The 57,671-nt window shown below is 68.4% G+C and carries 44 protein-coding genes (1 of these 44 running past the window's edge); 20 read left to right on the forward strand and 24 right to left on the reverse strand.

Going from position 1 to position 57,671, the window contains the following annotated elements; all coding sequences use genetic code 11:
- On the reverse strand, window positions 1-1,587 hold a 1,587-nt coding region (locus PC39_RS14200; RefSeq protein WP_353254064.1), incomplete at its 3' end, for an Ig-like domain-containing domain.
- 2,121 nt (window positions 1,588-3,708) lie between these two features.
- On the opposite strand from PC39_RS14200, the gene PC39_RS14205 reads away from it, so the two are divergent.
- The 3 genes from PC39_RS14205 (at window position 3,709) to PC39_RS14215 (ending at window position 7,764) form a co-directional block, all read left to right on the forward strand.
- The gene (locus PC39_RS14205; RefSeq protein ID WP_353254065.1) at window positions 3,709-6,003 is read left to right on the forward strand and encodes a DUF1302 domain-containing protein; all 2,295 of its coding nucleotides are present in this window, start codon (window positions 3,709-3,711) and stop codon (window positions 6,001-6,003) included.
- A gap of 130 nt (window positions 6,004-6,133) precedes the next feature.
- Entirely contained in the window at window positions 6,134-6,337 is a 204-nt protein-coding gene (locus PC39_RS14210; protein ID WP_353254066.1) for a hypothetical protein, read from the forward strand.
- Between the two features lie 23 nt (window positions 6,338-6,360).
- On the forward strand, window positions 6,361-7,764 hold the full coding sequence (locus PC39_RS14215) for a DUF1329 domain-containing protein (RefSeq protein ID WP_353254067.1): 1,404 nt from the start codon (window positions 6,361-6,363) through the stop codon (window positions 7,762-7,764).
- Between the two features lie 323 nt (window positions 7,765-8,087).
- Here PC39_RS14215 and PC39_RS14220 read toward each other — a convergent pair whose 3' ends face one another.
- Both PC39_RS14220 and PC39_RS14225 read right to left on the reverse strand, forming a co-directional pair.
- Window positions 8,088-9,293: a Druantia anti-phage system protein DruA gene (locus PC39_RS14220; protein WP_353254068.1), complete on the reverse strand. Its 1,206-nt coding sequence runs from the start codon at window positions 9,291-9,293 to the stop codon at window positions 8,088-8,090.
- Between the two features lie 484 nt (window positions 9,294-9,777).
- Complete coding sequence (locus PC39_RS14225; protein ID WP_353254069.1) at window positions 9,778-10,785, reverse strand: zinc-dependent alcohol dehydrogenase family protein; 1,008 nt, start codon at window positions 10,783-10,785, stop codon at window positions 9,778-9,780.
- A gap of 452 nt (window positions 10,786-11,237) precedes the next feature.
- Here PC39_RS14225 and PC39_RS14230 point away from each other — a divergent pair, with 452 nt between their 5' ends.
- The 4 genes from PC39_RS14230 to PC39_RS14245 all read left to right on the forward strand — a co-directional run bounded on the left by PC39_RS14230 (window position 11,238) and on the right by PC39_RS14245 (window position 16,513).
- The gene (locus tag PC39_RS14230; protein WP_353254070.1) at window positions 11,238-11,987 is read left to right on the forward strand and encodes an N-acyl amino acid synthase FeeM domain-containing protein; all 750 of its coding nucleotides are present in this window, start codon (window positions 11,238-11,240) and stop codon (window positions 11,985-11,987) included.
- A 79-nt stretch (window positions 11,988-12,066) separates the two neighbouring features.
- Entirely contained in the window at window positions 12,067-15,075 is a 3,009-nt protein-coding gene (locus PC39_RS14235; protein ID WP_353254071.1) for a putative bifunctional diguanylate cyclase/phosphodiesterase, read from the forward strand.
- Window positions 15,076-15,255: 180 nt separating this feature from the next.
- A complete protein-coding gene (locus tag PC39_RS14240) occupies window positions 15,256-15,891 on the forward strand; it encodes a DUF502 domain-containing protein (RefSeq protein WP_353254072.1) in 636 nt (211 codons plus the stop codon).
- Between the two features lie 13 nt (window positions 15,892-15,904).
- The gene (locus PC39_RS14245) at window positions 15,905-16,513 is read left to right on the forward strand and encodes a rhomboid family intramembrane serine protease (protein WP_353254073.1); all 609 of its coding nucleotides are present in this window, start codon (window positions 15,905-15,907) and stop codon (window positions 16,511-16,513) included.
- On the opposite strand, the gene PC39_RS14250 is transcribed toward PC39_RS14245, so the two are convergent.
- On the reverse strand, window positions 16,476-16,949 hold the full coding sequence (locus PC39_RS14250) for a cupin domain-containing protein (RefSeq protein WP_353254074.1): 474 nt from the start codon (window positions 16,947-16,949) through the stop codon (window positions 16,476-16,478). The genes PC39_RS14245 and PC39_RS14250 overlap by 38 nt on opposite strands.
- 137 nt (window positions 16,950-17,086) lie before the next feature.
- Here PC39_RS14250 and PC39_RS14255 point away from each other — a divergent pair, with 137 nt between their 5' ends.
- Together PC39_RS14255 and PC39_RS14260 are read left to right on the forward strand one after the other, a co-directional pair.
- Window positions 17,087-17,917 (forward strand): HAD family hydrolase, encoded by an 831-nt coding sequence (locus PC39_RS14255; protein WP_353254075.1) that lies wholly within the window; start codon window positions 17,087-17,089, stop codon window positions 17,915-17,917.
- 134 nt (window positions 17,918-18,051) lie between these two features.
- On the forward strand, window positions 18,052-19,485 hold the full coding sequence (locus PC39_RS14260) for a hypothetical protein (protein WP_353254076.1): 1,434 nt from the start codon (window positions 18,052-18,054) through the stop codon (window positions 19,483-19,485).
- Between the two features lie 75 nt (window positions 19,486-19,560).
- Here PC39_RS14260 and PC39_RS14265 read toward each other — a convergent pair whose 3' ends face one another.
- From PC39_RS14265 to PC39_RS14275, 3 genes are read right to left on the reverse strand one after another with little or no spacing between them, the layout of a single operon-like run.
- Complete coding sequence (locus PC39_RS14265) at window positions 19,561-20,277, reverse strand: transglutaminase-like domain-containing protein (protein WP_353254077.1); 717 nt, start codon at window positions 20,275-20,277, stop codon at window positions 19,561-19,563.
- Window positions 20,278-20,330: 53 nt separating this feature from the next.
- On the reverse strand, window positions 20,331-21,602 hold the full coding sequence (locus tag PC39_RS14270; RefSeq protein ID WP_353254078.1) for an O-acetylhomoserine aminocarboxypropyltransferase/cysteine synthase family protein: 1,272 nt from the start codon (window positions 21,600-21,602) through the stop codon (window positions 20,331-20,333).
- A 25-nt stretch (window positions 21,603-21,627) separates the two neighbouring features.
- On the reverse strand, window positions 21,628-22,635 hold the full coding sequence (locus tag PC39_RS14275; RefSeq protein ID WP_353254079.1) for an NAD(P)H-dependent flavin oxidoreductase: 1,008 nt from the start codon (window positions 22,633-22,635) through the stop codon (window positions 21,628-21,630).
- A gap of 444 nt (window positions 22,636-23,079) precedes the next feature.
- Here PC39_RS14275 and PC39_RS14280 point away from each other — a divergent pair, with 444 nt between their 5' ends.
- Complete coding sequence (locus PC39_RS14280) at window positions 23,080-25,656, forward strand: winged helix-turn-helix domain-containing protein (protein ID WP_353254080.1); 2,577 nt, start codon at window positions 23,080-23,082, stop codon at window positions 25,654-25,656.
- Window positions 25,657-25,672: 16 nt separating this feature from the next.
- Here PC39_RS14280 and PC39_RS14285 read toward each other — a convergent pair whose 3' ends face one another.
- Complete coding sequence (locus PC39_RS14285; protein WP_353254081.1) at window positions 25,673-26,143, reverse strand: styrene oxide isomerase; 471 nt, start codon at window positions 26,141-26,143, stop codon at window positions 25,673-25,675.
- Window positions 26,140-27,033: a metal-dependent hydrolase gene (locus PC39_RS14290; protein WP_353254082.1), complete on the reverse strand. Its 894-nt coding sequence runs from the start codon at window positions 27,031-27,033 to the stop codon at window positions 26,140-26,142. Before PC39_RS14290 ends, PC39_RS14285 begins: the two co-directional genes overlap by 4 nt.
- A 297-nt stretch (window positions 27,034-27,330) precedes the next feature.
- On the opposite strand from PC39_RS14290, the gene PC39_RS14295 reads away from it, so the two are divergent.
- Both PC39_RS14295 and PC39_RS14300 read left to right on the forward strand, forming a co-directional pair.
- Window positions 27,331-28,200, forward strand: a complete 870-nt coding sequence (locus PC39_RS14295; RefSeq protein ID WP_353254083.1) for a hypothetical protein — start codon at window positions 27,331-27,333, stop codon at window positions 28,198-28,200.
- Between the two features lie 25 nt (window positions 28,201-28,225).
- Window positions 28,226-29,296: an alpha/beta fold hydrolase gene (locus PC39_RS14300; RefSeq protein ID WP_353254084.1), complete on the forward strand. Its 1,071-nt coding sequence runs from the start codon at window positions 28,226-28,228 to the stop codon at window positions 29,294-29,296.
- A gap of 12 nt (window positions 29,297-29,308) precedes the next feature.
- On the opposite strand, the gene PC39_RS14305 is transcribed toward PC39_RS14300, so the two are convergent.
- The 8 genes from PC39_RS14305 to PC39_RS14340 form a co-directional block, all read right to left on the reverse strand.
- Entirely contained in the window at window positions 29,309-31,384 is a 2,076-nt protein-coding gene (locus PC39_RS14305) for a hypothetical protein (protein WP_353254085.1), read from the reverse strand.
- Window positions 31,385-31,464: 80 nt separating this feature from the next.
- Window positions 31,465-32,802, reverse strand: coding sequence for a DUF1329 domain-containing protein (locus PC39_RS14310; RefSeq protein ID WP_353254086.1), 1,338 nt, complete (start codon window positions 32,800-32,802; stop codon window positions 31,465-31,467).
- Between the two features lie 129 nt (window positions 32,803-32,931).
- Entirely contained in the window at window positions 32,932-34,977 is a 2,046-nt protein-coding gene (locus PC39_RS14315) for a DUF1302 family protein (protein ID WP_353254087.1), read from the reverse strand.
- Between the two features lie 69 nt (window positions 34,978-35,046).
- Window positions 35,047-36,093, reverse strand: a complete 1,047-nt coding sequence (locus PC39_RS14320; protein ID WP_353254088.1) for a WD40/YVTN/BNR-like repeat-containing protein — start codon at window positions 36,091-36,093, stop codon at window positions 35,047-35,049.
- An 80-nt stretch (window positions 36,094-36,173) separates the two neighbouring features.
- Window positions 36,174-37,562 carry a DUF1329 domain-containing protein gene (locus PC39_RS14325; RefSeq protein WP_353254089.1) on the reverse strand — a complete coding sequence of 463 codons (1,389 nt, stop codon included), beginning with the start codon at window positions 37,560-37,562 and terminating at the stop codon, window positions 36,174-36,176.
- A gap of 64 nt (window positions 37,563-37,626) precedes the next feature.
- Window positions 37,627-40,101, reverse strand: a complete 2,475-nt coding sequence (locus PC39_RS14330) for an efflux RND transporter permease subunit (protein WP_353254090.1) — start codon at window positions 40,099-40,101, stop codon at window positions 37,627-37,629.
- Window positions 40,102-40,148: 47 nt separating this feature from the next.
- Window positions 40,149-40,538, reverse strand: a complete 390-nt coding sequence (locus PC39_RS14335; protein WP_353254091.1) for a response regulator transcription factor — start codon at window positions 40,536-40,538, stop codon at window positions 40,149-40,151.
- A gap of 459 nt (window positions 40,539-40,997) precedes the next feature.
- The gene (locus PC39_RS14340; RefSeq protein WP_353254092.1) at window positions 40,998-41,315 is read right to left on the reverse strand and encodes a rubredoxin; all 318 of its coding nucleotides are present in this window, start codon (window positions 41,313-41,315) and stop codon (window positions 40,998-41,000) included.
- Between the two features lie 406 nt (window positions 41,316-41,721).
- On the opposite strand from PC39_RS14340, the gene PC39_RS14345 reads away from it, so the two are divergent.
- Complete coding sequence (locus tag PC39_RS14345; protein ID WP_353254093.1) at window positions 41,722-44,433, forward strand: winged helix-turn-helix domain-containing protein; 2,712 nt, start codon at window positions 41,722-41,724, stop codon at window positions 44,431-44,433.
- A gap of 49 nt (window positions 44,434-44,482) precedes the next feature.
- Here PC39_RS14345 and PC39_RS14350 read toward each other — a convergent pair whose 3' ends face one another.
- Window positions 44,483-45,661 carry an alkane 1-monooxygenase gene (locus tag PC39_RS14350; RefSeq protein ID WP_353254094.1) on the reverse strand — a complete coding sequence of 393 codons (1,179 nt, stop codon included), beginning with the start codon at window positions 45,659-45,661 and terminating at the stop codon, window positions 44,483-44,485.
- A 297-nt stretch (window positions 45,662-45,958) separates the two neighbouring features.
- On the opposite strand from PC39_RS14350, the gene PC39_RS14355 reads away from it, so the two are divergent.
- Window positions 45,959-47,275 carry an NADH:flavin oxidoreductase/NADH oxidase family protein gene (locus tag PC39_RS14355; RefSeq protein ID WP_353254095.1) on the forward strand — a complete coding sequence of 439 codons (1,317 nt, stop codon included), beginning with the start codon at window positions 45,959-45,961 and terminating at the stop codon, window positions 47,273-47,275.
- Window positions 47,259-48,629, forward strand: coding sequence for a hypothetical protein (locus tag PC39_RS14360; RefSeq protein ID WP_353254096.1), 1,371 nt, complete (start codon window positions 47,259-47,261; stop codon window positions 48,627-48,629). The genes PC39_RS14355 and PC39_RS14360 overlap by 17 nt, the downstream gene beginning before the upstream one ends.
- A gap of 30 nt (window positions 48,630-48,659) precedes the next feature.
- On the opposite strand, the gene nudE is transcribed toward PC39_RS14360, so the two are convergent.
- From nudE to PC39_RS14375, 3 genes are all read right to left on the reverse strand, one after another.
- On the reverse strand, window positions 48,660-49,256 hold the full coding sequence (nudE, locus tag PC39_RS14365; RefSeq protein ID WP_353254097.1) for an ADP compounds hydrolase NudE: 597 nt from the start codon (window positions 49,254-49,256) through the stop codon (window positions 48,660-48,662).
- Between the two features lies 1 nt (window position 49,257).
- The gene (locus PC39_RS14370; protein WP_353254098.1) at window positions 49,258-49,779 is read right to left on the reverse strand and encodes a flavin reductase family protein; all 522 of its coding nucleotides are present in this window, start codon (window positions 49,777-49,779) and stop codon (window positions 49,258-49,260) included.
- Between the two features lie 219 nt (window positions 49,780-49,998).
- Window positions 49,999-51,210: a Bcr/CflA family multidrug efflux MFS transporter gene (locus PC39_RS14375; protein ID WP_353254099.1), complete on the reverse strand. Its 1,212-nt coding sequence runs from the start codon at window positions 51,208-51,210 to the stop codon at window positions 49,999-50,001.
- Window positions 51,211-51,368: 158 nt separating this feature from the next.
- Between PC39_RS14375 and PC39_RS14380 the strand changes: the two genes are divergently transcribed.
- Complete coding sequence (locus PC39_RS14380) at window positions 51,369-52,385, forward strand: hypothetical protein (protein WP_353254100.1); 1,017 nt, start codon at window positions 51,369-51,371, stop codon at window positions 52,383-52,385.
- Window positions 52,386-52,582: 197 nt separating this feature from the next.
- On the opposite strand, the gene PC39_RS14385 is transcribed toward PC39_RS14380, so the two are convergent.
- A complete protein-coding gene (locus tag PC39_RS14385; RefSeq protein ID WP_353254101.1) occupies window positions 52,583-52,852 on the reverse strand; it encodes a DksA/TraR family C4-type zinc finger protein in 270 nt (89 codons plus the stop codon).
- A gap of 121 nt (window positions 52,853-52,973) precedes the next feature.
- Between PC39_RS14385 and PC39_RS14390 the strand changes: the two genes are divergently transcribed.
- Entirely contained in the window at window positions 52,974-53,618 is a 645-nt protein-coding gene (locus tag PC39_RS14390) for a YceH family protein (protein ID WP_353254102.1), read from the forward strand.
- 37 nt (window positions 53,619-53,655) lie between these two features.
- On the opposite strand, the gene PC39_RS14395 is transcribed toward PC39_RS14390, so the two are convergent.
- Window positions 53,656-54,600: an NmrA family NAD(P)-binding protein gene (locus PC39_RS14395; RefSeq protein WP_353254103.1), complete on the reverse strand. Its 945-nt coding sequence runs from the start codon at window positions 54,598-54,600 to the stop codon at window positions 53,656-53,658.
- A 143-nt stretch (window positions 54,601-54,743) separates the two neighbouring features.
- Here PC39_RS14395 and PC39_RS14400 point away from each other — a divergent pair, with 143 nt between their 5' ends.
- Entirely contained in the window at window positions 54,744-55,334 is a 591-nt protein-coding gene (locus PC39_RS14400; RefSeq protein ID WP_353254104.1) for a DUF6940 family protein, read from the forward strand.
- Here the strand turns inward: PC39_RS14400 and PC39_RS14405 are convergent.
- On the reverse strand, window positions 55,313-56,353 hold the full coding sequence (locus PC39_RS14405; RefSeq protein WP_353254105.1) for an AraC family transcriptional regulator: 1,041 nt from the start codon (window positions 56,351-56,353) through the stop codon (window positions 55,313-55,315). The two genes, PC39_RS14400 and PC39_RS14405, sit on opposite strands and share 22 nt — an antisense overlap.
- Window positions 56,354-56,493: 140 nt before the next feature.
- On the opposite strand from PC39_RS14405, the gene PC39_RS14410 reads away from it, so the two are divergent.
- Window positions 56,494-57,027, forward strand: a complete 534-nt coding sequence (locus PC39_RS14410; RefSeq protein ID WP_353254106.1) for a 2,4'-dihydroxyacetophenone dioxygenase family protein — start codon at window positions 56,494-56,496, stop codon at window positions 57,025-57,027.
- Between the two features lie 175 nt (window positions 57,028-57,202).
- Window positions 57,203-57,671, forward strand: the 5' portion of a protein-coding gene (gene yghU, locus PC39_RS14415; RefSeq protein WP_353254107.1) for a glutathione-dependent disulfide-bond oxidoreductase. The gene runs 425 nt beyond the window's last position; 469 of the gene's 894 nt are visible here — the first part of the coding sequence; it begins with the start codon at window positions 57,203-57,205; the stop codon falls past the right edge of the window.

Genomic DNA, 57,671 nt, shown 5'->3' on the forward strand with positions numbered 1-57,671 from the left:
GATCGACGGGCTGGACCGCAGCGGGAAGCTGTCCGCCCGGGGTTCGGTAAAGGTATAGATCGTGGTTTCGTCGGGCTCTCCGCCACCTGTGACCGAGTCGCTCGTGACAGGCTCGCGCAGGGTCAAGGCCTCGATGCAATCGGCTTCCGGTGCCGACAGGGTCGTCAGACCGGGCACACCGCTGACCGCATCGCTGTATTCGAAGCCTTCGGTATTGAAGGTGTAGAGACAACTGCTCGGATACTGCGCCGTGATGCGCGGTCCGACGACATCGCCGGTGGCACTCTCGGCCGGGGCTTCCAGGCGCAGCCTGAAATTGGTCGTGGCATCGTCGGTCCGATTGACCGACACTGGAAACGAGCCCACGGCGTCGATGTTCAGGCCGCCCTGATCGTTGGTGGTGACGGTGCCCACGGCCTCGGCGTGGAGCACGTTCTGGTTGAAGGCACCGTTACCGCGTTGGTCACTGCCGGACAGGCCGATGTCGAATTGCATGCGCACGCTCAGGGCGCCGTCCTCGGCATAGGGATTGCCGGTGAAATAGGCCGACAGGTCAGTGATGAAGGTGTTGCGCAGCGCACCACTCCGCAGGTTGGCCGGTACCTCGCCGTTGAGCGAGACCGCCAGCTCGGAGACCTCGAAGGAACCGCCGCGCCGCAGCACGACCGGCATGACCTCGCCGAGCTCTTCGCTGTCCAGGATGAGCTGCGAGACCACGGTCTGGATGGACTGCCCCCCCGGCTGCACGTCGAGGTTGTTCTCGCCAAGCAACTGCGACGCGACCTCGATGCGGTTCGCGGTGCTGCCGAGCGGCGCCGCCGCCACCGACATCCGGGTGGGGGTGATGTTGCCGACGCTGCTGGCGACGACGTCGTAGTCGCTCAGGTCGGTGTCCTGCAGCGAGTTGCCGAACACCGAACGCACGTCGCCGGTCAGCTCGACGCTGTAGCTGTCGCCCGAGTTCAGGTCCGCGGTCGGGTCGAAGGACAGGTAGCGGCCCTGCACGTACAGGCTGCCGGCGACCTGGCCGCCGTTCTCGTCGGTGACGTTGAAGGTCTCGCCCTGCACGACCGTGCTGGGATCGACCGCCTCGGAGAACTCGATACGCAGGGTGCTCCACTTCATGAACGGCAGGCCGTCCCGGCCGCTCGCGCGGGTGACCTGGAAACCGTCCGCGGCCGGCTGCACCGGGTCCGGCGCGGTGGTGAAGCGGGCCAGCTCGACGCCGCCGTCGAGGATGACGTATTCGGTGCCGGCGTTGAGATCGTCCGTATCCAGCGCGACGAGGCTGCCCTCGTCGGTGACTTCCGTGGTCGTCGAGATCTCGCCGCCCTCGGCCGTCTCCAGGCTGAGGGAACCGGCCACCTCGTCCGCGCCGTTGTTGGAGAATCGCAGCACGATCTGGGAGCCCACCGGCACGTCGGTCTGACCGTCGTACGGATAGCTGAAGACCAGACCCTGCGGCAGCGCCGCGGACGGCGGGTTGCGATCGCCGTCGTCATCGCCACCGCTGCCGCCGCCATTGCAGGCCGCCAGGACGGTGGCCAGGCCAAGACCGGCGAGCAGGCGGGTCGCCGGGCGTCGCACGGCCCGGAGCCTGAAACCGACGCCGCCTCCGAATCGGCGCCGATCGTTATTGGATTGGTTGTTTGGATGCATAGTCCCTCCGAGTTGCGATTGCCACGGGGCATCCGGTGCCGCGCGGCTTGTCCTTCCGAATGGACACGGCGTGTTGTTCCGGTGCTCATGGGAGCCGGAGCGCTGCCGATATCCGGGATTGGTTCGTGTTGCGGACGCAGGGGTATGGGAAAGGCGCCGGGTGGGTGCATGCTGCGCTTTGTCGCGAGCCGCGGCCGGTCGCGATGTGGCAGACAGGCGGGTAAAGATTCCGATGGAATCGCGCCAGACATCCATGTGCTTATCTCCTCCTCAAGCCTCGGCCGTCCCGCTTCCCGGACCGTGCTCGGTCTCGGTGCGGAACGCTCCCGCGTCGTGGCCTAGGCCTAGGACGGCGCCCGGAAAAAAGCAAGCGTTCAGGCAAGAAAAATTTTCCCAAAGCTTTAAGTAACTGATTTATAACGCCTATAATTTTAGTTGCCACCGTGCAATGTCTCACGGTTCGCGAAATTTCCGTAAATTGAACCTTTTCGGAAAGGGGTGTTTTCGACGATTCAGGGGTCGGTCACGGCCTGGCGGCCCCACCACCAAGCCGACCACGCCATACCGCAACACGCCCGTCCTCCGTCCATGACTTGGCGCCGTCCGGCTGCCCGGCCGACTACCGGACGCGGCCCCGGCGGCAACCGCATCCCGAGTGCCGGGCTTCATCGGCATGGCAGCCGGGGATGCCGCGAACGCTTCGCTTATCCCGGCCTACGGGCTAAAGACGGTAGTTGCAGGTTACGATCTCGATGCCGGATCGGTCGGCCCCACGGCCGACCCTGAGTTCCCTCTCCCCGTCGGGGAGAGGGGTAGAGCCTGCCCCGGACTTGATCCGGGGGTGAGGGGGCCACAAAACAGCGCGGCCGGCCGCGCCCCCCTCTTCCCAACCTTCTCCCCCACGGGGGAGAAGGCTTTCGTGCCGGATCCCGTCTCCAGACAACCCCTGGCCTGACGAACGTTTCCCTGGGCCCCGATAAGACGCTGCGCGTCTTTCCGGGGTGACGGATAGCCGTGGGGCATCATGCAATCCCGGATAGCCGCTGCCGCGGCGTCCGGGACGACAGTCATGTCCCTTTGTGTACCTCCGTGCGCCTCTGTGGTCCATGTTCTTGGCGGCCGTTTGCCGAGGCGCTTTCCGCCGTCGTGATCTTCGGCAGGGGTGGGCTGGAACAAGGGCCGTCTGGCCCGTTTCCGGCAGCTAGAAAATCAACCACAGAGACACAGAGAGCACAGGAGCAAAAGGGCCAAGAAGACTCACCCCATTAAATCTCTGTGTCCTCTGTGCCTCTGTGGTTCAAGATCATTTCTTCCGCAATCGAGAATCATCGGCGGCGTGCCGGGAACGCGTCGCTTATCCCGGCCTACGGTCTCGCCGAGGTGCTTTCCGCCGATGCACCGCGCACCGCATCGGGTCATCGCAATGCCGATCACTGACGGCCGGGGGCACCCCCGCAAGCGCGCGCCCGCCTCCGCATCACGCCGAAGGGCGGTCGCATGCAAGTCGCACAACGGATGTCTCTCATCTCCTACAAACAGGAACGAAAATACCCCTTTCCGAAAAGGTTCAATTTACGGAAATTTCGCGAACCGTGAGACATTGCACGGTGGCAAACAAAATTACGAGCGTTAAAAATCAGTGACTTAAGACTTTGGGAAAATTTTTCTTGCCTGAACGCTTGCTTTTTTCCGGGCGCCGTCCTAGGCCTAGGCCACGACGCGGGAGCGTTCCGCACCGAGACCGAGCACGGTCCGGGAAGCGGGACGGCCGAGGCTTGAGGAGGAGATAAGCACATGGATGTCTGGCGCGATTCCATCGGAATCTTTACCCGCCTGTCTGCCACATCGCGACCGGCCGCGGCTCGCGACAAAGCGCAGCATGCACCCACCCGGCGCCTTTCCCATACCCCTGCGTCCGCAACACGAACCAATCCCGGATATCGGCAGCGCTCCGGCTCCCATGAGCACCGGAACAACACGCCGTGTCCATTCGGAAGGACAAGCCGCGCGGCACCGGATGCCCCGTGGCAATCGCAACTCGGAGGGACTATGCATCCAAACAACCAATCCAATAACGATCGGCGCCGATTCGGAGGCGGCGTCGGTTTCAGGCTCCGGGCCGCGGCCGGCATTGTCGGCACGCTCGTCGTGATGGCGGCGCCGAGCGCGGGCGCCTACAACTTCAATTGGCAAAGCGATACCTTGGGGGACTTCCAGTTCAACTGGGAGAACCGGCTCACCGCCGGCGTGCAGGTACGCACCGAATCCCGTGACGACCGGCTGATCGACAAGACCAACGTCGACGGGCAGTCGCTCCTCTGCGCCGGGCTGCCCGGCGGCAGCCTGTCGGGCGCCTACAACGCCGACTGCCAGTCGCGCGTCGGCGATCCGATCGCCAACCAGCAACTGCTGAACGCCCGCGGCGGCTACAACGTCAACGGCGACGACGGCAACCTGAACTACGACCGCGGCGACATCACCCAGTCGGTGTTCCAGATCCGTTCCGAGCTGAGCGGTACCTGGCGCAACTGGTCGGCCAAGGTCAGCGGCCTGGGCTACTACGACCCGACCAACAACGATTTCGAGACCCACGGCAGCGATCTCGCCTACCCCAACCGGGGCACCAGCCGCGACACCATCGTCATCGAGCGGGAGGACGATCGGCACAGCGACATCGAGGATGATCTCGGCAGCGACCTGCGCCTGCTGGAGGCCTGGGTCGGCTACAGCAACAAGATCGGCGGCATGCCGTTCGACTTCCGGATCGGTAACCAGCGCCTGCGCTGGGGCGAGTCCAACCTGTTCAACTTCAACGTGCTGGACCGCATCAACCCGCTGTCCGAGCGGCTCTATGCCCAGCCCGGCACTCAGGTGCGCGACGCCTTCCTGCCGGTGGGCATGGCCACGCTGTCGGTGAACTTCACCACCAACTTCAGCGCCCAGACCTTCTACCAGTATGACTGGGAGCCCACCGAGCCCGCTCCCTGCGGCAGCTACCTGTCGTATTCCGACGTGGCCGCCTGCGGCGACGGCCCCACGCCGGTCTACCTGAGCGTGGGCCAATACCCGGAGGACCCCTTCGGCCAGTTCGTGCCCGGCGGCGACCAGTCCCTGCTGGACCAGGGACACCGCACGGCCTACCTGGACAGCGAGCGTCGCGGCTACCCGGATGACGGCGGCCAGTACGGCCTGCGCCTGAACTACTACGCCGAGAACCTGAACGGCGGCACCGAGCTCAGCGCCTACGCCATGAACATCCACAGCCGGTTGCCCTACCTGAGCGCGGACGCCGCGGACGAGACCTGCCTGCAGCCCCAGGCGAACGGCAACAACCTGGTCAACAACCTGGACCCCTGCTCGAGCCTGCCCGATCCGCTGACCAAGACCTTCCCGATCACGTCGGTACAGCCGTTCCTGGACTATCCGGAGGATATCCATATCTACGGCTTGAGCGGCACCACCAACATGGGCAAGTGGTCGCTGGCCGGCGAGATTTCCTACAGCCCGAACCAGCCGGCCCAGGTCGCCTACACGGACGTGATCTACGCCGCGCTGCAGCCGGCCTTTCCGGACACCCCGGCCAACTTCGAGCCGGGCATGATGCTCGACGGCGAGAAGGCGGTCCTCCTGCCGACCAACCGCATCGCGGTGCCGGACTACCTGGAGACCCGCTACCGCGGCAACAGCGTGCAGGCCGGCGACACCATCCGCGGCTACGAGCGGCTCAAGGTCGGCCAGATCGACATGACCGCGATCCGCGCGATCGGCGGCAGCAACCTCATCAACGCCGACCAGATCATCTTCGTCGGCGAGGTGGCCATGCTGCACGTGTTCGACCTGCCGGACCTGGACGAGCTGCAGTTCGAAGGCTCCAGCGCGCGCCAGACGCACTACAGCCAGGGCGCGGCCGCCTACGATCCGGCCGTGGACGGCTCGATCCCGCCGAACACGCCCGAGGCCCAGGCCAACTGCCCGGACCCGAGCGTGGGCTGCCGTCCCATCGGCCCGACCGACCGGATCAATCCGATCCAGGCCGACGAGGACAACTTCGCGGACGAGTTCGCCTGGGGCTATCGCATGCGGGCCACCGCCACCTATAACAACGCCCTGCTCGGCTGGGACGTGACCCCGGGCTTCGAGTTCTTCCACGACGTCTACGGCAACTCGATCTCGCCGGGACGCGACATGGTGGAGGATCGCAAGCGGCTGACGCTGACCACGGACTTCCTGTTCAACCAGAACTTCAGCGGCCAGTTCGCCTACCGCTTCTACTGGGGCGGCGGCTACCGCAACCTGCGGCTGGATCGCGACTACGCGGAGCTGTCGCTGTCCTACGCGTTCTGACTCTCGCCACCACGGAAGGTGACTGCGCGGTCGCCCCCTCGACTACCTCTCCACCATGCGATCGCGCTTTTTTATACCGGCCGCCGGCCATGCCGGCCGGCGGCCCTCCCATCGAGGAAACCCGTCCGTCATGACACCGAGCGACAACCAGGTACGCGAACGCATCTGGCTCAAGACACTCGTCGCGCTCGCCACGGTGCCGGTGCTGGCCACCGCCGCCGCGGTATGGGCCGGCTCCGAGCTCGCCGAACTGGCCGCATCGCTGCAAGACGCGGAAGACGCGGAAGACGCGGAAGACGCGCAAGCGGACTCGGCCGACCGGGACGGCCTCTAGACACCATCATGGAGTTGTTTCACATGCATGCACGTACTACCGGATGGCTCGCCATCCTCGCGATCGCGGCGCTGCCGCTGACCGCCCCGGCGGCCGTGCCGCCCGAGAAGGCGGCCAAGCTGGGTGACGAGTTGACGCCCATGGGCTCGAACCCCGCCGGCAACGAGGCCGGGACCATCCCGGCCTGGGAAGGCGAGTCGGTCTGGACCGAGACCCAGAAGAACTACACCCGGGCGGAGCTCGAGCGGCTGCGCCAGGAGGAACCGGACAAGCTGAACATGGTGCAGGGCAACGCGGGCGATGCCGCCAAGCCGCGCTTCACCATCACATCCGACAATTACCGGCAGTACGCCGACAAGCTGAGCGAGGGCCACAAGGCCCTGTTCCGGCTGTACCCGGACTACAAGATGGTCGTGTACCCGAGCATGCGCGGCACCTTCTTCCCGGACGAGGTCAATGCCGCCACCAAGCGCAACGCCACCCGCGCGACGCTCGAGGGCACCGACGACCTGTCGGGCGCCAAGCTCGGTTTCCCGTTCCCGATCCCGAACAACGGCGCCGAGGTGATCTGGAACCACAAGCTGCGCTTCCGCGGCTCGGCGGTGAAGCGCTACAACAACCAGGCCATCGTCGACGCCGACGGCGACTACCAGATCACCAAGCTGATCGAGGACGTGCGCTTCGAGTACGCCAACCTCAACGCCGAGGACCGCGAAGACCACGTGATGGCCTACTACCTCCAGCGCACCCTGTCCCCGGCCCGCGTCGCCGGCCAGATCACGCTGGTGCACGAAATCTTCGGCAAGGGCACCTCCGGCCGCAACGCCTGGATCTACAACCCCGGCCTGGGCCGCGTGAACCGGGCGCCGGAGGTCGGCTACGACAATCCCTCGCTGGGCTCCGACGGCCTCCAGTTCAACGACCAGATCAACATGTTCAACGGCTCCCTGAGCCGGTACACCTGGAAGCTGGTCGGCAAGAAGGAGATTTTCGTCCCGCACAACTCGTACAAGCTCAACGATGCCCGCGTGAAGTACGCGGACATCATCCAGGCCGGCCACATCAACCAGGACCTGCCGCGCTACGAGCTGCACCGGGTCTGGGTGGTGGAGGCGACCCTGCGTGACGGCTACCGGCACCAGTTCGCCAAGCGCCGCTTCTACATCAACGAGGACTCCTGGGGCATCACCATGGTGGACTGCTACGACAGTCGCGGCGAATTGTGGAAGTTCCAGGAGGGCCACCTGGTGGCGGCGCCGTTCATCCCGACCACGACCACCATCCCCGAGGTGATCTACGACCTGCAGAGCGGCCGCTATTTCCTCACGGCCATGGCCAACGAGGACCAGATCAACGACTTCGAGATCCAGTACGACCGCTCGCACTTCCAGCCGAGCAGTCTCAAGCGCATGGGCAGCCGGTACTGAACAACCATAACGACCTCCCTGCGCGACGACCCATGGTCGTCCTCCCCTGGCGTCCGCGGCCTTTCCCGACACCTTCGGCCGCGGGCGTCCTTTTTGTGCGGAGGGAAATCCCCCTCGATCCCCCTTTGGGAAAGGGGGAAGAAGAAATCCCCCTCGATCCCCCTTTAAAAAGGGGGAAGATGGGCGGCCCGGTCAAGGACGTCCCTTGTATCAAGGGGCGGGCGGACCGACAAGCCCCCTGTCATGAACAAGAACGACAGTGCGGCAAGAGTTCCCCCTTTCACACAGGGGGACAGGGGGATTTCCGCGATTTCGCTGACGCCTCACCCATCCCCCCAAAGCCGCAGGCTCTCGCGCTCGAAGTCGCGCCAGTCGTCGATGCGCCGGGCCCGGGCCAGCAGCCAGCGCTCGCGGAACCAGGCGAACGCCTCGTCCGCGCTCCAGGCACCGACGTCGAGACCCGCGGCCCGGCCGGTCAGGAAGTCGCGGGCATTGGCCGCCAGCGGCGCGCAATACACCTCGCGGCGGATGCCGTGATAGACCCAGTGATACGGCAGACCCAGCAGGCGCAGGGCCTTGCCGATGACCTCGCGACGGTTGCGGTAGCCGGTCCCCCAGCCCTCGTGCTTGGCGGTGGCCGGTTCGTGCTCGCGCAGGAACGCGGCCAGCCGTTCGTACAGGTCGTCGCCGAAGTGGAAATCGCCGCTGCCGGCGGTATAACCGACCGGATGCCAGATATCGACCCCGCGGCGATCGCGCAGGCGGGCGTAGAGCGACGAGCGGCCCAGGGCCGAGGTCGTGGTGAGCATGGCCAGACCGTCGTTGAAGCGACGTCCGCCGACCCGGGTACGCCGATCCAGGTAGCGATCCGCGAAGGCTTCCCGGATTTCACGACTGGTGGCGAGCATGGCGATCAACTTGCCGCCGAGCAGGCGGTTGTAGGGCGGCACGGCGCCCAGCACGAAGGCGTCGAGCACATGCCAGAGCCGCTCGCGGCGCTGGCGTTCGTTCCAGCCCACCCATTCGTCCCGCGGTGCCAGGGCGTAGACCGGATCGCCCAAACCGAGCAGGCCGATCAACTTGCCGTTGTGCCCATCGACAACGATAAAGCGTATCCGGCGTCCGTAACCGCGGGATACGGGGATGCTCCAGTGCAGACTGGCATACCGGAACAGCAGTTCCTCCTCGCTACGGCGGGCGACCGGCACCAACACGGGCCGGATACGCGCCGGCACGACGTCCCGGCCGTCCGCGAACCGATCGAGCAGCCGCGACTCGTGCCGCGCCAGCCGGGCACGCGCCCGCTCGCGCCGGGAGGCGACCGCCTGCCGGTTCATCTCGCGCGCCGCGTCCTTGGAGTCGGACGCGCGGCCCAATGCCTGGTTTTCGTCGATGACGAATCCCTGTGACCGGAGCGCCCCGATCACCGCCTGCCGAAGCCCCCTGGCCTCGAGCTCGCCCGCATGCCGAACAGCGGACGCAGATCGGCCCGGCCGGCCCGATTGGGCCGGCGAGTCCCGATCATCCATGATGTCTTCTCCTCGCTAACAAAAACCGCTTTAAAAGCGGTTAAAAAGCCTTTTATAGCTTTTTAATCTATCCTTGCTTTATGTTTTAATTTTATGTTTTAGAAACTAAAAAAGTCAATAGCAAAAAATAATAATGGTTTTGTACAAAAATTGTTCAAAATGCCGCCAATAATTCCAATATGAAGACAAAAAACGAGCCCCGGAACCGGTGCGTGGATTCAAAACGGGGCGATCGCCCCCATGGCCACCCTTGCCCCCTCTCAGCCGGAGAGACTGGCAAGACATGCCCGGAGAGAAGGAACTTGAAACCCCACGCGAAGGGGCCGCGCATCAGACACGAAGACAGGGGACGGCCGGTCGGCCGCACCCGAATCGGATGGCGTGGTAAGGCTAGGCGGGTCGCGGCATGGGCGACACCGGCCGGCACGAGCCGGCCGGTGCGCTCCCATCCCGACAGGGCGTTCGGGTATCCGCGAACGCGCTGTCAGTAACGCAGGCAGATCTTGCCGAAGTGCTTCTGTGACTCCTGGTGGCGGAAGGCGTCGGCGATCTCGTCCAGCGGGAAGCTGCGGTCGATCACCGGGCGGATGCCGGTCGATTCCAGCGCCCGTACCAACTGCTGCTGGTGCTCGCGGCTGCCCACGGTGATGCCCTTAACCCGCAACTGCTTCATCATCATGGTGGCGGTCGGCACCTCGCCGGCCATGCCGGTGAGCACGCCGATCAGCGAGATGTGGCCGCCGTGCCGGCAGGCATCCACCGATTGCGCCAGGGTGCCGGGCCCGCCGACCTCGATCACATGATCGACGCCGTCGCGGGGACACAGGCCGGCCACTTCCTTGCCCCACTCGGGGGTTTCCTTGTAATTGATCAGGTGGTCCGCGCCCAGCTCGCGCAGACGCTCGAGCTTGGCGTCCGACGAGGAGGTGGCGATCACCGTCGCGCCGGCGGCCTTGGCGAGCTGCAGGGCGAAGATCGATACGCCGCCGCTGCCCTGGACCAGCACGGTATCGCCGGCCTTGAGCCCGCCCTCGACGAACAGGCCCCGCCAGGCGGTGACCGCCGCGCACGGCAGGGTCGCCGCCTCCTCCGCGGAATAGCCGGCGGGCGCCCGGGTCAGGGCGGTCTCGGCCACGCAGACGTACTCGCTGGCATAACCGTCGACGGTGTCGCCGGGCACGCAGCCCCAGGTGCTGGCGGTATCCGGCTCGCCGGACAGCCATAGCGGGAAGAAGGTCGCCATCACGGCGTCGCCGGCGGCGAATCCGGTCACGCCGTCGCCGACCTCGACCACCTCGCCGGCGACGTCCGACATGGGAATGCGGCCGTCGTCGGCCGGCAGCGCCCCGGTGACTACCAGGTAATCGTGGAAATTGAGGGAGCTGGCCGCGGCCTTGACCAGGACCTCGCCGGGGCCCGGACGGGGGTCCGCGGCCTCACCCACCTGCAGGTTATCCAGGCCGCCCGGGGCCTTGACCCGTATCGCTTTCATTATCGCGCCTCCTCCTGGCGATGAACCAATGTCGCCGGCCGATTCTGCCGCAAGGTCGATAGTCACACACTACCCGCCGGGCGGCCGGCGGGTAGTTCCGGCCCCCGCCGGCGACAGCGCCCGCGGCTGCCCGCGGGTCGAAAAAAGTGAACATTATTGGCGATATCCGGCGGTATACCGTCATGCGGCGATTTTTTGACGCTCTGTCGCGGCGCAGCATACCGCCCGATCACACCCAGAAACCGGCCTTCCGCCGCGCTCGGCCGAAAGACCCCGATTTGACGGGGGATTGACGCTCCACGAGAGCGCGACATAGGTCACGTTTGCCCGTCCCCCGAGAGCCTGCCGAGCCCGAACCCCAAAGCCTTTCGACCCTTCCGGGGCCGTGCGAAGCTGGTCTGACCGCCAAAACAAGGGCGGTTCCACTATTTCAAAGCAATAGGAGTCTCAGCATGCAAACTATCAAGGAATCCGTTCTCAAGAGCGACGAGGAGACGGGCGGCCTGCGGGACGAGAGCCTGCCGTTCGCGGTGACCCTGGTCCAGGACGAGACCGACCTGGACAAGGCCCTGCGCATACGGCATTCGGCCTACGGCCGGCATGTCCCGGAGCTGGCCGACACGCTCGACAAGCCCGAGCACTACGATCACGAGCCGGGCGTCGTCGTCCTGCTGGCGCAATCCAAGCTCGACGGCGAACCGCTCGGCACCATGCGTATCCAGACCAACCAGTACGGACCGCTGGCGCTGGAACAGTCGGTCACCCTGCCCGACTGGCTGCAGGGCCGGCGGCTGGCCGAGGCGACCCGCCTGGGTATCGCCCGCGGCCGCATCGGACGCATGGTGAAGATCGCGATGTTCAAGGGGTACTATCTCTACTGCCGCCAGAACGACGTCGACTGGATGGTGATCACGGGGCGCGCGCCCCTGGACCGCCAGTACGACGCCCTGCAGTTCCAGGATGTGTTCCCGGACCGCGGCTTCATCCCGATGCGTCACGTGGGCGACATCCCGCACCGGGTGATGGCCCTGGAGGTGGCATCGGTCGAGCCCGGCTGGCGCGCGGCGGGACATCCGCTCTACGACTTCTTCTTCCGGACGCGGCACGATGACATCCGCGTGAGCACGGATCCGCTGACGGAACTGGAGTCGGAGGCGGAAGCCCTGTCACTGGCAACCGGACAGCGCACGCTGTCGAACTGACCCCCCCCCTGGACACCGGCCGGCGGCGCCGCCGCCGGCCGGCTTTCACGCGGCATCCGGGCGCTGCGGCAAATCATTGATGCGTAAGCTGTCTCGGGCGTTTATTCTATCTCTCCGGAGACACGCGCAGCAGGGTGCCGAAATCCGAGTCTTTTCCACAGAGCGGGTCACTGCCGCGACCGACCGGCTGCTGGTCGCCATCGCCTACTACGCGGTGCCGGCGGCGATCGTCCTGTTGTCCGCGGCGGCCGTGGTCTCCAGCGACAGCCTGATCGAGCCGCCGCAACAGCGGGCGCTGACCTTCCGCGTGTTGCCCGACCCCGACGCGGCCCTGAACCCGGCCGAAGCCGTCCGCCGGCTCGGCGACCAACCGCTGGTGGCCCATGTCGACACGCACCGGGCCGAGCACCCGTTCTGGATCGAATTGCCGCTGACGGAGCTCCCGCGGCGCCACACCGTGCTCGAGCTGGCGTCCCGACACGCCCGCGACGCCACCTGCTGGCGCGCCGACGACCTGGACACGCTGGGCAGCGCCGACCGCGCCGGCACCACGGGCGCGATGCGTCACGCCCGGGGCGGCTACGCGCTGCAACTTGCGGCACCACCGGAACGGCCCGCCGCCGTGCTCTGTCGCGTCACCCATTCGGGCCCCGCGCGGATCACCGCCAACGCCTGGCCGCCCCGCGCGCTGCATCAGGCGGAACACGATTTCCAGCGCGGCGCCGGACTGCTGACCGGCGGCCTCCTGACCCTCGCCTTCTTCTCCGTGATCATGGCCGCCATCAACCGCGAGGCGCGCTACATGCTGCTGGCGGGCTGGCTGGTGCTGAACCTGCGCATGAGCGGTCTGTCGCTGGGCTGGGACACCCACTGGCTGGGTGTCGCGGTGCCGCCGGACTGGCTGTCGAGCATGCGCCAGATCACGATCTCGCTCTACTACCTGGTCACGTACACGCTGTTCAGCCAGTTCTTCAAGTCCGATCTGCCGCGGGTCGGCTATAGCTGGCTGCTGCGCATCGGCCAGTGGTCGACCCTATTCCTGCTCGCGTTCGCGCTGGCGGTGCCGTACGCCACCTACCTGCCGGTGATGTGGGCCACGGTCGCCATGGGCATCGCCATCATGCTGTTCCTGGTGGGCCGCACCCTGCTGATCACCCGCTCGCGCACCGCGATCTGGTACAGCGCCGCGCTGGCGGTGGTGTTCGTGGCCTATTTCTCCGAGATCATCGCCGCGGCGCTCGACTTCAAGCTGCTGATCCACACGCTCAACGGCGTGACCGCCGCCCTGGCCTCCAGCGTGCTGGTGGTCCTGGCACTGGCCGAGCAGTTGCGCACCGAGAAGCGCGAACGCATCCGTGCCCAGGAGGCGCTGGGCCGCACCTACGAGGCCACCCCGATCGGACTGTTCACACTCGACGGCGACGGCCGATTCCAGCGCACCAACACGGCGATGCAGTCGATCCTGGGCATGGCCTGCCCCGCACGCGCGGGCGAGCGCTGGTCGGACCACTTCGAGTCCGGTGCCTGGCAAAACCTGCGGACGATCGCGGCCCAGCCCGGCGGCGGCGAGACCGAGCTGCGCGGCCTGCCCGACGAACACGGCAAACGCCCCTGGTACCTGGTGCGCGCCCTGCGTAGCGGCGACCACATCGAGGGTTCGCTGCAGGACATCACGGCACGGGTCGACGCCACCGAGCGGCTGCGCTTCCTGGCCAACCACGACCTGTTGACCGGCACCTACAACCGCCACGGCATCGAGGCGGCCCTGGAGCAGGCCGCGCCCGACGCGGCGCAGAGCCGGCCCGTGGCCGTGGCCTTCCTGGACCTGCAGCGCTTCAAGCTGATCAACGACCTGTACCGCTCGCAGGCCGGCGACGAGGTGCTCAAGCAGGTCGCCGGGCGCATCCGCAACGCACTCGGCGAAAACCACGACCTCGGCCGCATCGGCGGCGACGAGTTCCTGCTGGTGCTGCGCGACACCCCGATCGACGAAGCGGCCCGGATCGGCGAGCGCGTGCTCGGCGCCATTGGCGACAAGCCCTACCGGTTCGGCAACCAGCGGCTGCAAGTGAAGGCCAGCATGGGCGTGATCGAGTTCACCCCGGACATGAGCACCGCCGGCGTGATCTCGGCCGCGCAACGGGCGTGCCGCGAGGCCAAGCGCGGTCATGCCGGGCCGCTGGTGGTGTACGACCGCGACGCGTCCGCGTTCCGCGAGAGCGAGGAAGAGCTCGGTCTGATCAAGCTGCTCGGCGAACGCCGCCTGCCGTCGGGCCTGTACCTGGTGATGCAGCCGCTGCTGTCCCTGCGCCGGCCGGACGAGTCGCTCAACTTCGAGATCCTGCTGCGCATGAAAGACGACGACGGCAATCCGGTGCCCGTCGGCAAGGTGCTGGAGGCCGCCGAGGCCAGCGGCAACATGGCGCGCCTGGACAAATGGGTGCTCACCCGCACGCTGGAGTGGCTGGAGCGCCACCTGCCGTCACTGCCGCGCACGCAGTTCGTCAGCGTCAACTTCAGTGGCGCCTCGCTCAACGACCAGAGCTTCGTGGCGGATGTCCTGGCCATCCTCGCCCGGCACAAGGCCGTGGTGCCGTACCTGTGCATCGAGATCACGGAGGGCGTGGCCCTACACGACCTGCAGTACGCCAGCAGCTTCGTGCAACGCCTCAAGGAAGTCGGCGCCAAGATCGCCCTGGACGACTTCGGCGCCGGCTATACCTCGTTCTCCTACCTGCGCAATCTGCAGGCGGACGCCCTCAAGATCGACGGCTCCTTCGTGCGCAGCATGAACCACCATCCCGCCAACGTGGCGATCGTCGCCGCGATCGTGGAGCTGGCGCACAACCTGGGCATGCGCAGCGTCGCCGAGGGCGTGGAGGACGCGGCCACGCTGGAGACCCTCGCCGAGATCGGGGCCGATTACGTGCAGGGCTATGTCGTGGCCCGTCCGGGGCCGCTGGACACGGCCCTGACCGCCGAGTCCACCACGAGCTTCATCGAGGACCCGGACCTGGTGCGGCACATCCGCGAGCTGGCGGCGGCCCCGCCGGCCGGCGACGGCCGCGACACCGGCAATTACCACTAGTGTCCCGTCTCACAAGCAACCTTGCGTTGCGCGCGGCCCTCGCCCTCATGAGACAAGAAACCTGTGAGACGGGACACCGGGCCAACGCGCGGCCGCGCTTGCCGGCCGCCCCCGGAATGAGGCACAACAGGAGGCCGAGCGCACGAGGGCGACATCCATCTTCGCCACGAGGAGCCCCGAATGGCCTCAACCCCGCACCCGCTGGACCGACTCTGGCGGACCTTCATCTCCGGCCTGGTCACGGTCATCCCCATCCTGGTGACCGTCTACCTGTTGATCTGGGCCAGCCGCACCGCGGAGCGCTTCTTCCGCCCGCTGGTCAAGCTGGTGCTGCCGGACGCCTGGTACGTGCCGGGACTCGGCATCGCCGTGGCCGTCGTGTTCGTGCTGCTGGTCGGCGCCTTCCTCCAGGCCTGGCTGTTCGAACGGCTGGTCGGATTGGGCGATCGCCTGCTGGAGCGCATCCCCCTGGTGAAGACGGTCTACACCGGCGTGCGCGACCTGATGCAGTTCCTGTCCTCGTCGCGCGAGGAGTCGCAGATGCGGCAGGTGGTGCTGGTACGGGTCCAGGAGGACATCCACGTGATCGGCTTCGTCACCGACGACCGCCCGCAACGGACCCTGCCCGAACTCGCCACGGAAGCCGGCGAGGACACCGACCTGGTGTCCGTGTACCTGCCGATGGGCTACCAGATCGGCGGCTACACCCTGTACCTGCCCCGGAACCGGGTGCGGCCGCTGGACCTGACCATCGAGGAGGCCATGCGCCTGGTGCTGACCGCCGGCGTCAACCGCCCCGCGCGGCGGCAGGGCTGAGGAGGCCCCGGCGATGCTCGTCACCCTGCTCCTGATCGCGGTCACCTGCGCGGTATCCATCACCTGCTTCAGCAACCGCGGGATGCTGGAATCGCTGCTGTTCTGGCCGCCCGCGGTGGCGCGCGGCGAGTTCCACCGTTTCGTCACCCACGGCTTCGTGCACGCCGACGGCCAGCACCTGCTGTTCAACATGGTGACGCTGTTCTTCTTCGGCCGCGCGGTGGCGCCGTTCTTCGAGCGCGCCACCGGCCCGGCCGGGTTCCCGGTGTTCTACCTGGCGGGCATCGTAGTCGCGATCCTGCCCAGCTACCTGCGCCACCGGCGCGACCCGGGCTATCGCAGCCTGGGTGCCTCGGGCGCGGTGTCGGCGGTGCTGTTCGCCTACATCCTGATGGCGCCCTGGTCCATCATCTATGTCTTCGTGGTGCCGGTGCCGGCGATCCTGTTCGCCGCGGCCTACACCGCCTACGGCTTCTACGCCGGGCGGCTCGGCGCCGACAACGTCAACCACAGCGCCCACCTCTGGGGCGCGGGCTACGGCATGCTCGCCGCGTTGATCGTCGAGCCCCGGCTCGGACCCCACTTCATCGAGCGTCTGCTGTCGCCGGGTTTCCTGTCGTGACGGCGGCCGCGTCCGCCGGGGCCTTGATCGTGATCGGGGTATCCGGCGTGCCGGCGTAGAACACCACGATCTCGGCCGGGCCGTCGCCGGTGTTACGGCCCGCGTGCCACTTGCCGACCAGTTCCACGATCGAGTCGCCCGCCGACAGGTGCAGGGTCTCGCCCGCGGGCGTCTCCACCGCGAGCTCGCCGCGCAGCAGCACGCCGGCATTGATCACCGGGTGCTTGTGCAGCGGCAACCGCGTGCCCGCCGGGATGCGGATGCGCAGCACCGTGATCTCGGCCGCGCCGGCCGGATACGCCGGGAGGGCATCGCCGTTCCAGCTCTCCCCGGTCTTGGCCAGTGTCTCCACCTCGATCCCGCCGCCGTCCTCGTGACCCGCCGCGGGCACGGCAAGCGCCGCCAGCAGGCAAAGCATCGTCCACTTGCGTCGCATGAATCGGTCCCCTGTCGTGCCGGCGCGCCCGTCGCGCCGCTACCGGGTGATCGGCGGACACCGGCCGCAATTGAGTCCTGGACGCAACCGCTCGCCCAGGCGATATCATCGGGTGGCACCCAACCACCGAGCCGGCCGTGAGTATCCTGCAGCTTCCGCACGCCATCCCCGAGGTCATCCTGATCGACTGGCACGCCACCCTGGTCGACACCCACGACGCCATGTACCACGCCGTCGACGACGTGCTGCCCAAGCTGGAGGAACTGGGCCTGATGGAACGGCTGCTGGAGCCGGAGGACTCCAAGACCCTGGAGGATGCCAAGCTGCTCAAGTACGTGCGCGAGCACCGCCGGCTGCACCCCAAGGTCAAGGCCCAGCGCAAGATTTCGCGCACCGACATCTTCGAGGTACTGTTCGGCGCCGACGCCGACGCCAAGGTCCGCGCGCACGCCGCCTTCGACGATGCCTACCGCAACTACGTGGGCCATGTGGAACCGCTGGAGCCCGACATCCGGCCCCAGCTCGAGCACCTGCGCGAGCTGGGGATCACCCTGGGGCTGATCTCCAACCGCAACCGCGATTTCATGGAGCACGAGCTGGCCATCGTCGACGGCACCGGCTGGGCCGACCTGTTCGACACCATGGCCTGCGGCAACGACGTCGAGCACCGCAAGCCGTTCCCGGACCTGCTGCTCAAGGCCCTGGAGAACCTGGGCCATCCGGCCGACGAGACCTGCTGGTACGTGGGCGACAGCACCACCGACGTGATCGCCGCCAAGCGCGCGCACGTCGCCGCGGTCTTCTACAACGGCGCGCACTGGGACCGGGCCTGGCTGGACAAGATATTCCCCGGCACCACGCGGCATCCGCACCAGCCGGACGCGGTGGTCGACAGCATCCCGGACCTGGTCCGGCTCGCACGCCACATGCTGGCCCAGGGCAAGCGCGTGGCGCGCGCCCGGGACTGAGCCACGACCCCCGGCATTGTCCGGGGAGCGGATGATGTCGTACGCGAGCGCAATCCGGGCGTTTCCCGGGTTGTGAACGAGCGTTCAGGCAATATACCGTTTTACCTGCGTCAAGCGAAAAGGAGATTGCACGCATGCGAAACCATAAAACCCTGATCGCGGCACCGTTGGCGGTGCTGCTGGGCAGCGCGCTGACCGCCGGTTGCGGCGGCAGTAGCGGGGGGAGCGACAACGACGACGGCTCGGCCACGATCGGCGACGCGGTGCTCTTCGGCGCCACCGACGGCACCACCGGCGTCGAGTTGTGGAAGACCGACGGCACCGCGGACGGCACCTCGCTGGTGCGCGACATCAACCCGGCCGGCGATTCCGATCCGTTCAACTTCGTGGTCCTGGACGGCATCGCCTTCTTCACCGCCGACAACGGCGCGGGCGAGGAAGTCTGGCGCTCCGACGCCACCCAGTCGGGCACGCGGATGCTCAAGGACATCAACCCGGCGGGCAGCTCGGACCCGAGCGACCTCGCGGTCTCGCAGGGGCGGCTCTACTACCGGGCGAACGACACCGTCACCGGCTTCGAACCCTGGGTCTCGGACGGCACCTCCGCCGGCACCGAGCAGCTCAAGGACATCAGTCCGGGCGGCAGCAACTCCAACGGCCGCTTCGCCGGCGAGGCCGGCGGCATGACCATCCTGGCCGCGAGCAGCCCGGGCGCCGGCTACGAGCTGTGGAAGACCGACGGCACCGAGGAAGGCACCGAGCTGATCAAGGACATCAATCCCGACGGCGGCGCCTACCTGCAGAACTTCGGCGAGTTCGACGGCGAGCTCTACTTCGGCGCCGAGGACGGCAGCACCGGCAACGAGCTGTGGAAGACCGACGGCACCGAGGCCGGCACCACGCTGGTCGCGGACCTGGTCGACGGGGCGACGGGTTCGTTCCCCAACGGCGGCCGCGAGTTCGCCGCGGTCGGCGACGTGCTGTTCTTCACCGCCGATACCGACGGCGACCCGGACAACGATGACGTCGCGCTGTGGAAGACCGACGGCACCGAGGCCGGCACCACGCTGGTCGCGGAGATCAATGCCGGCGGCAACGACCGCGTGCGCGGCCTGACGGCCTATGACGGCCGCCTGGTGTTCGAGGCCGACGACGGCACCAACGGATCCGAGCTGTGGATCAGCGACGGCACCGAGGCCGGCACGACCATGGTGAAAAACATCTTCGCCGCGGGCGGCAGCTCGTTCCCGGCCATCGCCGGATTAACCGAGTACGGCGGCGAACTCTACTTCACGGCCCAGGACGCCGGCGTCCTGAACTACGAGGTCTGGAAGACCGACGGCACCGAGGCCGGCACCGTGCAGGTGGCCGACATCGGGGCCGGCGTGACCGGCTCGGGTCCCGGCAACTACCGGCCGATCGCGGACGGCGTGCTGTTCACGGCCGACGACGGCGTCACCGGCTGCGAACTGTGGCGCACCAACGCGGCCGGCGACGACGCCAGCCAGGTGCGGGACATCAACGAGGGGGCCGACGACGGCTTCCCGGGTGCCTGCGACATCGACTGACGGCGTTTCCGCGCCATCGTACCGACGGGGCCGGCGCCAGCCGGCCCCGTTTTTCGTTCGGGGCGGGTATCGGCCTCAGGCGTCGCCGGCGGCGGCCTCGGCCGCCACCTCGGCGTCGAAATCGCCCGCCGGGGCGGCGCCGCCCTGGAGCGCGGCGAACATCTTCGGATAGTAGTGCGCGAACGCCGAGAACAGCTCGTCCACCGGCAGGTCGGAGACCGGCTGGCGGGTCGTCAGGTACTCCATGTGGCGCTGGCCGGCGTTGTCGAACTCGTGGAACACCGAGTCCTCGCGGCCGTCCCACTCCAGCGGCTTCACGCCGGCCTTCTCGCACAGGCCCAGGTTGAAGGCCGGCGTGCACTTCACCCAGCGGCCGTCCAGGTGCATCTCGGTGAACCCGTGGTAGCGGAACACGTCCGTGCCCATCAGTTCGTACAGCCGCGCCGAGGTCAGGTGGTTGCGCACGTCGGCGAAGCCGAGACGGGTGGGGATGCCCGCGGCCCGGCCCGCGGCCGCCAACAGCACCGCCTTGCCGATGCAGTAGTGGCGTCCGGCCGCCAGCACGCGGCTGGCGATCAGCGAGTCGGCGTCCGGGCGACAACTGTACGGGTCGTAGCGGATGCCGTCGCGCACCCGGTAGTACAGGGCCACGGCGCGCTCGCGCGGGTCGGTCGCGTCACCGACGGTCTCCTCGACGAACGCCCGGATCGCGGGGTGCTCGCTGTCGAGGTAACGGGTCGGTCCCAGGCAGTCCTCGGGGCCGGGGTCCCGGATAATGGTTTGATCGCTCATGGGGCTTGCGGCGGGTATGCCGCGTGTCGGGGTCGTTGTATCCATTCTACCACTCAGGCCGAAGCCGCCAGGGCCTGTTCCAGGTCCGCAATCAGGTCGTCCACGTGCTCGATACCCACCGACAACCGGACCATGTCCGGGGTCACGCCGGCCGACCGCAATTCCTCGTCGTTGAGCTGGCTGTGGGTGGTGGAGGCCGGCATCGCCGCGCAGCTCTTGGCGTCGCCGATGTTCACCAGCCGGATGAACAGCTCGAGCGAATCGTAGAAACGCACCCCGGCCTCGCGGCCGCCCTCGATGCCGAAACTGAGGATGCCGGAGGCGCGGCTGCCCATGTACTTGCGGGCCAGGGCGTGATCGCGGTGATCCGGCAGGCCGGCGTAGCTCACCCAGGTGACGCGCGGATGCGCCCGCAGGTACTCGGCGATCCAGAGGGTGTTCTCGCAGACCCGGTCCATGCGCAGGCTCAGGGTCTCCAGCCCCTGCAGGAACAGGAAGGCGTTGAACGGGCTCATGGCGCCGCCCATGTTGCGCAGCGGCACCACCCGGGCGCGGGTCACGAAGGCCGCTTCGCCGACATCCTTGGCGTAGTTGACGCCGTGATACGACGGGTCGGGCTCGGTCAACAGCGGGAAGCGCTCGGCGTGCTCCAGCCAGGGGAAGCGCCCCGAGTCCACGATCACGCCGCCGATGCTGGTGCCGTGGCCGCCGATGTACTTGGTGGCCGAATGCACCACGATGTCGGCGCCATGCTCGAACGGCCGCACCAGGAAAGGCGTGGGCACGGTGTTGTCCACGATCAGGGGCAAACCGTGGGCGTGCGCGATCTCCGCCAGCCGTTCGAGGTCGGCGACGTTGCCGGAGGGGTTGCCGATCGACTCGCAATAGACGGCCCGAGTGCGGTCGTCGATGCGCGCGGCGATGCCGTCGAAGTCGGTCATGTCGACGAAACGCACCGCCATGCCCTGGCGCGGCAGGGTGTGCGCGAACAGGTTGTAGGTCCCGCCGTAGAGCTCGCTGATGGACACGATGTTGTCGCCGGCCTGCGCGATGGTCTGGATCGCGGCGGTGATCGCCGCCGCGCCCGAGGCCATGGCGAGCGCGCCCACGCCGCCCTCCAGCGCCGCGACGCGCTGCTCCAGGACGCCGCAGGTGGGATTCATCATGCGGCTGTAGATATTGCCGGGCACCTTCAGGTCGAACAGGTCCGCGGCGTGTTGCGCGTTGTCGAAGGCGTAGGACGTGGTCTGGTGGATCGGCACCGCGACGGCCTTCTGCTCGTCGGGTTCGTAGCCGTGGTGCAGCGCGATGGTTTCGGGCTTCATGTTCGGGTCGGTCCTCGGTTGACGGTCAGGGGGCGGCGAAGGCGGCGGCCAGCTCGTCCACGATATCGGCCGCGGGCCGGATGTCCTTGATCCGGGTCACGCCCTCGCCGGCGTACAGCGGCGCCACCTCGGTGCGCGGCGCCATCCCGCGACTGAGCGGGAACGGCGAGAAGAACGGCAGGCGCGGGTGCTCGGCCCGCACCAGCGCCGAGCCCACGCTCAGGGGCAACAGCCGGCTCGGCGCCTCGCTCAACGTGTTGAGCCGCGCCAGCCAACGCGGGCCGCGACCGTCGCCGCGGCACCAGCGGCGCGTCGCGGCGTTGGGCGCCACCCGGTGCGGCGCCTGCCAGCCGAAGCCGAACAGGTCGGTGTACAGGGTGTCCCGCGCATCCAGGAGCTGCTGCTTGTAGGCGTCGTGCGCGTTCGACTCCGGCGTGAGCAGGAAACGGGTGCCCACCGCGACGCCGTCCGCGCCCAGCTCAAGCGCCCGGCGCGCCGAGGCCGCGTCGTATATCCCGCCGGCGGCCAGCACCGGCAGGTCGGGATGCGCCGGTCGCAACCGCGACAGCACCTCCGGCAACAGCACGTCCAGGCGTTCGGTCGAGCGCACGTGGCCGCCGGCCTCCACGCCCTGCACGATCAGTGCGTCGGCGCCGTCGTTGACGACCGCCTGGGCCTCGTCCGCCGTGCCCACCTGGTACACCACGTAGCTGCCGGCCGCCTTGAGTTCGCGCACGACCGCGGGATCGTGGCCGTAGAACACCGACACCACCGGCACGCGCTGGTCCACGCAGGCCCGCACATGCCCGCGCCGCAACAGCGGCATCAGGAGGTTGGCGGCGAACGGCGTCTCGCCCAGGGCCTCGCGGCTACGCGCGATCTCCGCCGCGAACTCGCGTTCCGGCATGATCCCGATCGTGCCCAGCCCGCCGGCCCGCGACACCGCGATCGCCAGATCGGCCGTGGAGATCCCGCCGCCCAGGGCCGCCTGAACGATGGGCCGACGCAATCCCAGCGATGCATACCAAGACATGTCTCGATCTCCGCGGACCACTCGATTGCGAATCATGACACGACTTCCCGGGACCGGGGCGACCTCGCCCCGGTCCCGGCATCGGAGTAATGTGCGGACATGCCGCGGTGACGCCACCGGCAACCCAACTTTCGATAGGGGCGATACGCGAGCCAGGATGCACAGTGGATGCGGCGGCCGCCCGCCCCCGGAACCGGGGCGGCGCGGTCGCCGGGGGAACCGCCGCGTCAGATGGCGGGATACGGAAACGCGGCCGCGAAGCGATATCGTGCCGATGTCCGCCGCGGGCCGTGCGGAGATATAACGATGCAAACAATGTGGCGAGAGGCCCGGGATGTCCCGGGGACCGCCAACGGCGGCGGTCGCGTGGATGAGACAGGCCACCGACTGGCGAGGCCCCGCCTCCGGGCCCCGGACGACCTGCTTCGGCGGCGGCGCCGGATCGTGGAGATCGTGGCCCCGGCCGGCTACGGCAAGACCACCCTGCTCGGCGCCTGGCGGCGCGAATTGTCGGACCGCGGCGGCCGCATCCTGCCGGTGCCCCTCGACGAGGCGCATCGCGACCCGATACGGCTGCTGCTGGATCTCTACGCGGGCCTGACCGGCGACGACGATCGGGTTTCCTTCGAGAATCGCGATGTCGGCCTGGAATGCGTCACCGCCGAGCTGCAGTCCGGGGACCGCCCGCTGATCGTCATGTTCGACGATGTCCACCTGTTGGAGGACAGCGAGGCCGAGGCGGTCCTGGCCTGGCTGTGCCGCAACCAGCCCGATCACGTGGACCTGCTGTTCGCGGGCCGCGAACAGACCCGCCTGCCCCTGCGGGGCCGGTTGCTGGAGAACCAGCTCCGGCGGCTCGGCGTATCGGACCTGGCGCTGAGCCGCGAGGAGACCGCCGCCTTCCTCAACGACATCCACGGCCTGGACCTGGACGACGCCGGCATCGATATCCTCTATCAGCGAACCGAGGGCTGGCCCGCCGCCCTCCAGCTCGCCGCCCTGGCGCTGGCCGGCGCGCGCGACCGCAAGGCGTTCATCGTCGGATTCGGCGGCTCCCACCGCGATGTGACCGACTATCTCGCGGAGGCGATCCTGGAGAACCTGGACCGCGAAGAGGTGGACTTTCTGCTGCGCATCTCCGTGCTCGACCGGATCAGCGCCGAGGTGGCCCAGCGCCTCACCGGGGAGGAAGCGCCCCAACTGCGGCTGGAATCGCTGGAGCGCCGCAACCTCTTCCTGGTGCCGCTGGACGACTACCGTGCCCGCTACCGTTTCCACGCCCTGTTCAGCGATTTCCTGCGCGCGCGCTTCAAGGCCCGCGAGCCGCGCGAATGGCGCCGCTGCCTGATGCTGGCGGAGGACTGGTCGCTGGCGCGCGGCGACCATGCCGCCGCCATCGAGTACGCCCTGCGCGTCGAGCGCCACGAACGGGCGGCCGAGATCCTGGCCGGCTACGCCGAGACCCTGGTCCACAAGCTCGGTCGCCACAGCCTGCTGATGGGCTGGATCGAGCGCATCCCGGACCACATCCTGGCGCGCTATCCGCGCATCCAGATCCATCTGTCCTGGTCGTACAACTTCGAGCGCCGCCATGCCGAGTCGGACGCCGTCCTGCGTCAACTGGAGGCGGCCGCCGGCGGCGGCGACGCGGCCGCCCGTCAAGCCATGCTCGCCGAGATCGAGTGCGCGCGCGAACTCAACGAGCTCAGCCGCGCCGGGCTGGACGACCATGCCGATCACGGCCTGGCCCTGGCGCAGTCGTGGCTGGAACGCTGGGACCGGGCGGAGGATTATCAGTACGGCGCCGCGCACGTGGTCCTGGGGTACGGCCTCAAGACCCGCAACGACCACGAGGGTGCGATGGCGGCCGCCGCCCGCGGCAAGGAGCACTACGCCCGCGCCGACAGCCCCTACGGTCTGGCCTGGTGCGACATCGTCCACATCCTGGCGCTGATGAAGATGGGGCGGTACCGCGCGGCCCGGGCCGCGGCACGGGACGCCCTGGATAGCTGCCGGCGCCGACTCGGGCCGGCCTCGCACTCGCGCAGCATGCTCTCGGCCCTTCTGGCCGCGGTCGCGTACGAGTTGGACGATCTGGCGGAAACCCGCGCCGCCCTCGATCACGGCATGCGCTTCCTGGCCACCCAGACCGCGATCGACCCGATCATATGCGGCTACATCACCCTGGCCCGGTTACTCGCCACGGAAGGCGACCCGGAGGCGGCCTGCGAGGTCCTCCGCGAGGGCGAGGCCTGCGGCGCGCGCCGCGACGCCCCGCGGCTGATCGGCTCGCTCGTGGGCATGCGCGCCCTGATCCTGCTGCGCAGCGGCAACCCGGCGGCGGCGGAGAGCCTGTTCGCGTCCGACGCCATGTCCCTCGAGGGCGCCCCCGAGGAGTACCGTGACATGCTGCGGGACAAGCGCGGGCGCCTGGGCGCCCGTCTGGCCCTGGCCCAGGGCGATACCCAGGCCGCCCTGGAGGCGATCCGCGCCCCCCTGCACCATGCCCGCAAGAGCGGCCAGCGACGCAAGCACGTCGAACTGCTGATCCTTCGCCATCTCGCACGGCTGCAGACCGGCGACGAGCAGGGGGCCCTGGAAACGCTCGAGTCCGCCGTGCGGATCGCCTCCTCGGAAGGACTCAAGCGTGTGTTCATCGACGAGGGGCCGGTGCTCATGCGCCAACTCGCCCTGCTCGCCGAGTCCCGGCGCAACAGTCAGTCCAGCCCCGAGGGCGATGTGTCCCTGGCTTGGCTGGAATCCCTGCTCGACACCTGGAACCCGAGCCAGGCGGGACCGGCGGCCGACCACGATACCGGCCTGCTCGAACCCCTGACCCGGCGCGAGACCCAGATCCTGCGCATGATCGACTCGGGGCTCTCCAACAAGGAGCTGGCGGCCACCCTGTTCCTCACCGAGGGCACGGTGAAATGGCATTTGCACAACATCTACGGCAAGCTCGCCGTGCGCAACCGCAACGGCGCCACCAGCAAGGCGCGCCGGCTGGGGCTACTGGCCTGAGCGGCCGGGGCCGGCGTCAGCCGGCCCGCAGCCGCCGCCAGGCGGCGAAGCCGATCGCGCCCGCCGCGAGGGGCACCAGCACGATGCCGACGATGAACAGGTTGTAGTTGATGTCGTTGTTGGTGCCCAGGCCGTAATCCAACCCGCGGCCGCCGAACAGCGCGCCGCTGAGCGAAGCGACGGTGTTCACCCACGCGGTGACGATGACCGCGACGGTGACGAAGCCGGCCAGCCTCGCGCCCATCGCCAGGCGGGCGCCGATACCCGCCACCGCCAGGCACATGATGCCGTTGATGATCCCCTCCAGGTGGGTCATCTTCCAGCGCGCGATGGAACCGGGGATCTCCCAATGCCCGATCAGCGGCAGGGTCACGCCCCAGAGCTCCACGCCGGTCTCGACGAAGGCCAGCGGGAAACCGGCCACTAGGCCGATCATGAACACGGCCACGCCGTGCAGCACCAGGTGATATTGCATGCGTTCGGTCATGCCGTGACCTCCTTCTTGCAGGGCACCGGCCCGCGCGCCATGCGCGAGGTATCCAGCAGGGCGACACCGCCCGCGTCGGCATCGTAGAGGGCCACCCATTCGTCGACCCAGGCCGGGTCCGGGACGCGTTCCGGCCGATGCCACGGCAGGGCCCCGTGCAGGATCTTGGGCAACGACCAGCACAGGACCCGGAACATCAGCCAGCGGCTGCGCCAGCGCGAGCGCCGGCTGCGGTCGAGACCGTCGATGCGCATCATGCGATGGAAGGCCCGCCGGCTGCGGCCGATGGTGTGGGCGATCGTCCGGAACAGCATGTAGACCCGGTACAGGTAGCCGCCGGGCGTGCCGCCGTAGAAGTACTGATAGATGTAGAAGGCCGACGTCTTGTGCTCCAGTTCCTCCACGAAATGCCAGAGCACCAGCGAGCTGACGGCGGGGTCGGCCCCCTCGAAGAAATGGCGCCGGTGGCGCACCAGCATGTGCCCCAGGGCCAGGGCCATGGTCTCGAAGCCGGCCGTGTAACCGAGCCGGAAGCGCAGGTCGCGTTCCCGGAAGCTAGCGTAATCCGCCTCCAGCCGGCGCTCGTACTCGCGCAGCTCGCCGTACCCCTGCCCGATCACGATCTCGTTGAAGTTACGGTGCTGGCGGAAATGGTTGGCCTCCTGACCGATGTAGGCCCGCGCCTCGTCGGCCAGCGCGGGGTCCTCGATCATCGGCAACACCGCGCGTACCGAGTCGATCAGAAACGGTTCCAGATAAGGCATCAGCAACGAGCAGGCATTGACGATCTGGCTCCATTCCGGTTTGTCCGGGTGCCAGTGCACCCGGAGGTCATCCGGATACTTGAACTGGATCCGGCGGACGGTGATCTCGCGTTGCTCTGACGGCATGACTTCCCTCCGGGGGACGTGTCGCGTCCCGCTTGTATGCGTCATGGCCAGTGTCGGGCAGCCGCCCACCGGTCGTACCCTATCCTTCGTAGTGTTTGCGGGAATCGCATCGCGACCCTCGCCGCCCCGCCCGACCCCGGCAAGCACGACGCACGACGGCGCCCGGGCATCCCTTCCTTTCGTTAGGCTGATCGCCGTGCCGGGAGGCGTAGGCTGAAGCGATCCGACGCGACACGTGTCGGCGCGAATACCGACCCGAGCGGGCCGGCGAGCCCGTCCCATGACAAGGAGGACGTCATGAAACGCATTCTCGGCATACTCACCCCGTTGCTGCTGACCCTGGGCGCGAGCGGCGCCTCCGCCCAGGACGCCGGCAACCTGCTGGCGGCCGTGGACCACGCGGTCGCCAACGTCAATACACTCTCGCAGGGCCTTCTGACCGGCGACGCCGCCGGATCGGTCGACGGCGCCGGGGCGCTGGCGACGGACCTGGTCGGCGACCTTGCCGACGGCACGCCGCTGGAATCCGTGCTGGGCGACGACATCGCCGGATCCGGCCTGCTCGCGCAACCGCTGCTCGACGGCGCCGCCCCGCAACTCGGCGCCCTCGTGGCACCGCTCGCGGATGCGGGCGCACCGCTGATCGCCGTGGTGCGCTCGCCGGCATTGCTCGCCACCTTGCCGGTGGTGCAAGGCGAGGACCTCAGCTTTCTCGGCGTGTACGACAGCCTCGGCGAGAACCTGGGCAGCAGCGGCGTGCCCCTGGACCTGATCGACGACTTGCTGAGGGTCGACCTGCTCGGACCGGGAGACGGCGACGGCGGCGGGGTGCTCCTGCCGGTCTTCGGCGGCGCCGGCGCGACCGGTCCCGCGCTGCTGGTCGAACTGGCCGGGACCGTCGAGTCCCTGCCCGGCAATGTCGGCGGCACCTCGCTGCTCTCGCGGGACCTGCTGCGGCTGGTCGATTTCGCGACCTCGAACCCGCTCGCGGACGGCAGCCTGCCGGTGCCGCTCCTGGGCCTGGTGATCGGCAACGGCAGCGCGCTGCCGCTGGCGGGGGCCCTGCCCGGACTCGATCCGTCGCAGTTGCCGCTGCCGACGGACGACCTGGACGCGGGCACCCTGACCACCCTGCTGGGCGGCGCCACACTGCCCGGATTGCGGTAGGGTTGCGGGGGACGATGGAGGACTGATGATCGAACCGGGGCAAATCCCGACCGACTCGCCCCTGCGGCAGGTGCCGGCGGACTATTGTCCGCCGGGCGCCGCCCGCTGGCACACGCTCGCCGAGGGCCCCGAGGCCGGCCGGACCCTGTTCTACTACGATTGCGTCGTCGGCGACGGGCCGCCGGAGGCCACCGTGCTGTTCGTGCACGGCAACCCGGAGTGCTCCTATACCTACCGCCACATACGCGACGCGCTGATCGCGGCCGACCGGCCCCTGCGGCTGATCGCGGTGGACCACCTGGGGTTCGGCCTGTCGGACCAGGCGCGCTTCGAGATGGTGGATTTCCACCACGCCCGGCACCTCGCCGAGCTCGTCCGCCATCTGGACCTGGACGACGTCACCCTGGTGATCCACGACTGGGGCGGCCCCATCGGCATCGGCGCCTTTCTCGACGAGCCGGCGCGGGTGCGCCACCTGCTGCTCATGAACACCACGGTGTTCCCGATGCCGTCCGAGGGCTACACCTACGCGAACTGGCCCATCCCCTGGCTGCCGTGGTGCCGGACGCCGTCCGTCGTGCCCGACAAGCTCTGGGGCGGCGTCGCCGCGTACGTGGTGTCGCACGCCGAGCCCCAGAGCCGGGCGGCCTTCCTGTGGGGCGTGCTCCGCTATCTCGGCAAGCACGCGCGACACGGCTTCGCGCCGGGCACGCCCGAGGCGGTGTGGTCCGACCAGATGCGCAGCGTCGCCAACGCGCGGGCCTCCAAGCGCCACGTACGGCAAACGCCCGTCTGGGGGCACGGCTACCGTTACCGCGACCCGCGGCACGGCCCGCAGGACAACCGCGACTTCTATCGCCGCCTGCACCGGATGGTCCCCGAGGCCTGGGGCCCGGAGGGACAGCACATCGGAGTGGCCGGTTATTTCGGGGCCTGGGACCCCTGCGGCAAACCCGAGGTCATCCGACAGTGGCAGGAGGCCCTGCCGCAGATGCGCGACCGGACCCACGAGTATCCCGACCGCGGCCACTTCATCGAGGAATACAAGGGCCCCGAGATGGCGCGGTCGATCCTGGCGCTCAACGGGCTGGCCTGAGCGCGGGCCCGCTCACCGCCCGACGCCGGACAGGGCCGCGCGCCGCTGTATCTCCGCCAGGCCGAGCGAGGCCCGGACACGGTAGCGCTCGAACCGCTCCCGTTCCCCGGCGATGACGGCCGACGCCTCGTCCCGGAGGAGCCGCAGCGCCCGATCGCGGGCCGCCGACACCCGGGCGCGCAGCGAGGCCAGTTCGACCCCCCGGCCCGTGCGGCGCAGGGGTGTGTCGAGCGCCGCCGATATCTGCGCCGACAGCCGCTGCGCCGCCGCGACCGACTCCAGCAGCGCCTGCGTGCGGGAGCGGGCCAGCCAATCCAGGATCGCCGTCGCCCCGTCGCCGAGGACACCGGACTCGCCGGCCGCCAGCGCCAGCCAGCGCTCGCGCTCGGACACGCGTGCCGCCTGCCGATCGAGAGCCGCCAGGGCCTCTTCGCTCAGGGCGACCGCCCGACGATACAGGTCCCGTTCGTGCTGCCCCGCCCCCAGTTCGCCGTAGGCACCCGCCGCGGCGACGTGGGCCTCCAGGATCGCCGCATCCCGTATGTCGTCCCGTTCGATGAGGGCGTCCCAGAAACGCAGCGCGCGCCGCATCTGCCCCGGCGCATCCCCGGCGTAGGCGACCCGGTCGAATCGCTCGGACGGCACGCAATCCTGTACGGCATCGGCGACCACGGCGTTGTACTGGGCGCAGCCGATGGCATCGATCCGGCGCAGCGACTTGAGCGCGGTCGCGGGCGGATCCAGCGGCGAGGCCGCGAAACCCGGCGGCTCGACGAGCGGCCGGGCCTCGCCGCGCGGCGCCAGCATCGCCCAGCCCATGCCCAGCAGGGCCTTTCTGGCGGCCGGACTGTCCAACGACACGCGATGGAACACGCGCCCGGCGGTCGCGCCATAGCCCTGTGACAGGAACTGCCAGCCCAGCACGGTGTTGGCCCGCGCGCGCAGCGCGCCGGTCGCGGCGTCCAGTGCCGGCGAATCGCCCACGCGATCGAGCACGGCCAGGGCCTCGTCGCGGCGGCCGACGTGCATCAGGGCGTAGGCGTAATTGATGCGCATGGCATAGTGCAGCGGCGCGGCATCGAAGGCTTCCGTCCAGCTACCCGCCGCGTCCAGGTGCTGCCCCCGGGAGAGCACGGTCACGGCATCCTCGAACCGTCCCAGGGCCAGGTACTGCCGCGAGACCAGATCGCGCCAGCGACTGCGCAGCACGGCCGGCACCGCCGCGGGGTCCCGCGCCAACCAGTCCAGGACCCCGGCCGTGTCGCCCCAGCGGTCGTGATGGGCGCCGAGCTGCAACCGCGTCTCGTGGATCGCCAGGGTGGCGCCGCGGCGCTCCAGCTCGCGCAACGCCGCCACGGCTTCCCCGTGCACGCCGGCCCGTAGGGCGCAATCGGCGTAGGCGCGCCAGAAGGCGGCCGGCATCGGGGTCGTCCCCCGGTCCTTGTAATCGAAGAGCCGGTGTAGCCCGGCCCAGGGGTCGTCGAGGCAGATGGCGGCACTGTACCGCACGTCCGGCGCCACCGCGCGCTGCCCCTCCACCGCCGCCAGCGATGCCGAGCTCGCCGCCGGCAGCACCCGTCCCAGCAGGTCCTTGACGCTCAAGTCGCGGAAGCCCCGCGGCCCGCCGTCCGCGTCGGGCCGCCAGGCATGGATCTTCAGTTCCGGCCCCAGCCAGTGTTCGCGGAAGCGCAGCTCCAGGGGGCCCGGCGACGACCGGTCCGGCAGACGGCACGGCAGACGGTGTCGCTCGCCCGCCCCGTCGCCCGCGATTGCGATGACGAAACGACAGCGCCGCGATTCGCGGACGCCGTCCGGCACCGTATCCCGGTACAGGCCCCGGCGCCCGTCGCCCCGGCGGAACCGGACCCGCGCCACGGGCGTTCCGGCATCGTCGAGAAACTGCAACTCGGCGGCGCGCAGCGGCAGATCGGGCGCCAGGTTGAGATAGACGTAATCGTTGGCGTCCGTGGCCGGCCCCAGCAATTGCAGCAGCCGCCCCCGGACCTCGGACAACGCTGTCTGGACGGCGAAGGCACCATCCGCGGCGCCGGCGGCCGGAGAGAACACCATGACCGCCGCGAGAGCCAAGGCGGCGAAGCCGGCCGACGGGGGCCGCACCCGGCCCGGAAGGCGCCCCGGTCGCGATAGCCGATTTGCCGCGCCGATCGTCACACCTGCCCCAGGCTGCCGATCGCGGTCCGGGTCAGGTACTCCGGATAGATGCTGTCGTCGTTGACGCGCGTGACGTGCCCGCCGGCGATCTCCCGCACCTGCTCCAGCCTAGTGATGCGGCCGGTCTGGAAATCGTAGGCATGGACGTAGGTCCAGGACCAATAGGGGTGCTTGCCGTCCATGAACCGGTGCTCGCCGTCTTCGTACAGGCTGTAGCAGCCGTCGAACGAGCGGAACGGCTCGCCCTTGCGGTCGTAGGTGACCATGGCGATCGGCATCTGGTTGCGGGCGTCGAACCACACCCGCTTCTTGCTCACCGGGGCACGTTCGTATTCGACCGGCTCGGCTTCCGCGACGATGGCCTCCGGCACCAGTTCCACGACGCTGTCGAAGAAACTCTGGCCTTCGGGACCGCCGTGCACGCCGTGCTCCCAGTTCGGGTGCCGGCCGTTCCAGCCCTGCGAGACGCCGGCCAGCAGCGGCTGACGGCCGACGATTCGGTAATTGCCCCAGGTATGCAGCGGGTCGCCCGCGGCCCAGGCGTCCGACAGGTACAGGCACGAACCCGGCACCAGCGGCTCGAAACGCTGGTTGGTCGGGAACTGCCGGATGCGCCGGAACTCCGGCAGGTACCCGTACAGGTCGGGGAATTGGTGCTGGTCGTAGGGCCAGATGTTCAGATAGGACGTGCCGCTGTGGTTGTCGGGGGCGGTGAAGATCACGGAATTGAACCGCAGCTTGTCCTTGTGCTCGGGCCAGTAGGGCTTGGGCTCGATCACCGTCCGGCCCACGGGCGCCAGCTCCGCCCAGACCGCCTCGTACTCGTAATCGATGTTGCCCGCGTGGGCGAGGTCCCGCTCCTTGACCGCGTAGACGCTGGCATCGTGCCGACCCCAGCTCAGGGTCAGGCCGGCGAACAATTCCAGGGCCGTGGTCGCGTTGGGGAACGGATTGCCGCCGATCCAGGGCTCGCCGTCCGCGGTGACCACGTTGCCCCGGTCGTCGAACCGGGCCTTGCCCTGGTTGCGCAGGGTCGCCTCCTGGTACTCCCAGGGCCCGAGCCGCATGTAGTCGGTGGTGGTCGGCACCACCTTGAGCTTGCGCCCCATCTCCGCGACGTGCTTGTACTTGGCCGGCTCGAGCAGGTCCTTGACGTGCTCGACGTTGTCCGCGGTGATGTCGTCGCCGGTCTTGATCTTGCCCTTGGTGTATTCCTCGATGGACAGGAGCTCGTCCGGATAGGCCTTGGCGACATCGCCCGTGTCCGCCATCGTGGACCACAACGGGGCCAGCAGCCCGCCGCCGAGGAAGGCCTGCCCGCTTCGCCGCAACATCGCCCGTCGCGTCAATCCCTTGTTCAGTGTCCTGACGAACATAACCTCGGAACCTCCGGTTCCAGCATTCGTTGCCCGGCCCTTGCCCGCCGGCCAAGGGCGTGACCGGCGGGCCAGCAGCGGCCGGGATCAGAACTGATACGTGAAACGCATCGATGCCTCGTCTGCCCAGTCCAGACTGTTGAGCAGGTTCTCGTTGGGATTGTCGCCGTAGAGATCGCCGTCGATGTAATTGTAGAAGAACTCGGCGACCATGCCGCTGCCGATGTTCCACTGGATCAGCGGCTGCACCAGGATGCCGCCCTTGACGTCGAGCAGGGTCGCGAACTCGAAGACGAACTTGCGGCCCGGCCAGGGTTGCAGGGCGGCCAGCACCACGTAGTTGGCGCTGGAGATGCCGGGCGGCGGCGCCTCTTCCTCGGTGGCGCCGTAGCCGTCCAGGTGACGGCCGACCAGGTCGCTCTCCGAGCGGTGCTGGAACTGGCCCACGAGATAGGCGGCCGGGAAGGCGGCGGTCCAGCGGGTCCACTTCTCCACCACCAGGGAGGCGATCCACTCGTCCGACTTGAGGAAATCGCTGCTCAGTGTCGGCGCGGTGAACACCCGCTCCGGCGTGTACTGCACCTCCAGGTTCAGGATGATCTGGTTGAAGAGGTCGACTTCGCTGCTGGTGACGTAGTTCAGGCCCAGCCCGTAGACCTCCTCGCGGTGGTAATCACGCTCGATATAGCCGCGATAACTGCCGTCGGCCGCCACCATCAGGGTGTTGAGCTGGTTGTACAGCTCGTCATAGCTCTGCACCTCGGTGACGTAGACGTCCCTGAGATCGGGGAATTCCTTGACCGCCTGGTTGAAGCCGTTAATCCCGTCCAGGCGCACGTCCGCGGCATAGGCGAACCATTCGCGGGCGTGGTAGACGCCGGCCGGCTCAGGGACGAAGGGGGTCTTCGACAACGCCTCGCCCGGCGTGGCGCTGTTGCGGCACAGGGTGGGATTGGCGGTGCCGTCGCAGGCCGGCGACTTGGCGGCATACGCCGTATTGGCAAGCTCGCCCAGGGTGCCGGTCAGGGGCGATTCCACGTCGCTCCGGGCCCAGCTGAAGGTACCGGCCGGATGCATGCGGCTCGCGAACAACGCCTGCCAGCCCCAGTTGCCGTAATCGCCCTTCAGGCGGATGCCGCCGTCGATCTCGTTGTCGTAACCACCGGAATAATAGTTGTCATAGACGGTGAACTGGACCGGAATCACGTTGTACGAGGTATTCGGATTGCCGTAGATCCGCGGCTGGAATTTGCCGACGAAGGAATCGATGACCACATTGTTCCACTGGTAGGTGCCGCGCAGGGACAGCTTGGGTACCCGCTTGTCGGAGAATTCTTCGAAGGCCCGGTCCAGCAGGGAATGCCGGCGAAGATCCAGGCCGTTGGGGATATCGAGGGTGCGGAAGAAGATCGCCTGCCCCCAGGCGATCTGCTGGTTGCCGGCGCGCAGGGTCAGGTTGCCGTCGCGATACTCGACCAGTAGCGCCGGGAAGTCGATCATGTAGTTCTCGCCGGCGATCTCCAAGGGATTCAGATTCTTGCCGTCGCGCCCGATGGCCTCGAAGTAGTTGGGCGTGCCCTGGTAGAGCTCGGACGGCCCGCCGACGATACCCGTTCCCTGCTGGTCCGCGACGCTGGCCGAGTCGAACTCCTCATAGATGCCCGGGTCGTAGACCCCGCGGATCCGGCTGACGAACCGCCATTGCCGGTTGAACTTGACCTCCATCTCGCTCTGCGCGCGCAGCGCCACCCAGTTGAAGTCGCGGGACTTGGTCGGTACCCGGTCGCCACGCCGCAGGGTGTCGGAGAAGCCCACCAGCGGCGTATCCCAGTCGTTGCCGTCGGTCATCGGCATGCCGACCAACGTGGGCGGCACGAACGTATCGCGCGCCACGGTCACGCCCTGGAACAGGTTCGTCGACTGGTTGTTGAGGTTCTGATGCGACGTCGTGCGCACGCCGGTCTCCGCGCGGATATAGCTGCTGAACGACGTGTTGTTCCATAGCTGTGCGAAGAACCCCTGGTCGCCGCCCGCGGGCGGCGCCGTGGGGGCCGCGCCCAGGGGCCATGCGCCCATGGCCAGCGCGCCGCCCAGCAGGATGTTCTTTATCAGACCGCTATGAAGCTCGTTCATGGTTTCCCCTCCGACACCATTTCCTTGTATTTCTGGGTTCGACAGAGACGCGGGTCCGTGCCCGCGACGTTATTTCGGGATCCGGATGATGCGCGCGCTATGCCCCACCGCGACGGGCTGTCCCGTCCCGCTTGCGGCGGCCACGTCGCTGTACCAGTTGAGGGCGAGGTCGAGGCCCTCCAGCACCTCCCAGGTGGCCCCCTCGTCATGGCTGCGCAGCGCCACCCGCATGCCCACCACGACCACGGCACCGTCGGACGCGCTGACGACCGCATGCAGGTTGCCGCTCGCCGGCGTCGTCAGCCGTCGCCAGCTGCGCCCGCCATCGGTCGTCTTGAGCAGGAGTCCGGCCTGGCCCACGGCGAAGCCGACGCCATCCGGGCGCACGCGCAGGCCATTCACCGCGGGCTTGATCTCGCCCGGCGGGACCTGGCTGCGATAGGCTAGGGACCAGTTCGCGCCCCGGTCCTCCGATCGCAGGACGTAGGCGATTTCGCCCCCGAGCAGTACGGTGCCGTTCGCCATGACCTGGACCGCGTTCATGGTCGGCTCGCCGGCCGCCCCGCTGATGTCGGTCTCGCTCTCCGCCGTCTCGTCCAGGGCCGACCAGTCGGGGGCGGCGGCCCGCCAAGTCTCGCCGCCGTCGGCGGATCGCAGCACGGTCCCGAAGGCCCCCACGGCGTAGGCGAGGCCGTTGGCGTTGGCGTCAACGTTGAGCAGGCGCTCCTCGGTATCGCTCTCGATCTCCCGCCACGACCCGTCGATGTCGCGCACCAGGATCAGCCCCCTCTGGCCTACCGCGATGACCCGGTCGCCCACCATGGTGACGCCCAGCAGCGCCAGGTCCGTGGGGGCCTTCTCCCGGGTCCAGGTGGTGCCGCCGTCACGGGTCCACATGACCATGCCCAGGTCGCCGACGGCGATGCCGCGATCGCCGTCGAAGGCGAGCGCGAACAGCCGTTCGTGGGGCACGGTCTCTTCCAGGACCGCGTAACCGGAATCGCTGCCCCCCTTCTCCGCGGCGGGCTCGGCGCCACCCTCGATGGCCGCGGCGCCAGGCGCGAGGCCGATCGCGAGCCAGGCCGCCAGGACAGAATACAAACGACGATATTTCATGAACGGAACCTCTCCGGCACCGCGGCCCGGTCCGGGCATGACCCCGAACCGGCCGGGCCGGGTGCAAATCGATGACTGGATCAGACGCGGCCGAGTGCCTGTTGGGCGGCCGGCGTCAGGTAGGTGTCGTACATCCAGTCCTGGTCGATCTGGAACAGGCTCTTGATGCCGGAGGCTTCCTTGGCGTGGTCAACCCGGCTCATGCGCTTGTTCTGCATGTTGTAGCTCATCACGTACGCCCAGGACCAAGCCGGATGCTCGCCGTCGTGCCCCATGACGACGCGGTCGCCGTCCTGGTAGTAGCAGAAGGCCGACTCGAAGTTCACCCACGGCTTGCCCTGCCGGTCGAAGCGGATGCAGCCGGTGTAGGTGGAATTACGCACATCGAAGTACGCCAGGCGCTTGCTGACCGGCGCCCGCGGATAGCCGACGGGCTTGGACTGGACGACCGCCACCTCCGGGATCATCGAGAACGCGACGTCGAAGTACTTCTCGTTGCCCTCCATGACCGGCAACTGCCAGTTATCGTCCTTGATGGCGAAATTGCCCGAGGTCGCGCCCAGCATGGGCTTGCGCTCGACGATCTCGTAGTTGCCCCAGGTGAGCATCGGGTCGCCCGCGGCCCAGGGATCGGTCAGGAACCAAGTGGCGCCCGGGATCAAGGGCTCGAAACGCTGGTTGGCCGGGTACTGGCGCACGCGCCGGAACTGCGGGAGGTAGCCGTACAGGTCCGGGATCTTGCGCTGGTCGTACTTCCACACGCTCAGGAAGGACGTACCCTTGACGGCCTCCGACTTCTCGAAATAGGCGGTCTGCCGCCGGATCTCGTCGGTGTGACCGCGGAAGGCCTTGCCGTCGATCCGCGCCTGCATCTGCAGCTCGACCCAGGCGAAGTCATAAGCATACTGCTGCTCGCCGTTGCCCTTGAAGTCGACCTGGCGCACCGCGTACAGGTTGGCGTCGGCCCGCCCCCAGCTCAGCGCGGCGTTGGCCTGGATCTCCAGGGCGTTCTTCGGGTTCGGGAACGGGAACCCGCCCTGCCAGGGATTGCCGTCCGGTCCGACGACATTACCCACGTCGTTGAACTGGGCCTCGTAGCCCCGTTCCAGGTTGTCGAGCGTCTTCTGCAGGTTCTGGTAGGTGAACATGCGGGTGATGTCGGTCTCCGGCGGACCGATCCGGATACGCCGCCCATCCTCGCGGATCTGCTGGATCACACAGGGGTCGAGCAGGTGTTCCACGTGCTCCAGGTTGTCGGCTGTGATGTAGTCGCCTTCCGACACCTTGCCCTTGGTCTGCGCCTCGATGGAGAACGCCTCATCCGGATAGGCCTTGCTGACATCCGTGAGCCCGGAGTCCTGGGCCCAAAGCTTTTCCAGCGGCATCAGCACGCCCGCCCCCAATCCCAGGGCGGTGTTCTTCATCATCTGACGCCGCGAATAATCAACGTCATATTTCTTGATACGCATCGTTTCCTCCGTAGCACGCTTGGCCGTTCGTATCGTCTCTAGCTAATCGGCGGTCACCAGCCGCTCAATGCGCCGGCGCCGTCGCTTCCCCGCCCTGTCCGGGCTGTTGCTCGCGGTGCTCCTGTCGGAACGCCGAGAGATCCACGTTCTCGCCCACCATCAGGTCGTCGCGCGTGACGAACCTCGGCTTGATGAACCACACCAGAAGCGGCAGCACGATCAGTGCGAGCACCATGTTGATCAGCATGATGGCGGCGAGCAGCAGCCCCATGTCGGCCGTGAACTTGAGATCCGACAGGAAATACCAGGGCAGGATGCCCACCAGCATGATCGCCGCGGTGAACATGATGGCCTTGCCGGTGGTGACCATCGCCGTCTCCAGGGCCTTGCCCCAGTCGTGCTCCTGGGCGGTGTATTCCTCGACGATCCGGGAGAGCAGATAGAAGCCGTAGTCGATGCCCACGCCCACGCCGAGCACCGCGACCATCACCGAGTTGATGTCCAGGCCGATGCCCAGCAGGTGCATGGTCGCGGTCAGGTAGAAGTTGGCCAGGGCCACCGGCACCAGCACGATCAGCGCCGCCACCGGCGAGCGGTAGGCATAGGTCGCGATCACGAAGATCGCCCCCGCGAGCAGCACCAGGATGAACCAGTGGTAACGCTCGACCACCGAGTTCATGGCCTCCTGCAGGGCGATGGTCCCCGAGGCCAGCCGCACCGTGAACGCCTCGTGCTCCACGCCGACCTTGTCCACGGCATTGCGGGCCGCGGCCAGGGCGCCGTCGACGGTCTCCTGCTTGTTGTCGCGATAGAACAGCGACACCGTCGCGTCCTGGAACTTGAAGTCCGCGACCTGTGAGAAGTTGACGGGATTCTGGCCAAAGCTGATGGCCATGGCCGCCGCGGTAACCGCGCGGTCTATCGGATCCAGGGGCAGCCACTTCGGGTGCCCGCCCGAGTACAGGCGGTTGCCCTGCTCCATGAAATCCGCGAACGAACGGGTGGCGCGGGCGGGGATCGCGTGCTCGCCCTCCCCCTTTTCCGCCATGCGCTGTATTTCCCTCATGACGCGGTACGCCTCGGCGGAGCGCGCCGTGCGGGCGGCGCTGTCGTCGTCCTTGGAATCGAGGACGATCTCCAGGCTGTTCACGCCGGGGAAATGGTTGTTCACGGTACGCACGCCCGTGTTGAACTCCGAGTCCTTCCACAACAGGTTGCTGCCCTCGACCGGATTGCCGATCCGGATCTGCAGGGCCGTGTAGATGGCGGCGACCGACACCACGACCACCACCACCCCGGTCAGGCGCGCGGCATTGCCGTGGACCAGGACACTCATGCGCTCCAGGAGGTTGCGCTGGAACCGGTGGATGCCCTTCTCGGCCCCGTCGCCCACGATCGACTCGATGTTGGGCGGCGTCGGTAGATAGGACAGCAGGATAGAGATCAGCACGACGCCCATCGGTGCCAGGGACAGCGCCCAGAAGCCGGCGAACAGGGCGAAACGCTCCATCGCGGGGATCGGCGCCAGACCGATGAACAGAATGCCGAGCGCGTCCGTGATGATGCCGAGGACGCTGGGCGCCATCATCACGCCCATGGTGATCTCGGCGGCCTTCACCTTGTCCGGCACCTCCTCGAGGATCTCGTAGAAGCGCTCGGTGAACTGCACACAGTGGGAGAAGGAGCGCGCCACCAGCAGCAGCGGTACCACCATCAACAGCGGCTCGATCACCGAGCTTATCCATCCGACCAGTCCGAAGCCCCAGATCGCCGCCACGGTGCTGACCACCACCGGCACGGTGACGCCGGTGACGTTGCGCATGTAGCCGATCAGCGCCAGCAGCAGCAGCAGCAGGGTGACGCCGAAGATCGCGTAGGTCTGGCCCTGGAGCTTGTACACCCAGCCGGTGAGCACCGGTTGTCCCACCAGGTGGATCTCGTGGTTCGCGTCCTCGGCCTGCGCCGCCAGTTTGCGGACCTCCTCGAACACCACGTCGTACTCCAGCAGATGCTCGTGGAAGGCGGCGTTGATCAGAGTGGCCGTATCGTCCTCGGACACCAGGTACTTGCGTGCGGCCGGGGACCGGTCCACGCGCTGGTGGAAACTCGCCAGCGTCTCGGGATCCGTGGGCACGCTGTCCCCCATCAGGGGACGCATATTGATGCCCTGGGGCGTGGCCTCGGCGTAGCGCGCCTTCTCCGTGGTGATGGAGATGATCGCGTCATGATTGACGCCGGGCACGAGGTCGATATCGCGCGTCAGATCCCAGACCTTCTGCAACGTTTCCTCGTTGTAGATCGTCTCGCCGTCGGTGCGCTTGACCATGACGGTAACGGTCAGTGGGTCCCCGAACCCGGGGTGGTCCTTGAAGGTCTGGACGAAGGGATCGTCGGCCGGCAGCAGGTCCGAGAACACCGTGCGGATCTCGACCCAGGGGAGCCCTGCGGCGAAGCCTGCCGTGATCAGGATGAACATCAGGCCCACCAGACCGCGATGGGCCATGATCCAGCGAGCCAGGCGAAACCGTTTACTGTCCATTGATCCCTCTGCTTGCTCTGTTATTCATAGGATTGCCGCGGCAACGCTCAGAGCGCCCCGCGGGCGCGCGCCGCGGTGACCGCGGCGCAACGGTTGGAGACTCCAAGGCGGCGGAAGGCCTGCTTGAGGTGCCACTTGACCGTGTCTTCCGAGACCCCCATCCGGCGTCCGATGCGGGCGTTGGAGGCACCCCCCGCGACATGCCGGAGGACCTCCCGCTGGGAAGCGGTCAACTCGGGGCCGTCGGACGCCATGACGTACGAACCGCCCCACCGACCGCCGCCTCCCACGCCGGCATCCCGGGCGAGACACTCGGAGAGTTCCAGGAAAGAACAGCCCGCCAACTGGTCGAGACACCGCAGGGCTCCCTCCTCGTCCTGTTCGCGATAGCGCAGGACGGCCTCGATCAGGGTGAGGCGGGCGGCGTAACGGTCCATCGCGGGGCGACGCCCCCCTCGGGCGTCGGTACCCGACACCCTGTCATGCCGGATCAGCTGCCGGGCATCGGTTTCGACTGTGCCGACGGCACTCATGAATCCATCCCCTCCGTTCGGCGCCACGCGCCTGATTCTTTATGTCCGGATGGTCCGTCCCCGGCCCCAAAACCGGGCCGACGGAACCTGCCTTGCTGTTTTTTTCCGATGCGTGAGAGGCGATTTCCTACGCCGCTCACGGAACATTTCCTTCACTTCAACAGCCGCCGGCAGGGGGCACACCTATCGAAAGGAGTGTTCTGCCGGCTGCGTGGGCCTCACGAAAGACAGGGCACGGCTCGGGCGGAGGCGGCCCCGTACAAAAAAACCGGCGGTCGCGGGGAGGGTGACCGCCGGTAACGGGGGAGGAAAGACGCGCACGGACGGCGGCCGCCATGCCCGGGCCGGTCCCACCGGCGCGGGTCACGAACCGCCGTGCGCACCGGATTGCGACACTGCCTGCGACCCGGCTCCCGCCTGCTCCACGAGTTCGAAGTCGGCCTTGTCGCGAACCGCGCAATCGGGACAGAACCAATCCTCCGGTACCGCGCTCCACGGCGTGCCGGGCTCGAACCCCTCATCCTCGTCCCCCAAGGCCTCGTCATACGTGTAACCGCACGCGGGACAGCGGTATCGGCATGTCATGTAATCCTCCGTTGCTACCTGCTCGTTTCGACGGCGCGGCGGGCGGGGGTCAGGCATGCCGCCCTGCGAGGCGGATTCGCGATGCGCGCGTCGCATGCCGCGAATCCATGCCGGGCGAGCGCCGCAGGCAACGGATCGCTCGGCGTCCCCCGATGGTCTCTCGATCACCCGCCAGTCCCGCCGGTCGGCTGCGCGACCCCGCCCCGACCTGTAGGCAATATCTGAAATCAACAGGGGGTTTCTCGCACCTTCCTAAAGGAAGGGTTTTCATGAGCGTCATGAGAGTTACCCTGGCCCGCGCCGCTGGAATCGGCGTTCCCGATCCGAGGGAACGGCGCCGGAGACGCCCATGACGGGCCAATTACTGTAAGTATTGGCTTACGCGAGAAACGCGGAGTAGACTCGAACGAATGGGAGGGGAACACCCTGCGACCGGCCGGAGCCGATGCCGCCGATCGGTACGCAAGGCACCGGACGGCCCCGTCGAGGGTCCATAACAACGATGATAGCCACTCTTTCCAAGCAACAGCCGCAGGGCGGCACAGGCGGCGACTGGGACATCCCGCGCTCGCGTCTCTGCCTGCCGCCGGCACTCTGGAGCCAGCCCCGGCCGGTGGTCACCGTCACCGCTCCGCCGGGCTACGGCAAATCGACCCTGCTGTCGCAATGGCACGAACAGGCCCGCAGAGAGCGCCACCCCATTATTGCGCTGACGGCCAACCAGGACGACCACGAGGGGGACAAGCTGGTCATCGATCTCGCGGAGGCCGTGGCCGCGCGGGACAAGAAGAGCAGCGAGTCGCTGCTGGACACCTACGGCCAGGAAGGCAAGCTCGCCCTGATCCGGGCATTGCTGGCGGATCTCGGCGCCAACGATCCCCGGGCCGCCCTGTTCGTCGACGACGTCCACGAATTCCTGGGCACACCCGCGGAGAGCGTGCTGCGGCTGCTGCTGCGCTATCAGCCCGAGCGTCTGATGCTGGTGTTCAGCGGCCGCGCCGTGCCCAAGGCGGCGGCGAGTCAACCGCGCCTGGAGGGGCGACTGTACGAATTCGGAACCGAGGACCTGGCCCTCAACGAAGAAGAGATCAAGGAACTGCTCGGCCAGCACAGCATCGCCCCGCGCGACAAGCTGATCGAACAGGTCCGGGAACGCACCCAGGGCTGGCCCGCCGTGGTGCGCCTGATCGGCCTGACCCTGCAGGACGACGAACGATCCCAGGACGACTTCGTCCAGGGACTCAGCGAGGGGCCGCAGGCGCTGACCGAGTACCTGAACGAAACCCTGCTCTCGCAGCAGCCGCCGCATCTCTACCATTTCCTGCTCCAGACATCCCTGCTGCGGCGTTTCACCGTGCCGGCGGCGGCCGCCATCACCGGCATCGACGAGGCCGGGCACCTTCTCAACGAGTTGGTGCACCGCGCCTTCCCCCTGATACGCGGCGGCGGCGCCGAGCCCACCTATGCGATCCACCCCCTGGTGCGCGAATTCCTGCTCGCGCGGCTCAAGCGCGACCCGTCGACCCTCGCCGCCGCCTGCGAGCGTGCCTGCGACTGGCTGCTCCGGCACGACCAGATCGAGATCGCGATCGAAGTGTGCCTGGACGCCAACGACCTGGACTGCGCGGCCACCCTGATCAACGAGCACGCCAGCCAGATCGTGCAGAAATGCGGGCGCCACACGATCTATCTCTACTGGATCAACAAGCTGCCCAAGGCGGTGCTCGCCGAACGCCCGGAAATCCGCCTGAAACAGGCCTGGTCCCTCGATTTCGTGCGCCGGCACGAGGAAGCGGAAGCCATCCGCGGCAGCCTGGAGCAACAGTACCTGCAGGAGCCACAGGGCGGCGACCGCCACGACACGTTCCCGGCCGAACTCGAACAGGCCATCGAGCTGCAGCGCTGCGTGGAGGCCGGACTGCGCGACCAGGCCCTGGTGAGCACCTCGCGCACCCGGCGCTGGCTGTCCCGCTGGCCGGACGCCCATCCCTTCGACCGGGCCACGGCGCATACCGTGCTCGCCTTCTGCGTGAAGGCCCTGAGCGATTTCGTCGAGGGGCTCGAACACGCCCGCACCGCCCAGTCCCTGTCCCGGGAATGCGATGCCCCCTATCCCCTGGCCTGGGCGAGCATGCTGGCCGTGTCCAACCTGATCAAACAGGGCCACTATCGCCAGGCACTCTACGAATGCCAGGAACGGCTCCCGGAGCTGGAATCCTATCTCGGCAGCCACTCGCCGGCCGTGATGATGCTGCACGCGATGCAGGCCGGCCTGCTCTACGAGTTCAACCGTCTTTCCGAGGCCAGCGACGCCCTGGGCCGCGGCCTCACCATCCTGGTGGAGCAAAGCTCGGCGGACCCGATCATCATCGGCTACGTCACCCTGGCGCGCCTGCAGAACGCCCAGGACCAGCACCTGGAGGCCCTGGACACGCTCGCCGAGGGCGAGGCCCTCGGCCGCGCCCAGGGCCTGCCCCGCCTGGCGATCACGCTCGGCGCCGAACGCCTCGTGATGCTCCTGCGCCACGGCGAGATCTCGCAGGTCGAGAACCTGTGGGAGGAGTTGCAGCAGTTCTTCTCGAGCAACACGCCCTTCGGCAAGACGCTCGAGGACAAGGCCAACCGTATCCAGGCGCGCCTCGCGCTGCTGCGGCACCACTATTCCGAGGCCTGCGAACTGCTCGCGCCGGCGCTGCGCCACGCCAAGCGGACCGGTCAGAAACGCAAGCGGGTCGAGCTGCTCCTGATCCAGGCACTCGCGCTGCACGCCAGCGGCGACGACCGCAAGGCGTTCAGCGTGTTCGGGGACATCGTCGACCTGGCGATGCCGGAAGGCTACATCCGCGTGTTCGTCGACGAGGGCGAGGCCATGCGCCGGCTACTGGCGGCCTACCGCGGCGCTCCCGCCAACGCCAACCCCAGCCCGCCCACGGCGACATTCCTGGATCAACTGGGCCAGGCCCTGGGGATGGAACGGGACGACGGCACGGCCAATCCCACGGAGGAGTGCCTGATCGAGCCGCTGACCTCGCGCGAACTCCAGATCCTGTCGAAACTGCAATCGGGCCTGTCCAACCGCGAACTCTCGGACACGCTGTTCATCACCGAGGGCACGCTCAAATGGCATCTGCAGAACATCTACGGGAAGCTGGGCGTGAGCAACCGGCTGGCGGCCGTCGCGAAGGCCCAGGAACTGGCGTTGTTCACCCCCTGACCGGCAGCCGGCCGGGCGGGCGGCACGCGCCGTCCGCCCGGCTCGCGGCTCAGGCCGCCTGCCCGGCGTGCCGGCGCAGGATCCGGTCCCGCTTGGCGGGATCGAGATTCACCTTGGTCACGTCGCCGTCGTAGAGCGCCAGCACCCGGCGATCCATCACCGCCCGCCACAGCGGCGGGATCAGGGCCAACGCATACATGCCCGGGTAGCCCGACGGCAGCGTGGGCACGTCGTCGAAGCTGCGCAGTGACTGATAGCGCCGGGTGGGCCAGGCATGGTGGTCCGAGTGCCGCTGCAGGTGGAACAGGATCAGGTTCGACATGATGTGGTTGCTGTTCCAGGAGTGGTGGGGCTTGCAGCGCTCGTAGCGGCCGCTGTCCTCTTTCTGCCGCAGCAGGCCGTAGTGCTCGATGTAGTTCGCGCTGGTCAGGAACCAGTAGCCCATCGCCATCGCGATCAGCAGATAGGGCACGATCACGACGCCGAAATACGCGACCAGGGCGGCGTAGAGCACGACGGTGATCAGCAGGGGCTGCAGGAAATCGTTGTCCGGCGTCCACGGCCCCTTGCCCTTGCGCGCGAGACGCGTCTTCTCCGTATTCCAGGCACGCCGGAAGGCGCCCGGTATCTCGCGCAGGGCGAACCGGTAGATGCTCTCGCCGAAACGCGCCGAGGCGGGATCCTCGGGCGTGGCGACATCCTTGTGATGCCCCTTGTTGTGCTCGGTGTGGAAGTGGCCGTAGCCCACCACCGCCAGGCATATCTTGGACAGCGTCTTCTCCAGGTCGGTCTTCTTGTGCCCGAGTTCGTGGCCGGTGTTGATGGCCAGCCCGTTGATGATGCCGACGGACAGGGCGACGCCCAGGTAACCGAGCCAGCTCAGCCCCAGGTTGGCGACCGCCCAGGCACCGACGACCAGCGCCACATAGTGCAGCGGGACGGTCACATAGGTCAGATACCGGTAATAGCGCTCCCGCTCCAGCTTCTCGATCGCCTCGGGCGGCGGATTGTTGGGATCGGAGCCGAGCGCCCAGTCCATCGCCGGCAACACGAAATACCAGATGGCGACGGTGGACCACACCAGCCACTCCAGGCCGGTGACATAGGCCATGTAGATACTGATCGCCGGAACCATCACCCAGACCGGCGACAGCAGCCAGAAATAGCGCTTTCTGTCCTTGTACTGGATATTGTCTCCACTGCCTTTGACGGTGACGGCGTCACTCATGGCTCACCTCTCAAGAAACGCATTCGGGTTGTATCGCAACCGGCATGCATGCCGCGACGGATCGCGGCCATGCCTTCGGTGATCACATCATTGCGGCTCCGGCGCCCCCGGACACCTCTCGAAAGAAAGGTTTTCGCCCCGTCGCCGCCGCACCGAGCCTCCCCGCCCCGAAAACCTCACTTTCGGAAGGTGTACGCGGGCCGCCGCGCTGGTGATATGGCCTGAAACGAGAAACCAGGAAGGCGCCATGCGCACCGCATTGCGTCGATGCAATCGATTTCGACCCGGAGACTGTCAATGGCGGATGTGCTGAACACCCCGCTACGCCTGCCGTGCGGCGAGACGCTGCCGAACCGCCTGGCCAAGGCCGGCATGACCGAGGGCTTGTCCGATCGTTACCTGCGCGCCACCCCGGGGCTGTGCCGTCTCTACGAGCGCTGGTCCTACGGCGGGGCGGGCCTGCTGATCACGGGCAACCTGCAGATCGACAAGCGCGTGCTGGAGCGCCCCGGCAACGTCGCGATCGACAACAACGGCGGCATGCGGGAACTGGAACTCTGGGCCCGTGCCGGGCGCGTCGGCGGCAATCACCTGTGGATGCAGATATCCCATGCCGGTCGCCAGGCGCCCTGGTATGTCACTCGCCGGCCGCTGGCGCCCTCGCCCGTCCAGCTCAAGCTGCTGGGCACCTATCGCAAGCCGCGGGCGCTCTCCGAGAACGAGATCCGGGACTTGATCGAGCGCTGGGCGAATGTCGCCGGCATCGCCAAGAATGCCGGCTTTACCGGGGTCCAGATCCACGCCGCGCACGGCTATCTCCTCAGCTCCTTCCTGTCGCCCGCGATCAACCGGCGCAACGACGCCTGGGGCGGCTCGCTGGAGAACCGCGCGCGCATGCTGCTGGAGACCATCCGCGCCGTGCGCAAACGCGTGGGCGCGGGCTTTCCGGTCGCGCTCAAGCTCAACTCGGCGGATTTCCAGAAGGGCGGTTTCGAGTTCGATGACTGCCTGCGCCTGGTGGACATGATCAACCAGGAGGGCATCGACCTGCTCGAGATATCCGGCGGCTCCTACGAGCAGCCGCGCCTGCTGGGCTACGGGGGCGACTCGGCCTCCGCGGACCCGGGCAGCAGCACCGCGCGGCGGGAAGCCTATTTCCTCAAGTACGCCAGCGAGGTCCGCCGCGTCGCCGAGATGCCGATCATGGTCACCGGCGGCTTCCGCAGCCGGGATGTCATGACCGACGCGATCGAGTCCGGGGACACCGACATCATCGGCATGGGCCGGCCCATGTGCGGCGATCCCGAGATCGCCCGCAAGCTGCTGGCGGGCGAGGTCGAGGAGGCGCCCCGCTACGAGCAGTCGCTCAAGGTCATGTCGGGCAACCAGCAGAACCCATTGGTGAGGCTGTGGCCGCTCCAGGTGTTCGGCCAGCAGGCCTGGTACTACATGCAACTCTTCCGTCTGGCCCGCGGCGAGGACCCCAAGCCGTCGCTCAAGCCCTTGGCGTGTTTCCTCCGCTGGCAGAACGACGAGTTGCTCAGCGCGCTGCTGTTGAACCGGCGCAGAACCCCGCAGACACAGGAGACGCCGGCTTATGTCGACGAACGCTAAGTCCGCGGCCCCGCGCCGCAAAGCCACGCGGACACGCCGGACCCAGCCCAAGGCCGACAGACCGGCCTACGCCCGGTCGACGCCCCCGATCGGCGGGCGCGACGCGGCGCTGCCGGACTGGCTGATCTCCGGTCGCCCCGTCGCCGAACGGCCGCGTTTCGATTCGGCGGTGATCATCGGCAACGGCATCAACGCGCTGTCGGTCGCCGCCCGGCTGGCCCGGAGCCAATCGTTCGCCGGTCGCGTGGTCCTGGTCGGCAAGCCCGTGGAACAGCAGCGACGACTGATCGGCGGCCTGACATTGCGGGCCCGCGCCCTGGATTATTTCGCGGCCTGCCTGGGCGTCCCGCGGAGCCTGATCCTGGACCGTCTCTTCGGGGGACGCCATGCCGAGGCGGCGTCCTACGCGCAGAAGGTGGCACGGTTCGAACGCCGCGAGAACGGCAGCTACGCGCTCGGTCGCATGGGAGAGTGGATGAGCCGCTGGCATCACCAGGGGCGCGTGCTCGCCTACGGCGTGCGCAACTCCCATCTGGCCGGCGTCCTGCACGACCTGATGGCGGGCCTGGACTATCGCTGGGAGGACGCCAAGCCCGTGTCGATGACCGATTGTCTCGACCTCGCCCCGGGCGACAACCCCATCGTCATCAATGCCAAACCGGCGCCCCTGCTGGGCGTGGGGCGGACCGGCCCGAAACCCACGCAATACGTCGTGGCGGCGCAAGTGCCCTTCGCGAACCCCCGGCAGGCGGAGAATGGCCTGCTGCCCTATAACAACAGCCTGTTCTGCGCCCGCCGCCGGCGCGGCCGGCTGGACGCCTCGGTCTGGTATCCCATGATCGACCCGCTGTCGCCGTCGGCGCGCTATTACTCGGTCTTCTACCGGGTGGTGCGGGCCGGGAGCGACCTGCACAAGAACGCCGAGATCGAGACCCTCAAGAACCACCTGTTCGGCATCGGCGACATCCTGGGATTCGAGCCGGTCGACCCGGAAGCCACCATGGGCAGCGCCATGGTACCTTGTTCGCCGACACGTCCGGACCGGGAGGTCACCCCCAACTACCTCCACCTCGGGAAGGTGCACGGCAGCGGCACGCCGATCATCGCGGGCGACGGCATGGCCCGGGCCGGCCTCACCGGCTACGTGACCGCGGAGGCGATCCTCGCCGGCGTGGAGCCGCGGGCCTACCTGTACCATGCCCACCGCGGCTGGGCCCGGCGCAACCGCCTGGCGCACCACATGTTCAACGGCTTGAGCTGGATCACCGACCCGGCCCTGAGGTGGTCGCCGGGCCGCGCGCTGAACCTGATCCAGGACTACGGCGAAACCTGGGCCGGCTTGGAAACCGACTGACGCGGCGGGGGCCGCGCCCGACGCGGCACCCTAGGCGCCGAACGGCGCCGCCGCGGCCCCGGTCGTCGGCGCCGCATCCTCGAGATGCATCCGCGCCAGGAACAGCGCGGCCACGCTGCGCGCCTCCGTGACCCGGCCGCCGCGCAACAGGCCCGGCAGGTCCGCCAGGGGCCAGGGCACCACTTCCAGCGGCTCCGGCTCGTCGCCCGGCAGTGCCCGCGGGTAGAGATCCTCCGCCAGTACCACGTCGGTGCGGTAGCTCAGGTAATTCGGCGCCAGGTCCAGGGTGCACAACCTGGAAATGCGACGGGCGCCGTAGCCCACCTCCTCCATCAGTTCGCGGTTGGCGGCCTGCGCCAGGGTTTCGCCCCGGTCGACCATGCCCTGCGCCAGTCCGAGCACGTACTCCTCGATGCCGACGGCGTATTCCCGGATCAGCAACAGGGTCCGCCGGTCGAGCACGGGCACGATGATCACGGCCTTGCGGGCCGGCCGCTCGCCCGCGAGCCGCTCGTACTCGACCTCGCGGCCGTTGCCGAAGCGCAGGTTCACCGATTCGATGTGAAACAGCCTGGATCGCGCGGCCGTGCGCACGCTCAGGATTTCCGGTTTGTCCCTGGCCGCCACGTCAGGCGCCACCGTCCCGGAGATATCGCCCCCGATAGAAGATCAGGGGACTGCCGCCGGCGACATCGCAGTCCCGGACGCGGCCGACCACGATCGTATGATCGCCACCCGGATGGGTCTGCTCGATGGCGCACACCATCCGTGCCAGGGCGCCGTCGATCAGCGGCACGCCGTCATGCCCCAGGCTGAAATCCACGCCCTCGAACTTGTCGTCGCCCTTGCCGGCGAACAGGTCGGAAATGGCGCCCTGGTCGGCGCGCAGGAAACTGAGGCCGAAGACCCGGCTCCGGAGCATGTGACCGAGCGTGTTGGATCGCCGATCGAGGCAAATCAGGTACAACGGCGGTTCCAGGGACAGACTCGTGACCGCGTTCATGGTCAGGCCGTAGTAATGACCCGCATCGTCGCGGGTGGAGATCACGGCCACGCCGGTCGCGAAGAAACCCGCCAGCTCGCGAAAGCCCGATGGGCCGGGCGCCCGGGGGACACGGTCGTGTCCGGGCCGATGTAAAGAAACCGACATCCTCACCTCTGCGCCGCGGGGATCGCCCGGACGGTCGAGCGGCGCTTTCGCATGACGTCCCGGTTGCGGGCCGCCGCCGGCGACTTCCGGGCGCTCCCGGCAATGGGTCATGGGTCGTTTATACCGGCCGGCGACACCCGCGCCGCCTCACGAAAGTAAGGTTTTACCGCCGACGCGCGGCCGCGCCACCCGGCGCGCCCGATGCCGGGCCGGCCCCCTTCAGTCCGACTGCAGGGCGCCCGGCCGCCGCAGGGCCGCATAGGCGGCGACCGAACCGGCGGCGCACAGGCTCATCACCGCCGCCATGGCGTCGGCATGGCCGCCTAGGGCACCCGCCAGCCAGCTCGCCAGGGCGCCGCAGCCGAACTGGCACACGCCGAACAGGGCCGAGACCGCGCCGGCGGAGTCCGGCACCAGGTCGAGCATGCCGGCCACCGTGTTGGCGCCGGCCACGCCCACCGTCGACAACAGGAAGAACAACGGCACGGCCACGCCCCAGAAACCGCCGAACCCGGTGGCGGTGGTCGCCAGCAGCACCAGCGAGCAGGTCAGGGTATTGGCCACCGCCACCCCGAGCAGGGCCAGGTAGCCGAAGCGGGTGACCAGGCGGCCGTTGAGATAGCTGCCCACGATCAGCGCGAGCACGTTGGCGCCGAAATAGAAGCCGAAGGTCGACTCCGGCACGCCGAACTGCTCGATATAGACGAACGCGCTGGTCCCCACGTAGGTGAACAGGGCCCCGAACATCAGCCCGCCGCAGACCAGGAACAGCACCACGCTCGGACGTCCCAGCAGCGACAGATAGCCCAGATACTGGGCGGCCAGGCCGCGGTCGCGCGTACGCCGGGCGGGCGGATGCGACTCCGACAGCACCATCGCCAGGGCCGCCAGGGATACGGCGGCATAGCCGAACAACACCCAGAAGATCGCGTGCCAGTCCGCCACCGCCAACACCAGGCCGCCCACGACCGGCGCCACCATCGGCGCCCCCGCCATGACCATCACCACGTAGGACATCACGCTGGCCGCGCGCGCGCCGTGGAAGCGGTCGCGCACCACCGCCCGCGCCATCACCGGCCCGGCCGCCGCACCGACCCCCTGCACCGCGCGCGCCGCGATCAGGGCATCCACGGTTGCCGACAGGGCGCAGGCCACGGTCGCCGCCAGGTACAGGCAAATGCCGAAGAAGAGCACCGGCCGCCGACCGTAGCGGTCCGACAGCGGCCCGTAGGCGAGCTGGCCCAGGGCCATGCCGATGAAGAACAGGCTGAGGCTGTACTGCACCCGCGCCGGCGCCACCGCGAACGCCGCCGCCAGCCGCGGCATGGCCGGCAGGTACATGTCGACCGACAACGGCGCCAGCGCGGTGAGCAGGGCCAGGACGGCGACAAGCACGGCGGTGCCGCCGCGCTGAGGCGTGGGATGCATCATGGACACGGTTCTTGCGGTGGCGGCCGGGTCCGGCCCGGCGGAGCGACGGCGCAAGCATTGTGCCACAGCGGCGCACGCCCGCTCCCGCGCGGGTGGCGCAATATGCGTCGCTATGCGGCAGAATCGGGGGAATGACATCCGATACCGCGGAGCGCCGAATGAGACACCTTACGACCGGCAAGACACTATTGCTGGGCCTCGCCCTCCTGCTGCCCGCCGCCGCGATCGGCGCCGAGCCGATCGAGCGCGAGCTGCACGTGATCGTGGAATTCGACGCCGAACAGACCTGGGTCAGCAAGACCGAGGAGTACGGCCATCAGCATTCCGAAGCCACCACGCACCAGCGCTACGAGCTGCGCACCCGCCTGCGCGCCGAGCCCGAGCTGCACAGCCGCAACATCCTCGACCTGGACAAGGAGACGCGCCTCAAGGCCAAGACCATCTGGCTGGCCCGACAGGCGATCGAGGAGATGAAGGCCTCCGGCGGCGAGGTGGTGATCCCCACCACGCCCGAACAGAAGCAGGCCATGAGCCGCAAGATGCAGGAGCAACAGGTCGAGTGCGGCGGCGACATGGCCTGCCGTCAGGCCGTGCAGATGCGCTTCGCCAAGCTGTTCGCCGCCGCCGAGTACCCCGAGGCCCTCGAGGAGGACGAACCCGGCACCGGCCGCTACCGCTACTTCGAGCCCTACGAGGGCTGCCCGGTGGAGACCCGCGTCACCATGGAGATGACCACCGAGGGCGTGCACTACAGCGAGCGCACCCAGGAACTCGTGCCGTTCAAGGAGACCCGCTCCGCCGACACCGTCAACGGCGAGACCGAGGTACCCCTGTGCGAGCGCTACCTCGCGGTCATCGACGCCAAGGACGACCGGGACCCGATGTACATCGAGAACTTCTACCTGCCCTCGGCCGTCGGCGAGACCGTGCGCACGGAGCAGTCGGACCCGGTGTGGACCGAGCGCAAGACCGAGAGCCAGCCCCAGAACGCCTTCGTCCTGGGCTGGGTCACCCAGCAGCTCCGCCACGGGCCGACCTCCGGCAGCGCCGAGGAGACCATCAGCCTGCACGGCCCGCTCAACGGCATCTCGCGCCAGTCCGGCAACTACACCCACGGCGAGGCGCACGTGAAGATGACCTGGCGCTTCGAGAAGGTGGACGAAGACGCACAATGAGAGTCTGCTCCCATGCATGGGAGCAGACTCCCCCGCCGCAATCCCCTCTCCCATGAGTGGGAGAGGGACAGGGTGAGGGTTGACCGGGCCAGCTCGTAGGCGCCGTTGCCGGCGCCCCCCTCATCCAAACCTTCTCCCCCAAGGGGAGAAGGCCTTTGGGGTTTTCTCCCATGCACGGGAGAAGAACACGCATCGGTTCAACGCAACTGGCTGTCCTTGCTCCCCCGCCGGTTGTAGCCGGCCGCGGCCGACTCGCGGGCATCCGCCTCGGCCTGGCAGGTCACGCACAGGCGCACGCCGGGCACGGCCTCGCGGCGGCGCCCGGGGATCTCGTCGCCGCATGCCTCGCAGTGGGTCAGGGATTCGCCCGCGCGGGCCAGCCGCTCGCGGGCGCGCTCGACGCCGTCCCGCACGGTGGCGTCGATCTGTTCCTGCACCGCGCCTTCCTTCGCCCAGCCGGTCGCCATCGCCTTGTCTCCGGTATCCGCCGATCGAACACTATATGACGATCCACTGCCACGGATTCAAACGGGCGACGGGGCTGTAGAATCCCCGCATCGTCATTCAACCGACAGGATACGCCCGCCGATGCTGCCGAACCTGAGCCCGACCGAGGCGCGCGTCCTCGGCTGCCTGATGGAGAAGTCCGTGGTCACCCCGGACCAGTACCCGCTCACGCTCAACGCCCTGACCAACGCCTGCAACCAGAAGTCCGCGCGCGAGCCGGTGATGTCCCTGGAGCCGGGCGAGGTGCAGCGGGCCGCGCGCGGCCTGCGCGACCAGAACCTGGTGCAGATCGACGAGAACTTCCGCACCGGGGTGGAGAAATACAAGCAGCGGCTGTCCAACACCGCGTTCAGCGACTTCCAGTTCAGCGATGCGCAGTTCGCGATCGTGACCCTGCTGCTGCTGCGCGGGCCGCAGACGCCGGGCGAGCTGCGCGCGCGCAGCGGGCGCCTGCACGAGTTCGCGGACAATGCCGAGGTTGTGGCGGCGATCGCGGAACTGACCGAGGGCGAGGAACCGCTGATCGTGAAGCTGCCGCGCACGCCGGGCCGCAAGGACGCCGAGTACATGCACCAGCTCTGCGGGCCGGTGGATATCGAGGCCCACGCCGCCCGGGCCGCGGCCGCGAAGCCGGAGTCGCCGGCACGCACGGGCGTGGCCGAACTCACGCGGCGGGTGGAGGAACTGGAAGCCGAGGTGGCCCGGCTCAAGGCCCTGCTGGAATAGCCGGCGGCCCCGGACCCGGGGCCGCCGCGGCCCGTCGCTACTGCAGCATCGCCTTGAGCTGCTCGACGGTGGGCTCGATCACCTCCGGGAACAGCGTCTCCAGCGGCGTGCCCTGGAACTCCGGCAGGTGCATGCCGTTCCAGTTGGCCCACAGCGGCATGCCCTCGGGGCACTCGGCGCCGGCCAGGCCGATCGCCAGGAGCACGTCCCGGAAGAAGCCGGGCTCGGCGTTGTCGTGCATCTCGCGCCACTGGTCGGCGTCCAGGTACTGGCGCTCGACCTTGCGGCCCAGCAGACGCTCGCGGACCTCCAGGAGCTCGTTCCAGCTCATGTAGGCGGTGGCCGCCACCGGGCAGACCGCGTTGCGGGACAACGGGTGCGCCAGCACGTGCGGGATGGTGCGGCCCACGTCCGTGCCGGTGGACCAGGACACCTTGCGCTCGCCGTCGCCCGGCACCAGCACCGGCTCGACCATGTAGTACTCCGGCCACAGGCCGGCGGGGATGATGGTGTAGTCGAGCCCGGCGAGCTGGATCACGCGCCGGATGAAGGCCTTCTGGCGGGCCATGGCGCGATGCGCGTGCGGCGACGGCCAGAACTGCTCCCACTCGTAGATGTAGCCGAACTCGGAGGGCACGAAGCGCTCCACGCCGGCCTCGGCGGCGGCCCAGATCAACGGGTACTGCGACTCGGCGGCGAAATACGGCGTGCAGGAGACCAGGTAGTCGGTGCCCTCCAGCGCCGGGATCAGCTCGGCGTGGTAGGTGGGATCGCTCTCGCGGATCTCGGCGCCGCGCGCCTGCCAGTCCTCCCACATCTTCTGCTTCTGGTCCTGCTCGCGGGCGCCCGCGGTGGACTTGTCCGCCTGCCCCGGCTTGCGCTTGAGCACGCGGACCTTGAAATCGGGATGCTCCAGCAGCTCGTTCACGCAGGCTTGGCCGGCGGTGCCGGACGCCGCGAACACGGTGACGGTCTTTGTCATTCTCTCCTCCTAGCTCGCACCGTTATCGTGGGACGGTCGCGCGCCGGTGCGCCGGCAGGCGGCCGCCATCGCTATCGATAGCAAATCATTGTCGGCCGCCTGTCGTGGCGGGGGCTCTACACTTTCGGGTAGTTTTGCCGGGCATGTGGCACGCCTCCTGGACAACGTCCGCCGCGGACCGCCGCCGGCTGGCCGTGCACGGCGCGGACGGGCCCCTCTCCGCGGCGGCGGTACTCCGCCGATGGCGCGACGACGACGCCTTCCGCGGCTTCTGGAACGACACCCTGAAGGCGCCGCCGTTCGCGGCCTATGCCTGGGAGATGCCGCCTCTGGCCCGGGACCGGCTCGACCGTCCCTTCGAATGCGTGTTCGTGGACAACCCCGCCCTGGCCGCCACCGGCGCCGACCCCGGGCCCTTCGAGGCGCATTTCCGCGCCGCGGGCGATGCCGACAGCGTCACCTTCGACAACCTCGGCAACGACGCCAGGCTGGTCGCCCCCTGCCCGCGCGCCGACCCGGCCGTGTACAGCCACCTCGCCGTGTTCGCCCGCGAGGCGCCCGACCCTCAGGCCCGGGCCCTGTGGGCGGCGGTGGCCGCCGCCGCGGACGAACGCCTGAAGCGTGGCCCGTTCTGGCTGAGCACCGCCGGCCTCGGCGTTTACTGGCTGCACGTGCGCCTGGACGACCGCCCCAAGTATTACCGGCATCGGCCCTACGCGCGCGTGCCGGCCTGACGGTCGCCGTCCGCCGCCGCGGCCCGCTGGCGCCGGCGCCAGTCCCGCGGCGACACGCCGGTCCAGCGCTTGAAGCTGCGGCTGAACACGGCCAGATCGCCGAAGCCCAGGTGCATGGCCAGGTCGGTGAGACGGATGTCGCTGCGGGCCAGGTGCTCGCGCGCCAGCGTCTCGCGGGCGGCACGCAGGATGGCGCCGAAGCTCGTGCCCTCGTCCCGGAGGCGGCGCTGCAGCACGCGCGGGTGCAGATCCACCATCCGGGCCACGCTGTCCAGGCAGCAGTCGCCGGTGGGCAACAGCGCCACGATCGCCCGCTCCACCTGCAGCGGCAGCCCCGGCGCCGGACGCTCGCGGCGGGTGCCCCGCCACTCGGCGCCGAGCCGGTCGCGCAGGGCCGGCGCAACCCGCACCGGCAGCGCGGTCAGGCCGGCGTCGTAGACCAGGCGGTCGTAGGACCGGCCGAACGCCACCGCCGGCCCGAACAGGCGCCCGTAGACGCCGGTGTCGCCGGGCGGCGGCTGGCGCAGGTCCACGCGCCGGGGCCGCAGCGCGCCGCCGTGGAGTTGCGCCAGGGCCCGGGCCAGCAACCCCACGCTGAGGACGGCGAGCTGGGTGCAATCGACCTGGCGGGCGAACGCGAAATCCATGGTCACGCGCAGCCCGTCGTCGGCGCCGTCCGCGACGATCTCGACGCCGCGGGCATGGAAATCGACGTGCCGCTGGATCATGGTCAGCGCCCGGCCCAGGGTGGGTTGGAGACTGAGTTGCGAGGCCAGCGCCCCGAGCACGTGCAGCCCCTGGCGCGACGCCAGCAAGGCACCGAAGTCCGGGCGTCCGCACACGTCGGCGGCGCGCGTGAGCACGCGCGCCAGCGCCGGATACGGCAGATAGGCGTCCGGTGTCTTGAGGACCGAGGGCTCGATGCCCTCGGCCTCGAACAGGGCCAGGGGCGACTCGCCCAGCGATTCGACCAGTTCGGGGAAACCCAGCAGCGAACCGCCCCGCACGATGTACGGCATGCGCGTCCCGCGTCGTCGGACGATTCGCGAATAGTCAAATAGCGTTCGCGAAAGATCAAGTCACCTCGCGCGCGAGGGTGGATACTGGCCCGGAAAACATCGCGAACGCGGAAACCAGGATCGCGGAGGAGACCCCGACCATGATGCCGACCCCCTATACCGACCATGACGAGTTGCTGACCCTCAACACCAACGAACTGCCGATGTTCGAGGACGCCCTGCCCGGCGTCGACGTGCAGCCGCTGTTCCTGGACCCGCACAACGGCGTCTGGGTGGTGCGCGCCCTGTTCAAGCCGGGCGTGGTCTTGCCCAAGCACTACCACACCGGCGACGTGCACTTCTTCACCGTGCGCGGCCGCTGGCATTACGCCGAATACCCGGACCAGCCCCAGACCGCGGGCAGCTACCTGTACGAGCCCGGCAGCTCGATCCACACCCTGGTCACCCCGGAGGACAACACCGAGGTCACCGAGGGCCTGATCGTGGTCCATGGCACCAACGTCAACTTCGACCAGGACGGCAACTACGTCGGCGTCATGGACGCCAGCTCGCTGATGCAGTTGTTCGACTCGCTGGTGCGCGAGCGCGGCATGGAGCCGGCCCGCTACATCAGCCCCGGCGCCCCCGACTACACGGTGCGCCAGGCGGCGGCGCCGGCCGCCGCCGCCCGATAGCGGCGGCCCCGGCGGGAAAGCGGCGCGGTGCCGGCCGTTCCGTCGCGGGCCCGTGCCCGCGACGGGGCCGGCATGGCGAGGGGCCGGTGCTTGTCCCGACGCGCGGCCAGGGGCTAGGCTTCCAGGCCATCACCCATCGGCGGCCGAGCGCGGCCGCCCCGTCCCGGATAGCGCCATGAACGACCGCACCGCCTACACCCCGCCCGCCATATGGACCCCGGACGACGCCGGCGGCGGCAAGTTCAACAGCATCAACCGGCCGGTCGCCGGCCCGACCCACGACAAGGAACTGCCGGTGGGCAAGCACCCGCTGCAGCTCTATTCCCTGGCCACGCCCAACGGCGTCAAGGTCACGGTCATGCTGGAGGAGCTGCTGGCCCTGGGATACGCGGGGGCCGAGTACGACGCCTGGCCGATCAATATCCTGGAGGGCGACCAATTCTCCAGCGGCTTCGTCGCGGTCAACCCCAACTCCAAGATCCCGGCGATGATGGACCACTCGACGCCGACCCCGACGCGGGTGTTCGAGTCGGGCGCCATCGTGCTCTACCTGGCGGAGAAGTTCGGCGCCTTCCTGCCGGACGACCACGCCATGCGAACGGAGGCCCTCAACTGGGTGTTCTGGCAGATGGGCAGCGCCCCCT

Origin of the sequence: Salinisphaera sp. PC39 (genome assembly GCF_040361335.1) — a bacterium.
In the GTDB taxonomy this organism is placed as follows: Bacteria; Pseudomonadota; Gammaproteobacteria; order Nevskiales; family Salinisphaeraceae; genus APNM01.

Bases quoted from the DNA above. Each gene is read 5' to 3' on its own strand.
- PC39_RS14205 (WP_353254065.1), top strand. From the start codon at position 3,709: ATGCATCCAAACAACCAATCCAATAACGATCGGCGCCGATTCGGAGGC.
- PC39_RS14210 (WP_353254066.1), top strand. From the start codon at position 6,134: ATGACACCGAGCGACAACCAGGTACGCGAACGCATCTGGCTCAAGACA.
- PC39_RS14215 (WP_353254067.1), top strand. From the start codon at position 6,361: ATGCATGCACGTACTACCGGATGGCTCGCCATCCTCGCGATCGCGGCG.
- PC39_RS14220 (WP_353254068.1), bottom strand. From the start codon at position 9,293: ATGGATGATCGGGACTCGCCGGCCCAATCGGGCCGGCCGGGCCGATCT.
- PC39_RS14225 (WP_353254069.1), bottom strand. From the start codon at position 10,785: ATGAAAGCGATACGGGTCAAGGCCCCGGGCGGCCTGGATAACCTGCAG.
- PC39_RS14230 (WP_353254070.1), top strand. From the start codon at position 11,238: ATGCAAACTATCAAGGAATCCGTTCTCAAGAGCGACGAGGAGACGGGC.
- PC39_RS14235 (WP_353254071.1), top strand. From the start codon at position 12,067: ATGCGTAAGCTGTCTCGGGCGTTTATTCTATCTCTCCGGAGACACGCG.
- PC39_RS14240 (WP_353254072.1), top strand. From the start codon at position 15,256: ATGGCCTCAACCCCGCACCCGCTGGACCGACTCTGGCGGACCTTCATC.
- PC39_RS14245 (WP_353254073.1), top strand. From the start codon at position 15,905: ATGCTCGTCACCCTGCTCCTGATCGCGGTCACCTGCGCGGTATCCATC.
- PC39_RS14250 (WP_353254074.1), bottom strand. From the start codon at position 16,949: ATGCGACGCAAGTGGACGATGCTTTGCCTGCTGGCGGCGCTTGCCGTG.
- PC39_RS14260 (WP_353254076.1), top strand. From the start codon at position 18,052: ATGCGAAACCATAAAACCCTGATCGCGGCACCGTTGGCGGTGCTGCTG.
- PC39_RS14265 (WP_353254077.1), bottom strand. From the start codon at position 20,277: ATGAGCGATCAAACCATTATCCGGGACCCCGGCCCCGAGGACTGCCTG.
- PC39_RS14270 (WP_353254078.1), bottom strand. From the start codon at position 21,602: ATGAAGCCCGAAACCATCGCGCTGCACCACGGCTACGAACCCGACGAG.
- PC39_RS14275 (WP_353254079.1), bottom strand. From the start codon at position 22,635: ATGTCTTGGTATGCATCGCTGGGATTGCGTCGGCCCATCGTTCAGGCG.
- PC39_RS14285 (WP_353254081.1), bottom strand. From the start codon at position 26,143: ATGACCGAACGCATGCAATATCACCTGGTGCTGCACGGCGTGGCCGTG.
- PC39_RS14290 (WP_353254082.1), bottom strand. From the start codon at position 27,033: ATGCCGTCAGAGCAACGCGAGATCACCGTCCGCCGGATCCAGTTCAAG.
- PC39_RS14295 (WP_353254083.1), top strand. From the start codon at position 27,331: ATGAAACGCATTCTCGGCATACTCACCCCGTTGCTGCTGACCCTGGGC.
- PC39_RS14300 (WP_353254084.1), top strand. From the start codon at position 28,226: ATGATCGAACCGGGGCAAATCCCGACCGACTCGCCCCTGCGGCAGGTG.
- PC39_RS14310 (WP_353254086.1), bottom strand. From the start codon at position 32,802: ATGTTGCGGCGAAGCGGGCAGGCCTTCCTCGGCGGCGGGCTGCTGGCC.
- PC39_RS14315 (WP_353254087.1), bottom strand. From the start codon at position 34,977: ATGAACGAGCTTCATAGCGGTCTGATAAAGAACATCCTGCTGGGCGGC.
- PC39_RS14320 (WP_353254088.1), bottom strand. From the start codon at position 36,093: ATGAAATATCGTCGTTTGTATTCTGTCCTGGCGGCCTGGCTCGCGATC.
- PC39_RS14325 (WP_353254089.1), bottom strand. From the start codon at position 37,562: ATGCGTATCAAGAAATATGACGTTGATTATTCGCGGCGTCAGATGATG.
- PC39_RS14330 (WP_353254090.1), bottom strand. From the start codon at position 40,101: ATGGACAGTAAACGGTTTCGCCTGGCTCGCTGGATCATGGCCCATCGC.
- PC39_RS14335 (WP_353254091.1), bottom strand. From the start codon at position 40,538: ATGGACCGTTACGCCGCCCGCCTCACCCTGATCGAGGCCGTCCTGCGC.
- PC39_RS14340 (WP_353254092.1), bottom strand. From the start codon at position 41,315: ATGCGACGCGCGCATCGCGAATCCGCCTCGCAGGGCGGCATGCCTGAC.
- PC39_RS14345 (WP_353254093.1), top strand. From the start codon at position 41,722: ATGATAGCCACTCTTTCCAAGCAACAGCCGCAGGGCGGCACAGGCGGC.
- PC39_RS14350 (WP_353254094.1), bottom strand. From the start codon at position 45,661: ATGAGTGACGCCGTCACCGTCAAAGGCAGTGGAGACAATATCCAGTAC.
- PC39_RS14355 (WP_353254095.1), top strand. From the start codon at position 45,959: ATGGCGGATGTGCTGAACACCCCGCTACGCCTGCCGTGCGGCGAGACG.
- PC39_RS14360 (WP_353254096.1), top strand. From the start codon at position 47,259: ATGTCGACGAACGCTAAGTCCGCGGCCCCGCGCCGCAAAGCCACGCGG.
- PC39_RS14370 (WP_353254098.1), bottom strand. From the start codon at position 49,779: ATGTCGGTTTCTTTACATCGGCCCGGACACGACCGTGTCCCCCGGGCG.
- PC39_RS14375 (WP_353254099.1), bottom strand. From the start codon at position 51,210: ATGATGCATCCCACGCCTCAGCGCGGCGGCACCGCCGTGCTTGTCGCC.
- PC39_RS14380 (WP_353254100.1), top strand. From the start codon at position 51,369: ATGAGACACCTTACGACCGGCAAGACACTATTGCTGGGCCTCGCCCTC.
- PC39_RS14385 (WP_353254101.1), bottom strand. From the start codon at position 52,852: ATGGCGACCGGCTGGGCGAAGGAAGGCGCGGTGCAGGAACAGATCGAC.
- PC39_RS14390 (WP_353254102.1), top strand. From the start codon at position 52,974: ATGCTGCCGAACCTGAGCCCGACCGAGGCGCGCGTCCTCGGCTGCCTG.
- PC39_RS14395 (WP_353254103.1), bottom strand. From the start codon at position 54,600: ATGACAAAGACCGTCACCGTGTTCGCGGCGTCCGGCACCGCCGGCCAA.
- PC39_RS14400 (WP_353254104.1), top strand. From the start codon at position 54,744: ATGTGGCACGCCTCCTGGACAACGTCCGCCGCGGACCGCCGCCGGCTG.
- PC39_RS14405 (WP_353254105.1), bottom strand. From the start codon at position 56,353: ATGCCGTACATCGTGCGGGGCGGTTCGCTGCTGGGTTTCCCCGAACTG.
- PC39_RS14410 (WP_353254106.1), top strand. From the start codon at position 56,494: ATGATGCCGACCCCCTATACCGACCATGACGAGTTGCTGACCCTCAAC.